Annotated in this window: 50 protein-coding genes, 4 tRNA genes and 4 pseudogenes (1 of these 58 cut by a window edge); 25 read left to right on the top strand and 33 right to left on the bottom strand. The window is 70.8% G+C overall.

Annotation, left to right across the window (positions count from 1 at the left end):
• The 10 genes from rpoB to ACSMXW_RS21610 form a co-directional block, all read right to left on the bottom strand.
• Positions 1–1,594: the 5' end (the start) of a DNA-directed RNA polymerase subunit beta gene (gene rpoB / locus ACSMXW_RS21655; protein WP_485798479.1), read on the bottom strand. 1,892 nt of this gene lie to the left of the window's left edge; the window shows 1,594 of its 3,486 coding nt (coding positions 1–1,594); its start codon is at positions 1,592–1,594; the stop codon falls past the left edge of the window.
• 829 nt (positions 1,595–2,423) lie between these two features.
• Positions 2,424–2,810, bottom strand: coding sequence for a 50S ribosomal protein L7/L12 (gene rplL / locus ACSMXW_RS21650; RefSeq protein ID WP_485798477.1), 387 nt, complete (start codon positions 2,808–2,810; stop codon positions 2,424–2,426).
• A 314-nt stretch (positions 2,811–3,124) separates the two neighbouring features.
• Positions 3,125–3,652: a 50S ribosomal protein L10 gene (rplJ, locus tag ACSMXW_RS21645; RefSeq protein WP_485798475.1), complete on the bottom strand. Its 528-nt coding sequence runs from the start codon at positions 3,650–3,652 to the stop codon at positions 3,125–3,127.
• A gap of 943 nt (positions 3,653–4,595) precedes the next feature.
• Entirely contained in the window at positions 4,596–5,321 is a 726-nt protein-coding gene (gene rplA / locus ACSMXW_RS21640; protein ID WP_485798473.1) for a 50S ribosomal protein L1, read from the bottom strand.
• Between the two features lie 115 nt (positions 5,322–5,436).
• A complete protein-coding gene (rplK, locus tag ACSMXW_RS21635) occupies positions 5,437–5,871 on the bottom strand; it encodes a 50S ribosomal protein L11 (protein ID WP_485798471.1) in 435 nt (144 codons plus the stop codon).
• 182 nt (positions 5,872–6,053) lie between these two features.
• Positions 6,054–6,581, bottom strand: coding sequence for a hypothetical protein (locus ACSMXW_RS21630; protein ID WP_485798470.1), 528 nt, complete (start codon positions 6,579–6,581; stop codon positions 6,054–6,056).
• Positions 6,582–6,841: 260 nt separating this feature from the next.
• Complete coding sequence (locus tag ACSMXW_RS21625; protein ID WP_485798468.1) at positions 6,842–7,267, bottom strand: DoxX family protein; 426 nt, start codon at positions 7,265–7,267, stop codon at positions 6,842–6,844.
• A 295-nt stretch (positions 7,268–7,562) separates the two neighbouring features.
• Positions 7,563–8,420: a transcription termination/antitermination protein NusG gene (nusG, locus tag ACSMXW_RS21620; RefSeq protein ID WP_485798466.1), complete on the bottom strand. Its 858-nt coding sequence runs from the start codon at positions 8,418–8,420 to the stop codon at positions 7,563–7,565.
• 77 nt (positions 8,421–8,497) lie between these two features.
• Positions 8,498–8,785, bottom strand: a complete 288-nt coding sequence (gene secE, locus ACSMXW_RS21615; protein ID WP_485798465.1) for a preprotein translocase subunit SecE — start codon at positions 8,783–8,785, stop codon at positions 8,498–8,500.
• Between the two features lie 108 nt (positions 8,786–8,893).
• A tRNA-Trp gene (locus ACSMXW_RS21610) sits at positions 8,894–8,966 on the bottom strand.
• 238 nt (positions 8,967–9,204) lie between these two features.
• Between ACSMXW_RS21610 and ACSMXW_RS21605 the strand changes: the two genes are divergently transcribed.
• Entirely contained in the window at positions 9,205–10,440 is a 1,236-nt protein-coding gene (locus tag ACSMXW_RS21605; protein ID WP_485798464.1) for a pyridoxal phosphate-dependent aminotransferase, read from the top strand.
• A 603-nt stretch (positions 10,441–11,043) separates the two neighbouring features.
• Complete coding sequence (locus ACSMXW_RS21600; protein ID WP_485798462.1) at positions 11,044–12,066, top strand: adenosine deaminase; 1,023 nt, start codon at positions 11,044–11,046, stop codon at positions 12,064–12,066.
• A gap of 86 nt (positions 12,067–12,152) precedes the next feature.
• Here ACSMXW_RS21600 and ACSMXW_RS21595 read toward each other — a convergent pair whose 3' ends face one another.
• Positions 12,153–12,749 (bottom strand): TetR/AcrR family transcriptional regulator, encoded by a 597-nt coding sequence (locus ACSMXW_RS21595; RefSeq protein WP_485798461.1) that lies wholly within the window; start codon positions 12,747–12,749, stop codon positions 12,153–12,155.
• A 144-nt stretch (positions 12,750–12,893) separates the two neighbouring features.
• On the opposite strand from ACSMXW_RS21595, the gene ACSMXW_RS21590 reads away from it, so the two are divergent.
• Complete coding sequence (locus ACSMXW_RS21590) at positions 12,894–13,526, top strand: NAD(P)-dependent oxidoreductase (RefSeq protein WP_485798460.1); 633 nt, start codon at positions 12,894–12,896, stop codon at positions 13,524–13,526.
• 272 nt (positions 13,527–13,798) lie between these two features.
• Here the strand turns inward: ACSMXW_RS21590 and ACSMXW_RS21585 are convergent, their stop codons facing one another.
• The 6 genes from ACSMXW_RS21585 to ACSMXW_RS21560 all read right to left on the bottom strand — a co-directional run bounded on the left by ACSMXW_RS21585 (position 13,799) and on the right by ACSMXW_RS21560 (position 16,854).
• Positions 13,799–14,860 carry a UDP-N-acetylmuramate dehydrogenase gene (locus ACSMXW_RS21585; protein ID WP_485798458.1) on the bottom strand — a complete coding sequence of 354 codons (1,062 nt, stop codon included), beginning with the start codon at positions 14,858–14,860 and terminating at the stop codon, positions 13,799–13,801.
• Between the two features lie 479 nt (positions 14,861–15,339).
• Positions 15,340–15,822 carry a MaoC family dehydratase gene (locus tag ACSMXW_RS21580; protein ID WP_485798456.1) on the bottom strand — a complete coding sequence of 161 codons (483 nt, stop codon included), beginning with the start codon at positions 15,820–15,822 and terminating at the stop codon, positions 15,340–15,342.
• A 5-nt stretch (positions 15,823–15,827) separates the two neighbouring features.
• A complete protein-coding gene (locus tag ACSMXW_RS21575) occupies positions 15,828–16,280 on the bottom strand; it encodes an FAS1-like dehydratase domain-containing protein (RefSeq protein ID WP_485798455.1) in 453 nt (150 codons plus the stop codon).
• A gap of 97 nt (positions 16,281–16,377) precedes the next feature.
• Positions 16,378–16,542: a 50S ribosomal protein L33 gene (rpmG, locus tag ACSMXW_RS21570; protein ID WP_485798453.1), complete on the bottom strand. Its 165-nt coding sequence runs from the start codon at positions 16,540–16,542 to the stop codon at positions 16,378–16,380.
• Between the two features lie 98 nt (positions 16,543–16,640).
• Positions 16,641–16,713, bottom strand: a tRNA-Met gene (locus tag ACSMXW_RS21565).
• Between the two features lie 68 nt (positions 16,714–16,781).
• Positions 16,782–16,854: transfer RNA gene (locus tag ACSMXW_RS21560), tRNA-Thr, on the bottom strand.
• A gap of 496 nt (positions 16,855–17,350) precedes the next feature.
• Here ACSMXW_RS21560 and ACSMXW_RS21555 point away from each other — a divergent pair.
• The 3 genes from ACSMXW_RS21555 to ACSMXW_RS21545 all read left to right on the top strand — a co-directional run bounded on the left by ACSMXW_RS21555 (position 17,351) and on the right by ACSMXW_RS21545 (position 20,720).
• Positions 17,351–18,850, top strand: a complete 1,500-nt coding sequence (locus tag ACSMXW_RS21555) for an amidohydrolase family protein (protein ID WP_485798452.1) — start codon at positions 17,351–17,353, stop codon at positions 18,848–18,850.
• 568 nt (positions 18,851–19,418) lie between these two features.
• Entirely contained in the window at positions 19,419–20,075 is a 657-nt protein-coding gene (locus ACSMXW_RS21550) for an SDR family oxidoreductase (RefSeq protein ID WP_485798451.1), read from the top strand.
• A gap of 183 nt (positions 20,076–20,258) precedes the next feature.
• The gene (locus tag ACSMXW_RS21545) at positions 20,259–20,720 is read left to right on the top strand and encodes an ASCH domain-containing protein (RefSeq protein WP_485798449.1); all 462 of its coding nucleotides are present in this window, start codon (positions 20,259–20,261) and stop codon (positions 20,718–20,720) included.
• A gap of 738 nt (positions 20,721–21,458) precedes the next feature.
• On the opposite strand, the pseudogene ACSMXW_RS21540 reads toward ACSMXW_RS21545, so the two are convergent.
• Positions 21,459–21,661 (bottom strand): annotated as a pseudogene (locus ACSMXW_RS21540) (IS5/IS1182 family transposase); the annotation flags it as partial.
• A gap of 606 nt (positions 21,662–22,267) precedes the next feature.
• Here ACSMXW_RS21540 and ACSMXW_RS21535 point away from each other — a divergent pair.
• The 16 genes and pseudogenes from ACSMXW_RS21535 to ACSMXW_RS21460 all read left to right on the top strand — a co-directional run bounded on the left by ACSMXW_RS21535 (position 22,268) and on the right by ACSMXW_RS21460 (position 38,021).
• A complete protein-coding gene (locus ACSMXW_RS21535) occupies positions 22,268–23,917 on the top strand; it encodes a carbamoyltransferase family protein (protein ID WP_485798448.1) in 1,650 nt (549 codons plus the stop codon).
• 26 nt (positions 23,918–23,943) lie between these two features.
• Positions 23,944–24,966 (top strand): Gfo/Idh/MocA family protein, encoded by a 1,023-nt coding sequence (locus ACSMXW_RS21530; protein ID WP_485798446.1) that lies wholly within the window; start codon positions 23,944–23,946, stop codon positions 24,964–24,966.
• Positions 24,967–24,974: 8 nt separating this feature from the next.
• Positions 24,975–25,436: an NUDIX hydrolase gene (locus ACSMXW_RS21525; protein WP_485798445.1), complete on the top strand. Its 462-nt coding sequence runs from the start codon at positions 24,975–24,977 to the stop codon at positions 25,434–25,436.
• A complete protein-coding gene (locus tag ACSMXW_RS21520) occupies positions 25,433–27,568 on the top strand; it encodes a hypothetical protein (protein WP_485798443.1) in 2,136 nt (711 codons plus the stop codon). The genes ACSMXW_RS21525 and ACSMXW_RS21520 overlap by 4 nt, the downstream gene beginning before the upstream one ends.
• An 11-nt stretch (positions 27,569–27,579) precedes the next feature.
• A complete protein-coding gene (locus ACSMXW_RS21515) occupies positions 27,580–28,125 on the top strand; it encodes a GNAT family N-acetyltransferase (RefSeq protein WP_485798441.1) in 546 nt (181 codons plus the stop codon).
• A gap of 17 nt (positions 28,126–28,142) precedes the next feature.
• Positions 28,143–28,913: an inositol monophosphatase family protein gene (locus tag ACSMXW_RS21510; RefSeq protein WP_485798439.1), complete on the top strand. Its 771-nt coding sequence runs from the start codon at positions 28,143–28,145 to the stop codon at positions 28,911–28,913.
• Between the two features lie 16 nt (positions 28,914–28,929).
• A complete protein-coding gene (locus ACSMXW_RS21505; protein WP_485798438.1) occupies positions 28,930–30,222 on the top strand; it encodes a DegT/DnrJ/EryC1/StrS aminotransferase family protein in 1,293 nt (430 codons plus the stop codon).
• On the top strand, positions 30,219–31,511 hold the full coding sequence (locus ACSMXW_RS21500) for an MFS transporter (RefSeq protein ID WP_485798435.1): 1,293 nt from the start codon (positions 30,219–30,221) through the stop codon (positions 31,509–31,511). The genes ACSMXW_RS21505 and ACSMXW_RS21500 overlap by 4 nt, the downstream gene beginning before the upstream one ends.
• A 25-nt stretch (positions 31,512–31,536) precedes the next feature.
• A pseudogene (locus ACSMXW_RS21495) lies at positions 31,537–31,851 on the top strand (site-specific integrase); the annotation flags it as partial.
• A gap of 1,072 nt (positions 31,852–32,923) precedes the next feature.
• A complete protein-coding gene (locus ACSMXW_RS21490) occupies positions 32,924–33,295 on the top strand; it encodes a hypothetical protein (RefSeq protein WP_485798434.1) in 372 nt (123 codons plus the stop codon).
• 87 nt (positions 33,296–33,382) lie between these two features.
• A complete protein-coding gene (locus ACSMXW_RS21485) occupies positions 33,383–34,783 on the top strand; it encodes a VanZ family protein (protein WP_485798432.1) in 1,401 nt (466 codons plus the stop codon).
• Positions 34,784–35,070: 287 nt separating this feature from the next.
• Positions 35,071–35,262, top strand: a complete 192-nt coding sequence (locus tag ACSMXW_RS21480) for a hypothetical protein (protein ID WP_485798431.1) — start codon at positions 35,071–35,073, stop codon at positions 35,260–35,262.
• 122 nt (positions 35,263–35,384) lie between these two features.
• Positions 35,385–35,783 (top strand): annotated as a pseudogene (locus tag ACSMXW_RS21475) (AAA family ATPase); the annotation flags it as partial.
• 76 nt (positions 35,784–35,859) lie between these two features.
• Complete coding sequence (locus ACSMXW_RS21470; RefSeq protein ID WP_485808580.1) at positions 35,860–36,294, top strand: hypothetical protein; 435 nt, start codon at positions 35,860–35,862, stop codon at positions 36,292–36,294.
• Positions 36,295–36,380: 86 nt separating this feature from the next.
• Positions 36,381–36,554 carry a helix-turn-helix transcriptional regulator gene (locus ACSMXW_RS21465; RefSeq protein ID WP_485808205.1) on the top strand — a complete coding sequence of 58 codons (174 nt, stop codon included), beginning with the start codon at positions 36,381–36,383 and terminating at the stop codon, positions 36,552–36,554.
• A gap of 51 nt (positions 36,555–36,605) precedes the next feature.
• Positions 36,606–38,021 (top strand): annotated as a pseudogene (locus tag ACSMXW_RS21460) (tyrosine-type recombinase/integrase).
• 99 nt (positions 38,022–38,120) lie between these two features.
• Here ACSMXW_RS21460 and ACSMXW_RS21455 read toward each other — a convergent pair.
• Positions 38,121–38,205 (bottom strand) — tRNA-Tyr (locus ACSMXW_RS21455).
• A 204-nt stretch (positions 38,206–38,409) separates the two neighbouring features.
• On the opposite strand from ACSMXW_RS21455, the gene ACSMXW_RS21450 reads away from it, so the two are divergent.
• A complete protein-coding gene (locus ACSMXW_RS21450; RefSeq protein WP_485798429.1) occupies positions 38,410–38,898 on the top strand; it encodes a YajQ family cyclic di-GMP-binding protein in 489 nt (162 codons plus the stop codon).
• Between the two features lie 306 nt (positions 38,899–39,204).
• On the opposite strand, the gene ACSMXW_RS21445 is transcribed toward ACSMXW_RS21450, so the two are convergent.
• The 14 genes from ACSMXW_RS21445 to ACSMXW_RS21380 form a co-directional block, all read right to left on the bottom strand.
• Positions 39,205–39,474 carry a GlsB/YeaQ/YmgE family stress response membrane protein gene (locus tag ACSMXW_RS21445; protein ID WP_485798427.1) on the bottom strand — a complete coding sequence of 90 codons (270 nt, stop codon included), beginning with the start codon at positions 39,472–39,474 and terminating at the stop codon, positions 39,205–39,207.
• A gap of 1,026 nt (positions 39,475–40,500) precedes the next feature.
• On the bottom strand, positions 40,501–40,782 hold the full coding sequence (locus ACSMXW_RS21440) for a hypothetical protein (protein ID WP_485798426.1): 282 nt from the start codon (positions 40,780–40,782) through the stop codon (positions 40,501–40,503).
• 688 nt (positions 40,783–41,470) lie between these two features.
• On the bottom strand, positions 41,471–41,872 hold the full coding sequence (locus ACSMXW_RS21435) for a YccF domain-containing protein (RefSeq protein ID WP_485798425.1): 402 nt from the start codon (positions 41,870–41,872) through the stop codon (positions 41,471–41,473).
• On the bottom strand, positions 41,869–42,732 hold the full coding sequence (htpX, locus tag ACSMXW_RS21430) for a zinc metalloprotease HtpX (RefSeq protein WP_485798423.1): 864 nt from the start codon (positions 42,730–42,732) through the stop codon (positions 41,869–41,871). Before htpX ends, ACSMXW_RS21435 begins: the two co-directional genes overlap by 4 nt.
• 279 nt (positions 42,733–43,011) lie before the next feature.
• Positions 43,012–44,616, bottom strand: coding sequence for an NADH-quinone oxidoreductase subunit N (locus tag ACSMXW_RS21425; RefSeq protein ID WP_485798421.1), 1,605 nt, complete (start codon positions 44,614–44,616; stop codon positions 43,012–43,014).
• A complete protein-coding gene (locus tag ACSMXW_RS21420; RefSeq protein ID WP_485798419.1) occupies positions 44,613–46,238 on the bottom strand; it encodes a complex I subunit 4 family protein in 1,626 nt (541 codons plus the stop codon). Before ACSMXW_RS21420 ends, ACSMXW_RS21425 begins: the two co-directional genes overlap by 4 nt.
• A gap of 6 nt (positions 46,239–46,244) precedes the next feature.
• The gene (locus ACSMXW_RS21415; RefSeq protein WP_485798417.1) at positions 46,245–48,287 is read right to left on the bottom strand and encodes an NADH-quinone oxidoreductase subunit 5 family protein; all 2,043 of its coding nucleotides are present in this window, start codon (positions 48,285–48,287) and stop codon (positions 46,245–46,247) included.
• Positions 48,284–48,691, bottom strand: a complete 408-nt coding sequence (nuoK, locus tag ACSMXW_RS21410; protein WP_485798415.1) for an NADH-quinone oxidoreductase subunit NuoK — start codon at positions 48,689–48,691, stop codon at positions 48,284–48,286. The genes ACSMXW_RS21415 and nuoK overlap by 4 nt, the downstream gene beginning before the upstream one ends.
• Positions 48,691–49,506 carry an NADH-quinone oxidoreductase subunit J family protein gene (locus ACSMXW_RS21405; protein ID WP_485808203.1) on the bottom strand — a complete coding sequence of 272 codons (816 nt, stop codon included), beginning with the start codon at positions 49,504–49,506 and terminating at the stop codon, positions 48,691–48,693. Before ACSMXW_RS21405 ends, nuoK begins: the two co-directional genes overlap by 1 nt.
• 5 nt (positions 49,507–49,511) lie before the next feature.
• Positions 49,512–50,225 (bottom strand): NuoI/complex I 23 kDa subunit family protein, encoded by a 714-nt coding sequence (locus ACSMXW_RS21400; protein ID WP_485798413.1) that lies wholly within the window; start codon positions 50,223–50,225, stop codon positions 49,512–49,514.
• Complete coding sequence (locus ACSMXW_RS21395) at positions 50,222–51,193, bottom strand: complex I subunit 1/NuoH family protein (RefSeq protein ID WP_485798412.1); 972 nt, start codon at positions 51,191–51,193, stop codon at positions 50,222–50,224. Before ACSMXW_RS21395 ends, ACSMXW_RS21400 begins: the two co-directional genes overlap by 4 nt.
• Entirely contained in the window at positions 51,190–52,632 is a 1,443-nt protein-coding gene (locus tag ACSMXW_RS21390) for an NADH-quinone oxidoreductase subunit C (protein WP_485798411.1), read from the bottom strand. Before ACSMXW_RS21390 ends, ACSMXW_RS21395 begins: the two co-directional genes overlap by 4 nt.
• On the bottom strand, positions 52,629–53,261 hold the full coding sequence (locus ACSMXW_RS21385; protein ID WP_485808201.1) for an NADH-quinone oxidoreductase subunit B: 633 nt from the start codon (positions 53,259–53,261) through the stop codon (positions 52,629–52,631). Before ACSMXW_RS21385 ends, ACSMXW_RS21390 begins: the two co-directional genes overlap by 4 nt.
• A 149-nt stretch (positions 53,262–53,410) precedes the next feature.
• Complete coding sequence (locus ACSMXW_RS21380; RefSeq protein WP_485798409.1) at positions 53,411–53,803, bottom strand: NADH-quinone oxidoreductase subunit A; 393 nt, start codon at positions 53,801–53,803, stop codon at positions 53,411–53,413.
• Positions 53,804–54,136: 333 nt separating this feature from the next.
• Between ACSMXW_RS21380 and ACSMXW_RS21375 the strand changes: the two genes are divergently transcribed.
• Entirely contained in the window at positions 54,137–55,390 is a 1,254-nt protein-coding gene (locus ACSMXW_RS21375) for a sensor histidine kinase (protein WP_485798407.1), read from the top strand.
• A gap of 158 nt (positions 55,391–55,548) precedes the next feature.
• Positions 55,549–56,928 carry a sensor histidine kinase gene (locus tag ACSMXW_RS21370; RefSeq protein ID WP_485798405.1) on the top strand — a complete coding sequence of 460 codons (1,380 nt, stop codon included), beginning with the start codon at positions 55,549–55,551 and terminating at the stop codon, positions 56,926–56,928.
• The last annotated feature ends 451 nt before the right edge of the window (positions 56,929–57,379 follow it).

The following is a 57,379-nucleotide window of genomic DNA, read 5'->3' as shown; positions in this document are numbered from 1 at the left end:
CGTTGGCCTGCGCGATGACGAAGCGGTCCTCCTCGTCGGCCGTGAGGTAGTCGACCTGGTCGGTGACCTGGCCGTTCACGACCTTGCGGTAGGGGGTCTCGACGAAGCCGAAGGCGTTCACCCGGCCGTAGGTGGCGAGCGAGCCGATCAGGCCGATGTTCGGGCCTTCCGGGGTCTCGATCGGGCACATCCGGCCGTAGTGCGACGGGTGCACGTCGCGGACCTCGAAGCCGGCCCGCTCACGGGACAGACCGCCGGGGCCCAGCGCCGACAGGCGGCGCTTGTGGGTGAGGCCCGACAGCGGGTTGTTCTGGTCCATGAACTGGGACAGCTGGCTGGTGCCGAAGAACTCCTTGATGGAGGCGACGACCGGCCGGATGTTGATCAGGGTCTGGGGCGTGATCGCCTCGACGTCCTGGGTCGTCATCCGCTCGCGGACGACGCGCTCCATCCTGGCCAGGCCCGTGCGGACCTGGTTCTGGATGAGCTCGCCGACGTTGCGCAGGCGGCGGTTGCCGAAGTGGTCGATGTCGTCGGTCTCGACGACGATCGTGGCACCGCTGTCGCCGGTCGTCTCGGTCTCGCCGGCGTGCAGCTTCACCAGGTACTTGATCGTCGCGATGATGTCCTCGACGGTCAGGATGCCCGCGTCCAGCGGGGCGTCCGCACCCAGCTTCTTGTTGACCTTGTAGCGGCCGACCTTGGCGAGGTCGTAGCGCTTGGGGTTGAAGTACAGGTTCTCCAGGAGCGTCTGCGCGGCCTCACGCGTCGGGGGCTCACCGGGGCGCAGCTTGCGGTAGATGTCGAGCAGCGCGTCGTCCTGGCCCTGGGTGTGGTCCTTCTCCAGGGTGGCGCGCATGGACTCGTAGTCGCCGAACTCCTCGAGGATCTGGTCGGTGGTCCAGCCGAGGGCCTTCAGCAGGACGGTGACCGACTGCTTGCGCTTGCGGTCGATGCGGACACCGACCATGTCGCGCTTGTCGATCTCCATCTCCAGCCAGGCGCCCCGGGACGGGATGATCTTCGCGGAGAAGATGTCCTTGTCGGAGGTCTTGTCGATGGTGGAGTCGAAGTAGACGCCGGGCGAGCGGACCAGCTGCGAGACCACGACACGCTCGGTGCCGTTGATGACGAAGGTGCCCTTGTTGGTCATCAGGGGGAAGTCGCCCATGAAGACCGTCTGGGACTTGATCTCGCCGGTTTCGTTGTTCGTGAACTCGGCCGTGACGAAGAGGGGCGCGGCGTAGGTGAAGTCGCGCTCCTTGCACTCGTCGATGGAGTTCTTCGGCGGCTCGAAGCGGTGATCGCGGAAGGTCAGCGACATCGACCCGGAGAAGTCCTCGATCGGGGAGATCTCCTCGAAGATCTCCTCCAGTCCTGACTTGGTGGGGACGTCCTGTCCGCTGTCCAGAGCCTCCTCGACACGAGCCTTCCACGCCTCGTTGCCGAGCAGCCAGTCGAAGCTCTCGGTCTGCAGGGCGAGAAGGTTCGGAACCTCAAGGGGCTCCTTGATCTTTGCAAAGGAGATGCGCAGCGGGGCGGTGCTGGCGCCGTTGTTCGTATTCGCGGTCGAGGCAGTGCGCGAGGCGGCCAAGAGGGGGTCCTTCCGAGGGCTCGGACTCACTACGCGCGTACCGGTCCCAGCTGGACACGAGGACGGAAAGCCCAGGTCAGGGTCTTAAGGTCCGTTATGCCAAGCAAGGGCAGACTCCTGGTGACGGGCAGGAGACAGCTAACAGGCAGCGCAAAGGGTCAGTGTAGCCACATGGCCCACTGATGTCCAGTGCGGGTTTCCCGGGGGACCGAAGACCCTCGCTGTTCTCAACACCTGCGGTAAGTCACGCCCTCGTGCGCATATCGATGCTTCCCTCTCCGCCACCGATCCATGCCTCGGATTTCCGGATCGTTGTGACGACGCGTCCTGAGAATTGCGCGCTGCGTGCAGTTCGTCAAGGGCCCGCTGCCCGAACCCGGTGCTGCGATCGTCACTGACCTGGTGCTGCGATTGTCGCTGACCTGCTGTCGCGGTCGTCACGGCCCGCGGTTGTCACAAGTGGTCCGCGGTCGTCACCGTGCCGCAGGTGTAACGGGTGTAACGGGTGTCACAGGTGGTCCGTCGCCTGTCACAGGTGGTCCGTCGCCGCGGGCCCGGGCCCTCACCGGAGCGCAACGAAGATCACCATACTCGCCGCCGACGGCCGCGCAAGGCGGCCGCCTGGCCGGGGCGGGCAACGCCGTAGGGCGACCACCCGACTGGATGATCGCCCTACGGTGTGCATGCGTTACAGCAGGGGCGGGCCTGCGTGACCGTGGGGTCCGTGACCTTGGTTCCTCGGGGCCTGGCCCGTCAGGCTTCGCCTTTTCGGGCCTGCCCTTTCGGATGTGCCTCTCAGGTCGCCCTCTGCCCGGCTCTGCGGTCGGTCCTACTTGACCTCGACCGAGGCGCCGGCGGCCTTGAGGGACTCGGCGGCCTTGTCGGCGGCGTCCTTGGCGACCTTCTCGAGGACCGGCTTCGGGGTGCCGTCGACGAGGTCCTTGGCCTCCTTCAGACCCAGCGAGGTCAGCTCGCGGACGACCTTGATGACCTGGATCTTCTTGTCGCCGGCGCCGGTGAGGATGACGTCGAACTCGTCCTTCTCCTCCTCGGCCGGGGCAGCGGCGCCCGGGGCACCCGGGGCGGCCACGACGGCGGCCGGGGCGGCGGCGGTGACGTCGAACTTCTCCTCGAACGCCTTCACGAAGTCGGAGAGCTCCAGGAGGGTCATCTCCTCGAACTGGGCAAGCAGGTCTTCCTGGGTGAGCTTCGCCATGATGGCGGTCCTTCCACTAATGCGGCTGGTGCCGGTGGGTCGGCGTGCGCCGGCTTCTTCGGCGTGCGCCTGGTGTACAGGTCGGGCGGGCGCCCGGTGCGGGGTGGGCAGCTCGGTCCCGGTCCGGCTGGACCTCCCGGTCCGGCTGGCCCCGGTCCGGCTGGGCCGGGGCGGTGCCCCGGCGGCCGGAGACGGGCTCCGGTGGGCCGCTCCGGCGGCCCGGGACGGGTCCCGGGCCGGAGTGGGTGGCTGCTGTGTTCCGCGGACGTGCGGCCCGCTGCGACCGCCTGGCGGCGGTCAGGGTGCGAGCCGGGTTACTCGGCACCGTCCTGCTCGGCCCGCTTGGCGCGCAGCGCCTCCGCGGTCCGGGCGAACTTGGCGGGCAGCGCCTGGAAGAGCGCGGCAGTCTGGGACTGCTTGCCCTTCATGGCACCGGCCAGCTTGGAGAGCAGCACCTCGCGGGACTCGAGGTCCGCGAGCTGCTTGATCTCGTCTGCGGACAGGCCCTTGCCGTCAAGGACGCCGCCCTTGATGACGAGTGCGGGGTTGTCCCTGGCGAAGTCGCGCAGACCCTTCGCCGCCTCGACCGGGTCACCGGTGACGAAGGCGACGGCCGTCGAGCCCTTGAGGTGCTCGTCCAGCTCGACCCCGGCCTGCTTGGCCGCGATCTTGGTCAGCGTGTTCTTCACCACACGGTACTGAGCGTTCTCGCCGAGAGAACGGCGGAGCTCCTTGAGCTGCGCCACGGTCAGTCCGGTGTACGAGGTGACCACAGCCGCGTTGGAGTTGCGGAGCTTGCCCGCGATCTCCTCGACGGCTGCGACCTTGTCGGACGTCGCCATGAGCCTCGGCCTCCTTCCGGGGTGGTGATCCTCCGGCTGGCCTCGCGGACAGCCGTACGTCGGCCGGGACCGCCTGGGTCGGGCACTGCGGGAAGGGTCGTCCTGTGCGGGGCGGCCACGCCTTGGGCGCGGCCGCTGTGAGGCTTGGGTGGGGCCCGGGCCTCGGAGCACACAGACGAAACGCCCCGGCGCAGGCGCACGGGGCGTGAGCTCGACCGGGTACGGCCTGGTCTGGCCGTCCGGGAGCACTTCCACTGTCACCTACGCGGGTCGCCCGCCCTGCGGCGGATCCTTCGGCCACCGCACTCCCTTGCGGGCGCGCGGCGACGACCAGCGGTCTTTGGCTTCGGTAGGAGAGTACGGGAGTGTGCCGGGGGCACGCAAATCCGGCGATCCGGCGTGGTGATCGGTGCGGGTTTTGTTGGGGCCGGGGCGCCTTGGGTTCGTTGTGGGGTGGGGTGCTGTGGCGTGTGCGGGTTTCGTTGTGGCCGGTGCGCCTTCTGTTGCGTTGTGGGGCGGGGCCGCGGGGGGATCTCCGTCCTCGGTCCGGCGCCTTCCGTAGACGTTCGGGCGCGCTGGTCGTGGCGCCGGACTCCCCCAGTGCCTTAAGGGCCTGGGAGGTACCCCCAGGGCGGACATCCCCCCACGTCCCCTCACCTCTCGTCGGCGACTGCTGCCCGGTGGGACCGCACCTTCCAGCCTCGCGCCCACCGCTGCAGGCAGTCGTTCCGCAGGGCTGGGGCACCTCCCAGGCCCTTTAGGCACTACGGGAGGCGGGCACAGCCCACGACGCACGGCGAACGAATGTGCCGGGCTCGCACTGCCAGGGGCAGACGGGGAGGGGGATGAGCCACTCCCACATCCGGGAGTCGCAAGTTCGTCCGGTGCGGGCAATGGGACGGGCCCCGCACCGGGGTGCGGGGCCCGAACACGGGGGCGGGGATCAGACCGCCGCCGGGTCCTCCTCGGTGAGGAGGTTGCGCGTGCGGTTGGGGTCGACGGGAATCCCGGGCCCCATCGTCGTGGTGATGGCGGCCTTCTTGATGTACCGCCCCTTCGCCGCCGACGGCTTCAGCCGCATGATCTCTTCCAGCGCCGCCCCGTAGTTCTCCACCAGCTTGTCGTCCTCGAACGACGTCTTGCCGATGATGAAGTGCAGGTTCGCGTGCTTGTCGACGCGGAACTCGATCTTGCCGCCCTTGATGTCGGTGACGGCCTTGGCGACGTCCGGGGTCACGGTGCCGGTCTTGGGGTTCGGCATCAGACCACGGGGGCCGAGGACCCGGCCGAGGCGGCCGACCTTGCCCATCAGGTCGGGCGTGGCGACGACGGCGTCGAAGTCCAGGCGGCCCTTCGAGACCTCGTCGATCAGTTCGTCGGAGCCGACGATGTCGGCGCCCGCGGCTTCCGCGGCCGCGGCACGGTCACCGGTCGCGAAGACCAGGACCCGGGCGGTCTTGCCGGTGCCGTGCGGCAGGTTCACGGTGCCACGGACCATCTGGTCCGCCTTGCGCGGGTCGACACCCAGACGGAAGGCGACCTCGACGGTGCCGTCGAACTTCGTGGTGGACGTCTCCTTGGCGAGGCGGACGGCCTCGAGCGGGGCGTACAGCTTCTCCCGGTCGATCTTGGCGTCCGCAGCGCGGAGGGACTTGCTGCGCTTGCTCACTTGCTGCTCCTGTGGGTTGGTGCGCACCCCTGCGTCCGTCTGACCAGCGGTGCGAGGAGTCGTGGTCCGGGCCGAGCAGGCCCTTCCACGGTCTGGCTGTGGTCGTGCGGGACGGTCAGCCCTCGACCGTGACGCCCATGGAACGGGCCGTACCAGCGATGATCTTCGCGGCCTGGTCCAGGTCGTTGGCGTTGAGGTCGGGCATCTTGGTCTGGGCGATCTCGCGGACCTGGGCGTTGGTGATCTTCGCCACCTTGGTCTTGTGCGGCTCGCCGGAGCCCTTCTCCACGCCCGCGGCCTTGAGGATCATCTTGGAGGCCGGCGGGGTCTTGGTGATGAAGGTGAAGGAACGGTCCTCGTAGACCGTGATCTCCACCGGGATCACCCAGCCGCGCTGCGATTCCGTTGCGGCGTTGTAGGCCTTGCAGAACTCCATGATGTTCACACCGTGCTGACCCAGCGCGGGGCCGACAGGCGGGGCCGGGTTGGCGGCACCGGCCTGGATCTGGAGCTTGATCAGCCCTGTGACCTTCTTCTTCTTGGGAGGCATTGCTCTCTCCGGGTCCTAGTGAGAGTGTCGAGCCTCCGGTCCGGATCATCCGGATGGAGGCATACCGCACAACGATAACGGTAAGTCGCACGCGAGAAGAAACCAGCAGGTCGGACCGGCGGTGGGCCGGTCCGACCTGGTCGTGCGGTCAGCAGCCCCTGCGGGCCGCGGGTGCCGGTGCCTCAGCAGCGCTTGCTGCTGTACGCGTAGGTCGGGGCGGGGTCGCCGGGCAGCCGCAGGGAGCCCACGGCCGAGGTGCAGACGTCGACCGTGTCCGCCGGGTCCGACCAGAACTCCTGCTGGTGCGTGGCGTTGGAGAAGCGCTGGCCGAGGACGGTGTCCTTGGCGTAGTTGTAGATCCCGATGCTGGTGTCGTAGGCGCTGTACTTGTCGCGGAAGCTGTCCCACACCCAGAGGTAGCCGTAGTTCCGGTCGCAGGACGGGGAGTAGAACTGCTTCACCGAGGCGACGTGCGCACCGCCCCTGTCGATGTACGCGGTGGTGCCGATCTGGTAGGCGTCCGCACACACCGCGGCGGCCTGGGCGACGGCGCTGCGCGGGTTGCCCTGCTCCGACGGCGCCGTCGACGCGACGGCGGTCCGCTGCTTGGCCGGGGCGGGGGCGGGTCCGCTGCCGGCCATGGCGGTGGCCGCGGGAAGCAGTACGAGGGCGCAGGTGGCCGCGGTGATGACGGTCTTACGAGCACGCATGAGGTAGTCCCCCCAGTGGGTCCGGTCCAGTCTCTTCTTCGAGGTCTGCAGCCGTGCCGCGAAACGCGCATAGGGAGTGATGAGCGCAAAAGAGCATGAGTCATCACTAAGAGCATCGTCCCTGTGCGTTTCGGTCATCAGGTGAGACCCGTAGGCGCACTGGATGGTTGTGGTCGCGCCGGGGCTTCTTTTTCGGGGCGCGGGGAGTGACGGGGGGGCGCGTGCCTCGTGCCTGCGCTGAGGATGGGGCGATGTGCGCCTCAGCAGGTGGCGGCGGCTCCGGCCGTCCGGCTCCGCAGGCGGCGGGAGGCGGGCCGCAGCGCCCAGGACAGGGCGGTCAGCACGGTGAGGGGCACCAGGAAGGTGAGCTCGTCGAGCTGGTAGCCGACGGTGAGGTGGGAGACGATCGCGCCGGTGTCGGTGAAGATCACGCCGGCGTACGCCCACTCCTTGAGGAGCGGAAACCGGGGCGCGAGCAGTGCGAGGGCGCCGAGCACCTTCCACACGCCCAGGAGGACGAGGAAGTAGGAGGGGTAGCCGAGGTGGCCGACGACCCCGCGCACCTGCGGTGTGCGCAGCACGTCCCATATGCCGCCGACGCCCAGCTCGGCGGTGACGAGCACGGTGGCGGTCCAGTAGGCGCCGGTCCTGACGGTGAGGGTCCTGACGTCTGCGATCGCGGTCATGGTGGCTGCCTCCCCGGTAGGTCGTCGGTCACGGGTATGACGGGCCTCGCCCGGCGAGTGTGACCGGCACGCCCTCCGGTGCCCGGGAGACCACGATGTGCCCGCCCTTCGTCTGGGCCCGGACCCCGGCCCCGGCAGCGCTCACCCGCCCCGGCGCGGTGGGCCGGCCACGGGTCCGTTCCTCCCGGCGGGGGCGCGGCCGCGGGTCCGGCCCCGGGTGAGGGACGGGCCGCAGCAGAAACGCCCCCGCCTGCGGTACGACCGCGGGCGGGGGCGTCTTCAGCCCGGTGACGGGTTAGTTCTTCTGGATCTGGTCGAAGCTCAGCTCGACCGGGGTCTCGCGGCCGAAGATCTCGACGAGGCCCTTGACCTTCTTCGAGTCGGCGTTGATCTCGTTGATGGTGGCCTGGAGGGTGGCGAAGGGGCCGTCGGTGACGGTGACCGAGTCGCCGACCTCGAAGTCGAGCACCTGGACCTCGACCTTGCGCTGCGGGACGGGCTTGCCCTCGGCCTCGGCCGCCTCGCGGGCCGCCTTCTCCTCGGCCTCCGGGGCGAGCATCTTGACGATCTCGTCCAGGGTCAGCGGGTACGGGTCGTAGGCGTTGCCGACGAACCCGGTGACGCCCGGGGTGTTCCGGACGACGCCCCAGGACTCGTTCGTCAGGTCCATGCGGACGAGGACATAGCCCGGGAGCTTGTTCTGCCGGATGGTCTTGCGGTCGCCGTTCTTGATCTGGACGACCTCTTCCTGCGGCACCTCGGCCTGGAAGATGTAGTCCTCCACGTTCAGGGAGACCGCGCGCTGCTCCAGGTTGGTCTTCACGCGGTTCTCGTAGCCCGCGTAGGTGTGGATCACGTACCACTCGCCGGGCAGGGTGCGCAGCTCCTCGCGGAGCGCGGCGACGGGGTCGACCGCCTCTGCCTCTTCCTCCTCCGCGGCCTCGTCCTCGCCGGACTCGGCCTCGGCCTCCCCCTCAGGGTGCGTGGCCGCCTCCTCGGCGGCCTCGTCCGCAGCGGCGTCGGCAGCCTCGGCCTGGTCCCCGCCCTCAGTCTGGTCCGGGTCTGCCGCCTCCACGATGTCGAGCTCGTCCTCAGCGGACTCGAAGCTCGCGCTCGCGGACTGCGCGGCGTCGTTCAGGTTCGGGTCGGACACGGTGGCTGCTTCTTCCTGAGATACATGGGGTGGAACACGCGAAAGGGGCGCCGGCCAGGGCACCCTTCGCTCTCGGCTCAGCCGAAGACGTACTTGGTGACGTGATCAAGCCCATAGTCAATCACGGTCACCAGGCCGATCATGATGGCGACGAACACAATCACCACTGTGGTGTATGTCGTGAGCTGATGGCGAGTGGGCCAGACGACCTTCCGGAGCTCGGCGATCACCTGGCGGTAGAAGAGCGCAAGCCGCCCCAGGGGGCCCTTCTTGCCGCGCTTGCCACCCTTACGGGTCTTCTTGGGCTCCTGTACCTCTTCGTCCTGAGCATCAGGCATGTCGATGGAGCCCACGGCGTCCGCCACTCTTCCTCACCTGATCCCGGGTCGTGGCCGTGCCGCGCCCGGTGGAGCCGCACGGCGATGCTTTGCGGTACGTACTGCCCACATATCCCTGGCGGGATCTGTGCCTAGCAGGGCCGGAGGGACTCGAACCCGCAACCGCTGGTTTTGGAGACCAGTGCTCTACCAATTGAGCTACGACCCTTTGTGCTGTGTCCCCCAACGTACCGCATCCGCCCGGGTGCACCGAGTGCAGTGGACGGACGGCGTCGGGAGCCAACGACTGGTGAGTGTACGTGGTCGCGGGGCCGACGTCGAACAGAAAGCCAGAGTCAGCCGCCGCCCGGCGCCCCCCGGAGGGGGCCGAGGGGCGGCCCTGCCCGGGTGTGCGGACCGTGAAACCCATATGCCGGGCACGTTTCAGGCGTGGAACGATGGGGCGCATGAGCGCTGCAACCCCTTCTCCCGAGCCAGCCGCACGCCGGGTCTCCGCCCGGATCGGATCGATCTCCGAGTCGGCGACCCTCGCCGTCGACGCCAAGGCCAAGGCCCTCAAGGCCGCCGGACGCCCGGTGATCGGCTTCGGGGCCGGCGAGCCCGACTTCCCGACCCCGGACTACATCGTCGAAGCGGCCGTAGAGGCCTGCAGGAACCCGAAGTACCACCGCTACACGCCGGCCGGCGGGCTCCCCGAGCTCAAGGCCGCCCTCGTCGAGAAGACGCTGCGCGACTCGGGCTACGAGGTGGACGCGTCGCAGGTGCTGGTCACCAACGGCGGCAAGCAGGCCATCTACGAGGCGTTCGCCGCGATCCTGGACCCGGGCGACGAGGTCATCGTCCCGGCGCCGTACTGGACGACCTATCCGGAGTCGGTCCGGCTCGCCGGCGGTGTGCCGGTGGAGGTCGTCGCGGACGAGTCCACGGGCTACCGGGTCTCGGTGGAGCAGCTGGAGGCGGCCCGCACGGAGCGTACGAAGGTGCTGCTCTTCGTGTCGCCGTCCAACCCCACCGGCGCCGTGTACAGCAGGGCCGAGACGGAGGCGATCGGCCGCTGGGCCGTCGAGCACGGCCTGTGGGTGCTCACCGACGAGATCTACGAGCACCTGGTCTACGGCGACGCGACCGCCACGTCCCTGCCGGTCGTCGTGCCGGAGCTGCGCGACAGGTGCATCGTCGTGAACGGCGTCGCGAAGACGTACGCCATGACCGGCTGGCGGGTGGGCTGGGTCATCGGCCCCAAGGACGTCGTCAAGGCCGCCACCAACATGCAGTCGCACGCCACCTCCAATGTGGCGAACGTCTCCCAGGCCGCCGCCCTGGCCGCCGTGTCCGGCGACCTGTCGGCCGTCGCGGCCATGCGTGAGGCCTTCGACCGGCGCCGCAGGACGATCGTGCGGATGCTGAACGAGATCGACGGGGTGGTGTGCCCCGAACCCGAGGGCGCCTTCTACGCGTACCCCTCGGTGAAGGCCCTGCTGGGCAAGGACATCCGCGGCAAGCGCCCCGCGAACACGGTCGACCTCGCCGCGCTCATCCTGGAGGAGGTCGAGGTCGCGGTGGTCCCGGGCGAGGCGTTCGGCACGCCCGGCTATCTGCGCCTCTCCTATGCGCTCGGCGACGAGGACCTGGTGGAGGGCATCTCCCGGCTCCAGAAGCTGCTGGCGGAGGCCAAGGACTGAGCCCCGGCGCGCCCGTCCCACGACGCCTCGGCTGTGGGCGGCGCCTGCCGGCCGGTGTCTTGCCGGTCGGCGAGGCTTGCCGGCCGGTCTCTTGTCGGCTGGCATCTTGCCGGCCGGCATCTTGCCGGGGACCGCTGCCGGTGGCCCTGGACGTGTCCGGGGTGCCTCCTGAGGACGGTGGCGGTGTGCGGGTATCTCCTCGGCCGGTCGCGCAGTTCCCCGCGCCCCTTTCCGGCGCGCCGAAGCCCGCCCGCGCCCCGTCGGGGGCGCGGGGAACTGCGCGAGCAACCAGAACCGGCGGACGATCCGGACACGGCGGGGGCAGCCCCCTCGGGGCGGTGCTCCCCCCGGCGGCGGAGCCAGGCGGCCCCGGTTTTCCGTGCAAGGCCCGGGTCCCGTCCGGGGCGGACGGCCCGGCCCCGTCCGGGCGGGCGCACCCGGCAAAGCTCGTATGCGGTCGCACCGCTCTCCGCGCGCCGTCGTGCGCGCGGAGCACGCGCCGCCGGCGCGCCCCACGTGCGCCGTTCGCTCATCCGTCCGGGCAAGGACCCGAACAGGCAATCCGGCTACCGCGCCCCGCTCCGCATACGGCAAGATCCTTGAATGGAGCGAGGAGTACGTGACGTAAGCGAGCTGCCCAAGGCCCATCTGCACCTGCACTTCACCGGGTCGATGCGGCCGACCACGCTGCTGGAGCTCGCCGACAAATACGGGGTCCGCCTGCCGGACGCGCTGACGGCCGGGGAGCCGCCGAAGCTGCGCGCCACGGACGAGCGCGGCTGGTTCCGCTTCCAGCGCCTCTACGACGCCGCACGCGCCTGTCTGAGGGCGCCGGAGGACATCCAGCGACTGGTGCGCGAGGCCGCGGAGGAGGACCTGCGGGACGGCAGCGGATGGCTGGAGATCCAGGTGGACCCCACCTCGTACGCGCCCCTGCTCGGCGGGCTCACCCCCGCGCTGGAGATCATCCTGGACGCCGTCGAGACCGCCTCGCGCGACACGGGCCTCGGGATGCGCCTGCTGATCGCCGCCAACCGCATGAAGCACCCGCTGGACGCCCGCACGCTGGCGCGGCTCGCGGTGCGCTACGCCGACCGCGGCATCGTCGGCTTCGGGCTCTCCAACGACGAGCGGCGGGGCATGGCCAGGGACTTCGACCGGGCCTTCGCCATCGCGCGGGAGGGCGGACTGCTGTCGGTGCCGCACGGCGGCGAGCTGACCGGTCCCGAGTCGGTGCGCGACTGCGTGGACGACCTCGGCGCCGCCAGGATCGGCCACGGCGTACGGGCCGCCGAGGACCCGGCGCTCGTCCGGCGGCTCGCCGAGCGCGGCGTGACGTGCGAGGTCTGCCCGGCCTCCAACGTCGCCCTGGGCGTCTACGAGAAGCCGGAGGACGTCCCGCTGCGCCTGCTGTACGAGGCCGGGGTGCCGCTGGCGCTGGGCGCGGACGACCCGCTGCTGTTCGGGTCCCGGCTGGCCGCCCAGTACGAGATCGCGCGGCGGCACCACGGGTTCACCGACGCGGAGCTCGCCGAGCTGGCCCGCCAGTCCATCCGGGCCTCGGCGGCGCCGGGCGACGTGCGCGAGAAGCTGCTGGCGGGCGTGGACGCCTGGTTGGTGCACTGACGGGCGCCGCGGGCACGACGAGTGCCCCCGCGGCCTCGCCGGCGCGGTCTCGGCCGCCGGTTCCCGCGGCCGCCCGGGGCGTGCGCCTAGGCGATGCCCGTCAGGAGGGTACGGGCGAGCCCGGCGGCGAACTCGTCGAGCGGTTGCGGCGGGCGCCCCTCCTCGGTCATGTCGTAGGCGAAGGCCCGCTGGGCGCAGGCGCCCAGCAGGAGCGAGGCGGCCGCGAAGACGTCGGCGCCGGCCCTGACCCGGCCGACGGCCTGCTCCGCCCGCAGGTAGGCGGCCAGCCCCTCGATGGGCCGGTGCGGGCCGCTGCCGAGCTGCCTGAGCGCCTCGTCGTGGCGGCGCTTGAGCTGCATCTCGGCATAGAGCGAGGCGGCGATCGGGAAGCTCTGCTCGTAGAAGAGGGCGGCACGGCGGGCGATCTCGGTGAGGTTCGCCTCCAGACCGCCCTCCCCAGGGCCGGCGGTCAGCTCGTCGAGCAGCGGGGTGAGCTGCGGCAGCCGCTCCCCGAGGACGCTGATGAACAGCTCCTCCTTGCTGGCGAAGTGCTTGTAGAGCGCCGCCTCCGAGCAGCCGGCCGCCCGCGCGATCTCCTTGGTGGTGGTGCGGGCGAGCCCGACGGTCAGCATGAGCTGGTGGGCGGCGTCCAGAATGCGCTGCCTGGTGGGCCGCTGCTGCATACACGCTCCCTGACGCTGCCGAGTGAGGCCGATGACGGTGCCGGGTAAGGCCAGGCCAATGCTGCCAGGCGGCTTGACTCGTGGGTGGGTACTTACCCACCCTAGTGGTGAGTGAACACTTACCCACCCCCTGAGGAGGGTGCCTTGAAGCTCACGGTGTTCGGTGCGACCGGCGGCGTCGGCCAGGAGATCGTCCGGCAGGCCCTGGCCGCGGGCCACGAGGTGACGGCCGTGGTGCGGGACCCTGCCCGGCTGATGGTGCGGGGCGACCGGCTGGAGGTGTTCCGCGCCGATCTGACGGATCCGGGGGCGGTACGGGCCGCGGTGGCCGGGCGTGCGGCGGTGCTCTCCGGCCTCGGGGCCCGCACCCGGCGCGACGCCGGGATCACCGCGAAGCTGACGCGTACGGTGCTCGCCGCCATGGAGGCGGAGGGCGTGCGCCGGCTCGTCGTGGTCTCCGCGGCCCCGGTGGGTCCGAAGGCCGAGGGGGAACCGTTCGTCGACCGCGCGATGATCTCGGTCGTGAAGGCGGTCCTCAAGGAGATCTACGCCGACCTGGCCGCCATGGAGCGCGATCTCGCCCGGAGCGCCACGGACTGGACGTCCGTGCGGCCGCCCAAACTCACGGACCGTGCGCTCACCGGCACCTACCGCACGGTCGTCGGCGGCACCCCGCGCAGGGGCCGCACCATCGGCCGCCCGGACGTCGCCCACGCGATGCTCGCGGCCCTCGCGGACCCGGCTACGGTGCGGCAGGGGGTGGGGGTGGCGTACTGACGGAGGGCGCGGCCCACGGGGACCCGCCTGAGCGGACAGGGGCGGAGCCCACGGGGACCCGGCTCAGCGGACAGGGGCGGAGCCCACGGGGACCCGGCTCAGCGGACAGGGGCGGAGCCCACGGGGACCCGGCTCAGCGGACAGATGGGCGCAGCCCACGGGGACCCGGCTGAGCGTGACAGAGGGCGCAGCACACGGTGACCCGCCTCAGCGGACAGAGAGCGCAGCCCACGGTGGCGCGCCTCAGAAGGCGCAGCCCACAGCCGTCTGGCTCAGAGCGCGCAGCCCACGGTCACCGGCTCGTTGACCAGTCGCACCCCGAAGGCCTTCTCGACGCCGGCCACGACCTCGCGGGCCAGTGCGAGCAGGTCCTCCGTGCGGGCGCCGCCGCGGTTGGTGAGCGCCAGGGTGTGCTTGGTGGAGATGGAGACCCGGCCGGAGGCGGGGCCGTATCCCTTGCCGAAGCCCGCCTTGTCGATCAGCCAGGCGGCGGACATCTTGATGTGCCCCTCCCCCGCCGGATAGGCGGGCAGGGTGACATCGTCGCCGAACCGCGCCGCCACGCGCGCGTGGAGCGCGGCGAACTCCTCCTCGGTGAGGACGGGGTTGGTGAAGAACGACCCCGCCGACCAGGTGTCGTGGTCGTCCGGATCGAGCACCATGCCCTTGCCCGCGCGTAGCTTGAGCACCGCCTCGCGCGCCCGGGCGAGCGGCACCCTGTCGCCGACCTCCACGCCCAGCGCCCTGGCCGTCTCGGCGTAGCGGACCGGTGCGGAGAGCCCGTCGGCGTCCTCCAGCCGGAACCGCACGCGCAGGACCACGAAGCGATCGGGTTCGGCCTTGAAGCGGCTGTGCCGGTACGAGAACGCGCACTCGGCGTTTGGAATCGTCACCGTCTCGCCCGCTCGCCGGTCGTAGGCGATCACTTCGGTGAGGGTGGCGGAGACCTCCTGGCCGTAGGCGCCGACGTTCTGGACCGGGGTGGCGCCCGCCGAGCCGGGGATGCCGGCCAGGCACTCGATGCCGGCGAACCCCTTCTCCACGGTCTGGGCGACCGCGTCCGTCCATGTCTCGCCCGCCGCCACCTCGAGCTCCGTGCCGTCCAGCTCGAAGCCGGTGGTGGCGATGTGCAGGGCGGTGCCGTCGAAGCCCCGGTCGCCGATCACGAGGTTGCTGCCGCCGCCGATGAGCAGCAGCGGGGTGCCCTCGGCGTCGGCGGCGCGGACCGCGGCGATCAGTTCGGCCTCGGTGGTCGCGGTGAGGAGCCGCGCCGCCGGGCCGCCGAGCCGGAAGGTGGTGAGGGGGGCGAGCGGGGCGTCGTGGAGTTCGTGCACGACCAGAAGGGTACGGGGCGCTGCGGTCGGCGCGCGGCACGGACGGTGGGGCGGCGACTCGTGCGCCACCGCCATGGGTGCGGGCGACTGCGCGCCCGACCACCCACCGGCCGTCCCCCACTGCCTCAGGCCGTCGGAGGTGCCGCCACCGGAGACGACGGAGACTGCCCCTCGGGACGGTGGCCACCCGCCGGGCTCGTCAGGAGGATGGCGACCCGCCGGGCTCCTCGGGACGGTGGCGACCCGCCGGGCTCTTCGGGACGGTGGCGACCCGCCAGTCCCGTCAGGACGGTGGCCACCCGCCGCTCTCGTCAGGACGGTGGCCACCCGCCGCTCTCGTCGGGGCTGGTCGCGCCCGTGCGGCGGAGCCGTATATCGGCACGACACAGCCCCGCACCCCTGACGGGCACGCCCGGCCTGCCGCCGGCGGAGCGCACCCCTGCCTGGGCCGTGCCCCGCCTCACAACGGGGCCGCCGGCTCAGGCGAGCCGTACCACCGCGCGGGCCTGGCCGAGGACCTTCTTGCCGCCGGACGTGGCGGTGAGGTCGACGCGGACCTGCTGATCGTCGAGCTTGGCGGCGACCTTGCCGGAGACCTCGATCAGGGCGCCCTCGTCGTCGTCCGGGACCACGACCGGCTTGGTGAAGCGGACGCCGTACTCGACGATCGCGCCGGGGTCGCCGGCCCAGTCGGTGACCACCCGGGCCGCCTCGGCCATGGTGAACATGCCGTGCGCGATGACGTTCTCCAGGCCGACGCTCTTGGCGAACCGCTCGTTCCAGTGGATCGGGTTGAAGTCCCCGGAGGCACCCGCGTACCGGACTAGCGTCTCCCTGGTCACCGGGAAGGTGCGGGCGGGCAGCTCGGTGCCCACCTCCGTGGTGTCGTAGGCGGGCCGCTCGGGGGCGGGCCGCGCCGCGCTCTGCACCGTCTGTGCCGTCTGTGCCGTCTGCTCCGTCATCCGGATCAGGCCTCCTCGGGTCCGCGCGCCACGAGCTTGGTCCAGGCGGTCACCACATGCTCACCGGCCTCGTCGTGCACGTCACCGCGGATCTCCAGGAAGTCGTTGCCCGCGAGGGACTTGATGGACTCGATGGTGGTGGTGACGGTGAGCCGGTCGCCCGCTTGCACCGGGCGGGTGTACGAGAACCTCTGGTCGCCGTGGACCACCCGGCTGTAGTCGAGTCCGAGCTGGGGGTCCTCGATGACCTGTCCCGCGGCCCGGTAGGTGATCGAGAAGACGAACGTCGGCGGGGCGATCACGTCGGGGTGGCCGAGCGCCTTGGCGGCCTCCGTGTCCGCGTACACGGGGTTGTCGTCCCCCACGGCCCGCGCGAACTCCCGGATCTTCTCCCGGCCGACCTCATAGGGGTCGGTGGGCGGGTAGGTCCGCCCGACGAAGGACTGGTCGAGCGCCATGGCTCGGCACCTCCTGCTCTGATGTCTCCCTGAAACGACGCGAGGCCGTCCCCGTCAATTGGGGGACGGCCTCGAAGAAGAGTCCTGGCTGACGCGTCTAGCGCGTCTCGCGGTGCGGCGTGTGAGAGTTGCAGCGCGGGCAGTACTTCTTCATCTCCAGACGATCCGGGTCATTACGCCGGTTCTTCTTGGTGATGTAGTTCCGCTCCTTGCACTCCACGCAGGCCAGCGTGATCTTCGGGCGGACGTCGGTGGCAGCCACGTGAGTGCTCCTTGACGAACGGTGGACGTAAAGAACTTGCTTTGAACGCAGAAATAGTAGCCGACCGAAGGACCGACCCCGCAATCGGCTACTGAGAGTAGCGGTGACCGGACTTGAACCGGTGACACAGCGATTATGAGCCGCTTGCTCTACCGACTGAGCTACACCGCTGCGATGTGCTGCGGCACCCCGGCCGAGAACCGGGGTCCCGGCACTTGCAAAGGTACCTCACACATCAGAGCCCCAAAACGGAATCGAACCGTTGACCTTCTCCTTACCATGGAGACGCTCTGCCGACTGAGCTATTGGGGCGAGCGAGGAAGACATTACACGGTCGTCGGCCGTTCGCCCAAATCCGTTTCGGGGGCCCCGCGGTGGGTCCTGCCACGTCATGGCCAAGGCTTCCCCGCCCGCCCCACCAGGCGTGCCCCGTTCCCCGGCGCGGGGCGCCCCGCGCCCGGGCGTCCGGCCGCCCGCCGGACCGGGCCGGTGGACCGTGGCCCAGGCGTGGCATCCGTATGCGTCCGGCCCATGCGCGCCACGCCAGGCGCACGCGCCCCGCACATCCGCCCCGGACGCCGCACCCGCACACGCCCCGCCTCGTGTCCCCATGCCCGCACACCCGGTCGGTCCCGGACGCACCTTCCTGCTGCACCGCACCCGGCACGCTCCCCTCCCGGGCACATCCCGGGCACCACACCGGCACGCCCCGTCCCGGGCACCACACCGGTACGACTATTCCGCTCCTCCCGGACGGCCGGGCGCCGTCACCCTAGGCTCGGCGTACTCCCCCGACGCCAGGAGCCCGATGCCCGACAGCCAGCCGCAGTGGCCCCCGCCCTCCGGCCCCGCCGGGTACCCCGGTGGGTGGGGCGGACCCGCGGGCGGGGGCGGCGGTCTGCTGCTCAGCGGCGCACGACTGGCCGACGGCCGCAAGGTGGACGTACGGCTGGCCGGGCCGCGCATCGAGGCGGTCGGCACGGTGGGCAGCCTCGGCGCGCCGCCGGGCACCGCGCTGGTGGACCTGGACGGCTATCTGCTGCTGCCCGCCCCCGCCGAGCCGCACGCGCACGGCGACACGGCCCTGTCGGCGGACGCGGACGGGCCGGTCGGCTACGAGCCGGAGGACGTCCAGCGGCGCGCCACGGAGGCCGCGCTGCTCCAGCTCGGCCACGGCGCCACCGCCCTGCGGTCACACGTGCGGATCGGCGAGGTGCACGGCCTGGACGCCCTGGAGGCCGTCCTGGAGGCCGGGCGCGCGCTGCGCGGACTCGCCGACCTCTCCGTGGTGGCGGTGCCACGGCTGCTAACCGGGGCCGCCGGCGCCGAGGGGCTGGCGCTGCTGCGGGACGCGGTCAAGATGGGCGCCTCGGTGGTGGGCGGCTGCCCGGACGCGGACCCCGACCCCGCCGGCTATGTGGAGGCCGTCCTGGAGATCGCGGCGGAGCACGGCTGTGCGGTGGACCTGCACACGGACGGTGACGATCCGGCGCGCCTCGCGCGGCTCGCCGCGGCGGTCGGCGGGTTGCGGCCGGGAGTCGCCGTCGGGCCCTGCGGCGGACTGGCGCGGTTGCCCGCGAAGGTCGCGGGGCAGGCCGCGGAGCGGCTCGCCGCGGCGGGGGTGACGGTGGTGTGCCTGCCGCAGGGCGGCTGCGGGACGTCCGGCCTCGGCCTGCCGGCCGACCTGACCGTGCCGGCCGGTCTCGGTACGGACGCCGGCCCGGGGCCGCCGGCCGACTCGGGTGCCCCGGGCCTGGGGGCGCCGCCGGCCGCGGGTGCGCAGTCGGTCCCCGGTGTGCCGGGCGCGGGTGTGCCGTCGGGCGCGGGCATGCCGCTTGCGAACGGCGTATCGGAGCATGCCGTGGGTGCGGCGCGCACGGGCACGGCTCCTGTGCGGCTGCTGCGCGCCGCGGGAGTACGGGTCGCGGCGGGCAGCGGCGCCCTGCGCGACCTGACGAACCCGGTCGGCCGCGGTGACCCGCTGGAGGCCGCCTACCTGCTGGCCTCCCGCCACGGCCTGTCCCCGGCGGACGCCTACGAGGCGGTGAGCGGCGCGGCCCGGGCGGCCCTCGGCCTGCCCGAGGTCCGTGTGGAGGCCGGCTTCCCCGCGGATCTCCTCGCGGTACGGGGGCGGCGCCTGGCGGGCGCCCTCTCCCTCGCGTACAGCCGCGTCGTCGTGCACCGCGGCCGTGTCGTCTCCCGCACCAGCGCGGTACGCGAGTACTGCGACTCGGCCGCCGCCATCGCCCTGGACCTGCCCCGGCAGGGCGGGGGGCCACGAGGACTGGGGTGGGGCGGAGGGGCGTGAGGCGGTGCGTGAGGCGGTGCGCGGCGGGCCCCGGAACACGGCCCGCGCCCTCACGACCGCGCGGCGCAACCCGTGCCCCGCAACACGCCCCTCACCCCGGCGACACGAGGCGCGCCCCAACGGCACGGGCCGTGCCCTGCGGCACGACCGGCGCCCTCACCGAACGGGACCCACTCCCCCAGCGACGCGAACCGGAGCCCCGCGACAGGACCGACGCCCCGCGACACGACCGACGCCCCGCGACAGGACCGGCACCGCCGCCCCCACGCCACGACCGGGACCGACGAGACGCGGCCGCCGCCGACAGACGCGGCCCGCACGGACACCCTCGGCCGACACCGGGGGACACGGTCGCCGCCGGGGGACACGGCCGAACTTGCCCGACCGCAGACGCACACGGCCGAACGCAGACGCACACCGCCGAACGCGGACGGAAACGGCCGAACGCAGACGGACTCGGTCGGAACGCCCGCAGTGCCCGCAGTGCCCGCAGCGCCCGCAGCCCCCTGGCGCAGCCGACCCCCCCGTCGTGCGGCGAACTCACCCTGCACGGCGTACGGTCGAAAGCATGCGTACTGTGATCGCTGGCGGACATGGTCAGATCGCGCTGCGGTTGGAGAAACTGCTCTCGGCACGCGGTGACGAGGTCGTGGGGTTGATCCGCAACCCGGCGCAGGCGGACGACCTGCGGGCGGCCGGCGCCGAGCCCGCGGTGTGCGACCTGGAATCGGCCTCGGTCGACGAGGTGGCGCGCCATCTCGAGGGCGCCGACACGGCGGTCTTCGCGGCGGGCGCGGGGCCGGGCAGCGGAGTCGAGCGCAAGGAGACGGTGGACCGGGCGGCGGCGGTGCTGTTCGCGGACGCGGCCGAAAGGGCGGGTGCCCGCCGGTTCCTCCTCGTCTCCTCGCAGAACGCCGACCCGGACCACGCCGGGGACGAGGTCTTCGACGCGTACCTGCGCGCCAAGGGCAAGGCGGAGGAGGCCCTCCGGGGCCGTTCCGGCCTGGACTGGACGATCCTGCGGCCGGGGAGGCTCACCAACTCCCCCGGCACGGGCCAGGTCCGCCTGGAGGCCAGCACCGGCCGCGGCGACATCCCCAGGGACGACGTCGCCATGGTCCTGGCCGAACTGGGCGACTCGGCCGCGACGGCGGGCCTCACCCTGGAGCTGATCGGCGGCTCGACACCGGTCTCGGTGGCGGTGAAGTCGGTGGCCGGAAACTGAGCTCCCACGGCGCCCGCGGCATCGGTGGCCCCTCGGCGCGCCCGGCCATCGTCGGCACGCCGATACGGTGGCCGCATGACGACGGACCGCCCTGCGGAAGCGGGTCCGCCTCCGGGCGCGGACGCAGGTCTCCCTTCGGGCGCAGAGGAAGGCCTCCCCTTGCGCGCAGACGGAGGCCTCCCCGTGAGCGCAGACGTGGCTCTCCCTTCGGCCGCGGACCTCGCGGCGCTGCCCAGAGCCGAGTTCGCGTTCCCCGGCCCGCTGCGCGACCGGCTCGTCTCGGCGATCCTGGACGGCTCCAAGACGTCCACGACGGGCGTCGTCGCCGACTACGAGCACGGGGGAGAGCCGCTGCCGGAGGTGGGCGACCGGGCGGTGGTCACCGACTCGGACGACCGCCCCGTCGCCGTCATCGAGGTGACCGCCGTGCGCATCGTCCCGCTGGCGCAGGTGGATCTCGCCCACGCCCTGGACGAGGGAGAGGGCGACACCAGCGTCGCCGAGTGGCGCGCGAACCACGAACGCTTCTGGCACAGCGAGCAGATGCGTACGGCGCTGGAGGACCCCGAGTTCACCGTGGACGACACCACCCCGGTGGTCCTCCAGCGCTTCCGCGTCACCGCAGACCTCCGCACCACCGGCTGACACCCACAGCTCACGGCCCCGCGGCCCACAGCGCTGCGCCGCGGTCCGAGAGACGTAGGAAGTTCTGCGCAAACAACGCGTTGGTCGCCGACCCGGATCATTTTCTGCGCTACATCAGCGCCTCTGTCGGAGGGCGTCCCTCCGAGCCCTCGCAGCGAATACCCGCCCCCACTGCTGCACGGCTGCACGGCTGCACGGCTGCACGGCTGCACGGCTGCACGGCTGCACGGCTGGAAATAACACATCACGCGCGACACACATCTATTACTCTCGGTAACTCAATGGGTCGCCGTTCGGGGCCTGAGAAAAGCACTTCTACACAAAAGGACACGCGGATGCACCGCTCAAAACGGAAGACCCCGGTGAGCGTCGCAAACAACCCGCAGAGGCCACGAGGTGTTTACGCGTGTACCTACAGAATGCGGATGGCCCATAGAGTTCACTTGGCAGCAGCACGAGGAACTCTTGGCCCCCTTGACATACGGCAGAGATGGATGCTCTTCAAGCTGGAGCACGGACTCCGCAAGTTGCGAAGCGCAGCTGAGACCTGTCCGCAAGTACTGCCAGTCCTGGTCAATTCACAAGAGCCCAGAATCCGGGTAACGCATCGCTCTCAGGTAGCCGTTCGGGTTACGACTAGGCCCTTGGAATCCCTCAGTCACGCTACCGCGAGATAGAGATAGAGGAACCAGACCCGACCCAGCGCAGGGGGCCAACCTGAGCCGGCGTGATGCAGGGTGAGGACGGCCTGGACAAGCCTGGACAAGCCTGGACAAGGCCCGTGACGCGGGTGGTCGAGCAGCGGAGTTTGCGGAGGAGCCGCCAGTTCTCGAGGGTGGCCGTGGCTTGTTCGACGAGCGCACGGACCTTGGCCTGGGATCGGTTCACACCCTGCTGACCTGCGGAAAGCTTCTCCATCGGCCGCGGAACCCACCCCGGACCGGTCGATCGGCAGGAGCGTCCCGTCGAGCAGGACGTACGCCTTCGTCGAAGCGGCGAGGAAGGACAGGGACCGAGTGGACGCCTCCGGACCGCACGGGCAGACAAGCACACGAAGCCTCTGGCAGTACCGGATGATCTTGGTCATGAACCCCGTCCACCAGGGGCTTCACCCATCTGTCGGCCCAATGATCTACTCATGAAGCAAGTTGCAAAGGATCACTGCCACTACAAGCGCCGCACTGCCGGTCGCGAACTTCCCCCAACCCGACAGCACGTCAGCTCGCCGACAGAAACAGAAACCCCTGACCAGCAGGAATAGCGAATTACAACTGGAGTACTAGACGCACGCAGCGGATCATTGTACGTTCGGTCAAAGCGCCAGAACAGCCAATTCCCCGGTCCACGGGGCGCCCCCGGGCACCGGCTGCTGCTCCGCGGTAACTGTTGAGGACTTTCATCTGGTTGTGGGCCGCATCCAGGGCCGTCCGGCGAAGAGGCCGCGTACGAGAGTGCGTTCAGTTGGGAAGGGGGGCCGCAAGCAATACGAGCGTACGGGCGTTATCCCGCAAACCGCGTACCTTAATGGCGAACGACAGGGGAGAACTATGATCGTCCTTGGCGTCAGTGGAGGATTAAGCCATGACCCCGCAGCCGCCATCGTCGTCGATGGAAAGCTCGTCGCGTCAGCGGAAGAAGAGCGGTTCCTGCGCAAGAAGCAGGCCGAGGGTGAAATGCCCATTAACGCCGTCGCTTACTGCCTCAGCGAGGCCGGGGTCCGGCTTGGCGACGTCGACCTCATCGCCACCGGCTGGGATGGTGGGCTGGCGCCGGAGTCCGACTACATCGCCGGGTACACCGCGCAGCTGATGGGCCACGAGTTCTTCGAGGGCCAGAAGCTGCCGCCGCTGCAGCCGGTCGCCCACCACGTGGCGCACGCCTATGCGGCCTGCATCGGGTCCGGGTTCGACGAGGCGGCGGTTCTCGTCGTCGACGGACAGGGCGAGCAGGCGTCCACGACGCTCTACCACCTCACCAACGGCGAGCTGCGCGAACTCGGCCGGATGGGCATCGAAGACTCCCTGGGGCACATGTACGAAGCCGTCACCAGGTTCATCGGGTTCCGCTTCGGCAGCGAAGGCAAGACCATGGGGCTTGCCGCCTACGGCAGGCCGACCGTGCGGTTCCCGCTCACCATGACCGCCGACGGGTACGAGGTCGGCCTGCCGAGGCCGACCGGGCCGTACGACCGCCGCTCGTCAGACGTCGTGCACGGCTGGATGGACTGGCTCGCGAGCAGGCTCTCCGTCAAACCAGAGCGTGAGCTGGTGTTCGACCATCCGCGCGCCCGCGCGCGGATCCGCGGCCCGGAGATCATGCAGTACGCCGACATAGCGGCCAGCGCCCAGTCGGAGCTCCAGGCGACGCTGCGGCACCTGGCCGAGCTGGCGGTGCGCCGGACCGGCTCGGGCAACCTCGTGGTCGGCGGCGGGTGCGGACTCAACTGCTCGGCGAACGGGCAGCTCAGCCAACTGCCGTGCGTCAGCGACTTCTACGCGTTCCCGGCGTCGGGCGATGGCGGTACGGCCGCGGGTGCGGCGCTCTGGGCCGCCAAGTCGGCCGGCGAGACGGTCCGCGGACCGATCGGGCATGCCTACTTCGGCCCGGAGTTCTCCTCCGAGGAGATCAAGCTCGCCATCGAGACCGCCGGGCTGAGCGCACGGCACGTGCCGGCGATCGCCGAGCGCACCGCTGAGGCGATCGGCTCTGGGAAGGTGGTCGGCTGGTTCCAGGGAAGGGCGGAGCTCGGCCCGCGCGCCCTGGGGCACCGGTCGATCGTGGCCGACCCCACCAGGAAGGAGATGCTCGAGACGGTCAACCGGATCAAGGGGCGCGAGATGTGGCGCCCGCTTGCGCCGAGCATGACCGCCGAAACCGCCGCGCACCTGCTGGAGGGCCGAGGCTCGCCGTTCATGCTCACGGCGGCCACCCTTGCCGCGGAGCAGCGGGACAGACTTCCCGCGGTGAACCACGTGGACGGAACCACGCGGGCGCAGATCGTCGTCCCCGAAACGCATCCGCGGTACGTCGAGCTGATCAACCACATGGAGGCGGCGAACGGCGTGGGGGTCGTGCTGAACACCAGCTTCAACGACGATTCCGAGCCGATCGTGCTGACTCCACGGGACGCCATCAGGACCTTCTACTCGACCGGCCTCGACGGCCTCGCGATAGGGGATTGGTGGCTGGAAAAGTGATGACGCCGACGTCGTGAGGGGGATGCATGACCATCAACGTCGGCATGATCGGTTTTGCCGGGAAGCAGGGACAAGAGCATCTGGCCACGTTACGCCGGATGGACGGCATCGCGGTGTGCGGCGGCGTCGACAGCTCGGCCGACGCCGACAACGTTGCCGCCGAGTACGGGTTCCCGGTGTTCGCCTCCACCGAGGAACTCCTGCGCGGCTGCGCGATGGATGCCTGTTTCGTGGCCGTACCCCACCACCTGCACGTGGACATCGCCAAGAAGCTCCTGGAGGGCCGCATACCGGTTCTCAAAGAGAAGCCGCTCGCGATGAACGAGCTCGAGGCAAGAGTGCTGATGAGGACTGCCGAGCGGACCGGCACCCCGGTCATCACGCTCACCCAGCGGGCATTCCGTTCCGACTTCCTCTTCGCCCGGCGGAGCCTGGCGGCGCTGGGTGAGCCGGTGTGGTTCTGCTACGAGTACCACGCGAATATCCCGTCATCAACCTCCGGCTGGCGGGCGCAGCGCGAGTTCGCGGTCGGCGGAGTTCTGCTCGACATGGGCTACCACGCGCTCGATGTGCTCACCACGTGGTTCGGTGACGCGTTTGAGGCGACCGGCGACATGCACTACGTCTACACGTCGAGCCAGGACGAGACACTGGAGGACATCGCCAGTGTCCGGCTCACCCTGACCGAGGGCGACTGCACCGGCAACCTGCACGTCCTCCGGCACTCCGATCGCAAGCACGAGAGCTTCGAGGTGCACTGCAAGGGTGGGATGGTGCGGATCGATCCGCGGAACGCCGTCGTCACCGTCACCCGGCACGGCTCGGCGAACCAGGAGGTCACCCGGTTCACCGCCGACAAGCTGGCCATCGGTGAAGGCGTGCTCTCGGAGGCCCTGAAACTGATGGGCCGGCCGGACGACTGGCGGTCTCATTTGAGAAGACACGTCGCCAACGTCCGGCTGTGCGAGCTCATCTACCACGAGTCGACGCACCATCGGTGGCGCACCCTGAACGACAACGAAGCCTTGATTGGCGAGGCAAAACTATGAGCCACTCGATGACCGCGGTTGACGGCCGGAGCCAATTGGTCGGCGCGGTGCTGGTGAACGCGAACGGCCGCGCCTACGTTCAGCGGCGCAGTTCGAGCAGGCCGGTCTTCCCCGACGGGTGGGACATCGTCGGCGGCAAGGTCGAGCCGGGTGAGACCGCAACGGAGGCGCTGGTGCGGGAGATTCGGGAAGAGACGGGGATCGCGACCGAACTCGACATCAACTGGTTCTCCTGCCGGTGGATTCGGCTGCAGGACGACACGGCGCACGAGTGTCTTTTCTGGGTGCGGCTGGATATCGGCGACGAGGAGCTTCGACTCGAGGAAAGAAAGTTCGCCGAGGGTGCGTGGGTGGACAACACCGACGTCCGGCTGGCCGACAATCTGCGGCTCGGTTACGGCGATCACATCCCGTCGGCGGTGCTGATGGCCCTGTACCTGTCTTCCACGAACGAGGATGCCCAGACATGAAGATCCGGACGGTGGCGGAAGCACGCGATCTTCGGCAGGTCAGCGGACTCGCCCTGCTGGGCGCTCCGTCCAGGACCCTGCAACGGATGCTGGCCGAGTTCGCGGACCCGGCGGTGCACGCCGATCAGGCAGCCGCGGTCAACGGGGCGGCGCCGCCCCGCGAGAAGGCATGGGTCGTCGACTGCTCCGGCGGTGAGTACGAGGATGTGTCCCGCTATTTCGCGCGCTGCAAGCAGGCATCCTGGGCACGCGCCGGGGACCTGGTCGACGAGGACGTTCGGTCGGCGGAGTCCGTCATCCTGATGGGGCACGAGGCGGACGTCTCACTCGAACGGGTCTTCCGGCTGATGGAACGGTGTCCACGCACGGCCGTCGGAGTGATGGCCACGCGGAGCACGGAGGAACTGAGCTTCCTGGTCGTCAAAACGCTCATATACTCGCAGGTCACCGGCGGCACGGACATCTGCATCGCGCCGCTGGTCGCCGGCGGCGAGGCCATCGCGTCGACGTCGCTCACCGTGTACCCGGACGGTGTGCCGGCCCCGGTGGCGCGGTTGCGCGAGCCGCTCCGTGCGCTGAGCGTGTGCGCGCACGGCAACGAGGACTACGTGATTGCCGGTCCGCAGCAGAAGTTCTGCGGTAAGCGCGGGCCGGCGCCGGAACCGGCCCGGGAACCGGCCATCGCGCACCTCGGCGTGACCGCTACGGCACCCGCCTGCGTCGCGGACGGCACGTGTGCGTTCGACGGCGACGAGCTGCTGCGCCCGCAGGACGTCCAGGCGCGCGCGGTGCTGTTGAACACCTGCTTGTCCGCCAAGGGATCGGTGTCCCTGTTCGGTGGGCTCAACGAGTTCTCGGTCGGACAGGCGTTCCTCGACGGCTGGGCCGCCGCGCTTTTCGCAAGCCCGTTATTGAAGGAGAGCACGCTCGGCGAGAACCTGTTGTTCCACGCCTTGGTCGACAGCGGCGCGACGATGGGCGAATGCGCGCGAGCGGTGAACGATCACATGCGCCAGACCGGGATCGATTCGCCGAGCGTGGTTCTCTGGGGTGATCCGGAACTCCGGCTGACCGCTCCGCGGGCGAGCCGGGACTGGCCGCGGGTAAACGGGTGGAACGACGGCCGGGACGTGCACCTCCGGGTGCCGGCCGGCGCCGCGCCGGCCGGCTTCGTGGAGCTCGATGCCGGGCGGGAGCACAGACTCGTGCCCGATGTCGTGTCCGGAGACGTGGGGGAGTCGCTGTTCTGGTTCCGGGGCCGGCTTCCGGTCGGTGAAGGCGTGCTGCTCCTGCCGCTGGATCCCGGGCACCGGGCCCGCAACGACGTGTCGATCGTGTTCCGGGAAGCCCAGCACTCGGCGACGACCAGGTACCTCGCGGATTCGATCAGGGCCGTGGACCGGCTGCGCTTCCTCGGTGTCTATGCGGACGGGCACAGAGGAGCGCTGCATGGCGCCGCGCAGTCGCTGCCGACGTTGGTCAGGCTCGAAGCCAAGGCGCGCCTGGATCTCGGGCTGTTCGCCTCCTTCGACAAGCGGCGGCAGTCGATCCTCGGTGACCTGCGCGAGAGCGACTCGCTGGTGCTGAACCGGCTGCTGAAGATGACCAGGCGGAGCGAGTTCCACTTCGTCGAGGGTTACCGCGACACCGTGCAGACCGTGGCGCGGATCGCGCCGGGCCCCTGTCCGTACTGCGGTGAGGTGGTGCTGCGGTACGAGTGCCGGACGCTCCACGACCCGGACATGCTCAGGTTCCTCGACTCGTGCCCGGTGTGCGGGGCCAATCAGGACGTCGATGATCCGGGCGTGAATTTCTTTGTCGACTGCAAGACAGAATTGCTGTCCGAGACGGACGTTCCGTTCTCCGTGGAGTTGAGCAACGACAGCGCGAAGGCGATCGACGGGGTCATCGGTGGCGCGTTCACCCACGGTGTGCTGGATGGCCTGGAAGTCAGGCTGGCGGACGCCGAACTGTACGCTCGGCCGGGCGAGACCGTCACCGTCGAAGGAAGTTTTCGCATGAACTCTCCGGCAAATCAGCACACCAAACGCCTGCGGCTGTACGTCGTGGCCGGCGGCCGGGTCCTATTCGCGGGCCGTTCGTTCGGTGTTCCGCGGAGCGCACTGTCGTGACGAGTGATCGGGTGGAACGCGAGGTCCGGCTCCGCGCCTTCCACGAGGATGATCTGGCTGTCCTGGCGGACTGGTGGCTGCACGACGATGTCCGGGACCTGCAGTCGGATTGGCCGGTTCCCCGGCCGCCGGAGGTCATGAAGGACATCTTCCGGAACTGGGGGAGCAACGATCCGGCGGCCGATTCCTTCGCCCTGGCGGTGGATGCGGGCGGGTCGTTGGCCGGCTACGTCGCCGTCTTCGGCTTCCGGTCGCCCAGCCGCACCGGTGAACTCGCGATCATGCTCGGTCCAGAGCACCAGGGGCAGGGGCTGGGCCGCCCGGCCATGACCGAGTTGCTGACCGTGGCGTTTTCCCGGTTGGACCTGCATCGGGTGGAGGTGCACGTCTTCTCGTTCAACACGCGAGCCATCGGTTTGTACTCGTCGCTGGGATTCGTGGAGGAGGGGCGGTTGCGCGAGCGCGTTTTTCACGGCGGGCGGCGGCACGACGACGTCGTGATGGGGATCTTGCGAACGGAATGGGAAGGTCGCGAAGCGCAGAACCAGGCGGAGTGAGACTGATGAACTCGGACATGGAATTGGCCCTGTACCTGGCTGACCGGGTGGATGCGGTCACCATGGATCACTTCGAGCGGGACGACCTCGTCGTACGGCAGAAACCCGATCGCACCCCGGTGACCAACGCCGACCTCGCCGCCGAAGAGCTGCTGAGGACGATCCTGGCCGAGCGGCGGCCGCAGGACGCCGTGCTGGGCGAGGAGCGCGGTGGGCGGAGCAGCGTGGACGGACGAGTCTGGGTCCTCGATCCGATCGACGGGACCAAGAACTTCCTGCGGGGGGTACCGGTCTGGGCCACGCTGATCAGTCTGGCGGTGGACGGTGAGCCCGTACTCGGCGTCGTGAGCGCGCCCGCTCTCGGCCGACGATGGTGGGGCGTACCGGGTATCGGTGCGCACGTCGACTGCATGGGCCGGACACGTGAGCTGTGTGTGTCCGAGGTGGCCGAGCTCGACGACGCGTACATGTCCACGACGGAGCTGTCGACCTGGGGCCGGTTCGACTCCGGGCCCGGATACCTCGAACTGGCTTCGAAGGTCTACCACGACCGGGCGTTCGGCGATTTCTGGTCGCACTGCCTCGTCGCGGAAGGCGTGCTGGACATCGCGGCGGAGCCGGTGGTCAGCCCGTGGGACATCATGGCGCCGGCCGCAGTCGTCCGGGCGGCCGGCGGCCGGTGCACGGCGCTGGACGGCGGAACTCTGTGGTACGGCGACGGGGTGTTGTCCGCGAATTCGAACCTGCACGAGCTGGCGACGCCGTTCTTCGGTTCCCGACAACGATGACGGAGGATCTTTGACCATGGAGCTCTCAGCGCTGGCCCTGTTCGGCGGAACGCCGGCCGTCTCGGCGCCGCGACCGCACGAGGTGTGGCCGCCCCAGCCGAGCGAGGACGAACTGGCGCAGCTCGCCGAGCAGCGGCGCACGGACATCTCCATCCGCGGCAACGACGGCCCGACCGGAGAGCTGGAGCGGGAGTTCCTCGCCTTCCTCGGCGGTGGGGCCTCGTACGCCGTCACGTTCAACTCCGGTACCAGCGCGCTGCTCGCCGCCTACTTCGCCCTGGGTGTGGAGCCGTCAGCCGAGGTGGTCGGCCCCGACCTTACCTACCACGCAGCGCTGAGCCCCGCGTTCGGTCTCGGTGCTTCGGTCCGGGTGGCCGACATCGACGGCGAGACGCGGTGCATCGATCCGGCGAGCGTCGCCGAGCGGATCACCGAGCGGACGCGGGTGGTGACCGCGGTCCACCAGTGGGGCCACCCGTGCGATATGGACGCGCTGCTCGAACTGCGCGACCAGCACGGATTCCGGTTGCTGGAGGACTGCTCGCACGCGCACGGCAGCACGTGGCGGGGGCGGCCGGTCGGCACGTTCGGCGACGCCGCGGTCTTCTCCCTGCAGGCGAACAAGGCCGTGTTCGCCGGTGAGGGCGGGATCATGGTCACCTCGGACGAGCAGGTGCACGACCGCGCGGTGCTGCTGGGGCACTACCGGGACCGGTCCCGCGATCAGGTCATCGACCCGCAGCTGCGCCAGTACTGGGTCACCGGTTTCGGTCTCAAACTGCGCATGTCGCCGTTCAACGCGATCGTGGCCCGGAACTCGCTGGCGGCCTTCCCGGAGCGTTCGCAACAGCGGCACGCCTGCCTGAAGTACCTCAGCGCCGGCCTCCGGGAGGTGTCCTTCCTCGAGCCGGTGGCCATCCGCCCCGAGGCCACCATGGGCGCGTGGTACGGGTACAAGCCTCGCCTGCGGCCGTTGCCGGACGGCGTCACCCGCGATCTCGTCATCCGCGCACTGCGCGCCGAGAACGTCGAAGTAGGGGTGCCGTCCGGTCCGCAACTCTCCACCCAGCCGCTCTACCGCCAGACGCGGCACCCGTTGTTCCCGTCGCTCACCTCCGTGTGCAACGACCCGGCCGAACAGCCCGTCGCGGCGGCCGTCGCGAAGGACGCGCTTTCGTTGCCCACCTTCAACAACTGGCCGGAGGACAAGGCCGTGATCGGCGAGTACGTCGAGGCGTTCAAGAAGGTGGACGCCAACCTCGCCCGGCTGGCGGCGGCGTCGGAACAACGCCTGGAGCACTCGGAGTGAGTGCGATTTCCGACGATTCGGCAGCCGCTCTGACGACACGCCTGTTGTGGCACCGGTTGCCCCGGGAGGGCCAGCTGCTGCTGTCGGTCATCGTGCTGGACAGTTTCGGCAGTGGGCTGGTGTTGCCGTTCACCTTCGTCTACCTGCACGACGTGCTGAAGATCGGGGTCGGTGCCGCCGGGGCGCTGATCGCCGTGCAGGCACTGTCCGGGGTGTTCGCCGTCCTGCCGTCCGGAACGTTGATCGACCGGCTGGGCGCGCGGCGGGTACTCATGGTGGCGCTGGCCATGTTCATACTGGGCGATGTCTCGCTGGCCCTGGTGCGGAACCTGCCGGGGGCGGTGGTCGGCCTGGTGCTGACCGGCGCGGGGCTGGGCGTGGTGCAGCCGGCTGGGCAGAGCCTGATCTCGACGATCGTCCCTTCGGGACTCCGCCCGCGGTACTTCGCCGCGTACTTCCTGCTGTTCAACCTCGGGATCGGGCTCGGTGGCGCGGTCGGCGGGCTGTTCGTGAGCACCAGCCACCCCTGGACGTTCCAGACGATCTTCCTGGTGGATGCGGCGGCCTTCCTGCCCACACTGGCCGTTCTCGCCCTGCCGCTCCGGCAGGTCGGCGGACCACGAGCGGCTCCGGCTGAGCCTGCCGCCGGCAGCTCCGGACCCGGGCCGGGCTACCTGGCCGTGCTGCGCAGACCCGCGGTGCTCGCCCTGACGCTGCTGGAGTTCGGCGCGGTGATCATCGGCTACGGACAGCTCACCAGCGGGCTGCCTGCCTTCGCCGACTCGGTCAGCGGTGCCCCGGCCAGCACGCTGGGCTTCGCGTTCGCCGCGAACACCGCCGTGATCGTGCTCCTGCAGACCTTCGTCGTGGGGCGGATCGAGCGGCGCAGACGGACGCGCGTCCTTGCTGCCGCGGGCGTGATCTGGGCGGCGGCGTGGCTGTTGTTGGGCGGCTCGGGGATCGGGCACAGCTCGTGGTCGGCGGTCGCCCTGCTCATCACCTTCATGGCGGTGTTCGCGCTCGGCGAGACGTTCATCCAGCCGACCTTGCCGGCGATCGTCAACGACCTCGCACCGGACGACCTGCGCGGCCGGTACAACGCGCTCAGCCGGACCGCGAACCAGACGGCGACCGTGCTGGGCCCGGTGCTGGCCGGCCTGCTCCTCGGTCTGCACCAGCCGGCCGTGTACATCGGCCTGCTGGTCGCCGGAAACATACTGATCGCCGTGGTGGCGGTGGTGAACGTGGAGCGGAAGCTTCCCGAGTCGGCGAACCGCACCGCGGCGTAGCCGGGCCCGTCCGCAGCCGTTCGGAAACTCGTTGGCCGTATCCGCTCTTGAAGACGCTTCCACGGTGCGTGCGGCTCTGGACGCGCTGTCCTTGCGGCTCGACGGCAAGTCCGCCGCGGCTCGGACGGCGAAGCGCAAACGAGCATGCCTGAGCGACATCCTGGGATTTGTCGTGGAAGAGCAGTACTTCATCGAACCGGTGAAGCCACTCACCACCGTGAAGTGGACCGCTCCGAGAACAGCTCAGGAGGTGGATCCGGGGAGCGTCGCGAACCCTCGGCAGGTCCGCGCGCTCCTCGCAGGCGTGCGCGCACAGGGGTCACGCGGTGAGCATCTGGAACACAGGTCACCCCCTCGCCCAGCCCCACGGGGAGCTGTCCAGGAACGAAGAAACCCCTCTGACCTGCTGCTTTCACAGGTCAGAGGGGGTTTCCCTCCGTGTGGCGGCGCTAGGATTCGAACCTAGGAAGGCTGAGCCGGCAGATTTACAGGCCGCGACAGGGACCCGTTCCGACCTGGGCACCGCCGCATCCGGTTGACGCCTGCCCCACAGGTGCCCCGCGGTGGGGCTGCGCCATGAGCCGTGGTTCCATCTACGCCCTGGGAGCAGCGCACCCGGCCATGCCCATCAACGGTCGAACCCGCCGCCCGCGCTTCAAACAATCAAGAACCTAAGAACGAGCGAGACGACACAGCCTCACCCTCGTGAGGTGAGCCCGCCAGGAACCAAGTAACAAGGCTCCCTACGTCAGCAAGCCCCGGCCGCGCCGACGCCCGCCCACATATGGATAGGCCCGGCCGCATGAGTCGGGCACCCGACCTCTGCGGCCCACAGGAGACGACGCCTCCGGCGGGGATCGGCCGGAACCGGGCGGGAGGAGGGCGCCGTTCCCGGCCGCGGGCACATCGTGGCGAGCGTGATGGGCTCCCGTCCCGTCCACCATCGACCCAGGCAGAGCCGAGCAGACACGCCCATGGCGTCCAGGTCGTTCCTACAGTGGCGCGGTCCACCTGGACGCCATGAATTACGCCCGCTCCACAGACGTGTGGGGCGACGGCGGACGGGACGGGAGCTGGGGAAGGTCGTGGGTTCCTGCGGAAGCGGCAGTTCAGGGCGGTGTCGGATCCGTGCTCTGTGAGGCCACGTGCAACCTCTATGAAGGGGCCGTGATGGAAGACCGCACTCAAAGCTGTCGACATGTTCCGGACCGACTGCCGGGTCGGGTCCTCAGCTGGCTGGAATGGATCTTCACTAGCCGACTAGCGCGTGATCGGATGATCACAACACCTTCACCTAGCACCACCCCTCCGCGCAGCGGAGAGGTTGACATGCGCATCACACCTAAGGGGATTTCACGCGCCGCAGAACCAACGCCACTCTAACCGCCCTTGCTATCGCAGCAGGATTTGTCATGTTCAGCACGCCGCTCGCCTCGGCGGCGCCGACCGCCTCGGCCATCACCTACTGTGACAGCTCTGGCTACACCTCCACCAACGAGCCCATGGAACGGTGCACCTCGCTGTCCAACGGCATCCTGGCCGTCCACCAGAGTTCGAGCGGCGTCGTGGGCACCTCGTACTACAAGTCAGGCGGATCTTCCATCTCCGCCAAGCTTGGTTACTCGCGCTCGGGGACCAGCCACTACGCCAGCGCCGTCTCCATCAGTTCGGGCCAGACGAAGAGCGCTACGTGGTCGCTGGGGGCCAGTGCCTACTGCTCGAGCATAACCGGCCTGCTTAGCTACAGCAGCGGCACGTACCAGACGCCTGCCTCGCACTGCTAAAACCAGAGCCCACAGGCCCCGCCCGCCAGGGCGGGGCCTTGCCCCCAGTCGCGCTCGCCTCGATCTGACCACGCAAGGAACCGCGCCGTGTTTTCCGCGATCTTCCAGCACCACATCGGCTATCTGGCCGTGTGCACATTGACCGGCCTCATTTGCGGCGTCGCCGCGTGGACGCTCGCCCATAAACGGAGGAACCCTCACGGCGCATGGTGGTCCGGACTCGCCTTTACTCTCACCGGCGTCCTCGGTGTCACGTTTATGGGCGGCGGCTCGGCCAGCGGCGTATGCGTCCTTAACCATGAGTTCGCCGAGCCCTTCCACACCACGCAAGGGTTGTGGAACCTTGCCATGATGGTCCCCGTCGGCGCATGCGCCCTCTTGGCCATCCGTCGCCCGCTACCCGTCCTATTAAGCGTCATCGCGCTGCCTCTGGCCATCGAATTCACTCAGGCCACCGTCAATGGCCTAGGGCGCGTATGCGATAGCTCAGACGCCGAGATGAACATTATCGGAGGTTTGATAGGGCTCGCCATCGTTGCGCTTGTCCTCACAATCCGCCACTCGCTCGCGTGGCAGACGGGCATAAAGGGGACGTTGATTGCATTTGCGGCATTGCTCCTCCTGGGATCGGGAGTCGCGCGCCCGATGCTCGACTTCACGAACGTTGACGGCAGCAGCCTCGCCAACGCAGACGCCGAGCAGAAGCAGGCTGTTGATGCCGCCGTAAAAGAGGCATTCGGCGACCGTTACAAGATCGGGCAGCTGTACGAGCAGCCGTGTGGGGACTCCTCATGCACCAACATCATCTTCAACCTGCACAGCCGTGAAGGGGAACACTCCGACTTCGGCACCGGCACCCTTTCCTGGCCGGACAAGAAGCATCTGAACATACAACTGGAAAACAGCGACCGGCCTACCGTCATGGGATACCCGGTGGAAGGCGCGAAAGCCCCGTCTACCAATGTAGCGGCCTCTCGAATCACGAAGTCGTACGCCAAGCGAAAGTATCCGTGGGCGGTGGGCGCGACCATGATAGAAACGTTCCCCGTGGGCGAAAAGGCCGAACTTGGCTGGATCACGAACTGGAGATGGACTCACAACAACGTCCTGATGCCCAGGATGTTGGATGTCCAGGTAGACAAGGCCGGGCACGTATCTCAGATTGACGTCACCCTAGGCCCGACCCGGGCAAAGCTTCCCAAAGCCAAGCTTGACGCCGGTCAGGCCGAAAAGGCAGTAAACAAGGCGGTAGCTGCACAACTTCGAGCCAATGGAAACACTGGCGCAGAATTTCACACCAAAGCAGTCACTGTAAAAGCGGTCGAGCAAGACGGTAATTGGCAGCCGAATTGGCTTGTGAACGTGACGTGGCCCAGCAACGGAAAGAGCGATGATTCGCAGGAGGCGGCAACGGTTGACATGTACCGCGTGAACGCCGTCACCGGCCAGGTATACGACAGCGGTGGGCTCCTCCTCAAGACCAGCTGACCCCGCCGGAACAAGTTCCGCCCCAGCCCGAGGCCGAACGGGAGCATCCCGGGCCCGTGAGCAGCGTTTGATCTGGTCACGGGCCCTTTTGGGCTGGTGGCGGCGCCAGGATTAGCAAGCCCCGCAGCATCGAACGGAGGACCGCAGCATCAACATCACGGCAGAGACCAACCACCACGGCCGACCAGTCCGCGGCCCTCCGCACCGTCCTCGCCCCGGCGGAGGAGCACCCGGCCCTGCCCGCCGCCTACACGGTCATCAGCTCGATCGCTCCCGATGAGGTCGCCGTGCAACTCGCAGGACCGAGCGAGCTGGAGGCATGGCGGATTGCCCTCGACGTGGCGCCCGAGAGCGTCCGATTCCGTACCGATCCGACCCGCCTGCAGTTCCACTTCACCGTGCAGATCAACGCCACGAGGGTCTACGCCTACACCCTCTTCGACCCTGCGGCGGACGAGGTCCCGGGGAGTGCGGCGTGACGACCAACCCCTACGACTCGCCTCACCTGTTACTCCGTGCCGCCGGCACCTTCGCCCCGGAACCCCGCCCTCTCCAGCCCGCCCAACAGCGGATCCGCACCGCGTGGACGGCGGACGAGCTGATGGCCACGGAGTTCCCCGAGCCGAAGTGGGCCGTGCCCAGCATCATCTCCGAGGGCGTCAACCTCCTCGCCGGACCATCGAAGGTCGGCAAGTCCTGGCTCTCCCTCGGCCTGGCCCTCTCCGTGGCGGCCGGCACGCGCGCCATGGACAGCGTCCCGGTCGACGGCGGCCCGGTTCTGTACCTGGCCCTGGAGGACACCCCGCGCCGTCTCCAGACCCGCATGCACAAGATCCTCGGAGTCGACGGCCGCGCGCCCTGCGGGCTGACCCTGGCGACCTCGTGCCCACCGCTCCCGCAGGGCGGGAACGAGGCCATCGCCCAGTGGATCGACCGCAACCCGGACGCCCGCATGGTCGTCATCGACGTCTTCGCGAAGATGCGCGGTCCGTCCGCCCCGGGCGCCTCCGCCTACGACGCTGACTATGCGGCCGTGGGCCACGCGAAGCGCATGGCGGAACCACTACGGCATCGCCATGGTCCTCGTTCACCACATCCGCAAGGCCGGCTCCGACGACTTCCTCACCGAGGTCTCCGGCACCAACGGCCTGGCGGGTGCCGCGGACGCCGCTCTCGTCCTCAAGCGCGCCCGCGGCCAGGCCGACGGAGTCCTGCACGTCACCGGCCGCGACGTGGACGAGGCCGAGTACGCCCTGCGCTTCTTCGCCGAGGCCGGCGCCTGGCACCTCCTCGAAGGCCCCGCCGCCGACCACACCCTCAGCGACACCCGCGCCGCGATCCTCCGCTACGTCCGCGCCCACCCCGGCGCAAAGCCCAAGCAGATTGCCCAGGACACCGGCCTGACCCCGGACCTGGTCCGCCAAACCTGCGCCCGCATGGCCAACGACGTCCAGCTTATCCGGAAGGACGGCGGCTACACGGCCGCCTGCGAGAACGGGGGGCAGCAATGACCAGTCACAGCCGTCACAGTGTCACCACGGTCATTCGGTCCCGTGGAACGAGCACGCGGGCGACCGCAGCCGCATCCCACCCTCAGATGATCAAGCTCCCCGAGGTGCTGGCAGAACTGGGCATGAGTCGAGCTGCCTTCTACCGCATGCGTGCCCGCGGCCAGGCTCCGCGCCTGATCAAGCTCCCGAACGGGCATCTGCGCGTGCGTCGTGCCGACTTGGACGCGTGGCTCAGCAACCTCTCCGCCCCCGACTCCTGACCGCCCCGGGGCCCGGCACATGTCGGGCCTCCCTCCGCAGAAAGGCCCCAGATGGGAAATACGTATGACGTACGCATCTGGTCCGTCCGACAGCGCAAGCACCGTGGGCAGGCATCTGCCGAGCTGCGCTGGAGGACCGGGAGTGTCCCACATTCCCAAACCTTCCGAACGAGAACACTCGCCGACAGCCGCCGCGCCGAATTGCTCACAGCCGCCAACGCGGGAGAGCCATTCGACGAGGACACCGGCCTGCCCGTCAAAAGCTTCGGCAACGCAACGAAGTCAGTTGGTATCAACACGCCAGGGACTACATCGAGATGAAGTGGGAGCACTCCCCGGCTCGACTCGCCGGACACTCGCCGAAGCCATGGCCACCGTAACGCCTGCCTTGGTGAAGGACACCAAGGGCATGGCGCACCCTCGCACCGCGCTCTATTCCTGGGCGTTCAACATCAACCGCCGCAACGAAGAACCGCCGGCCGATATAGCGAAGGTACTGGCCTGGTTCGAACGGAAATCGCTGCCGACGCCGGCACTGGCGGACCGCATGCACGTGCGTGCAGCGTTGGACGCGCTCACCCGGAAGTTGGACGGCACCACGGCATCCGCGGCGACCATCCGCCGGAAGCGGGCCATCTTTCACAACGCGCTCGGCTATGCGGTCGACGCCGGGCATCTGACAGACAATCCCCTTCCCCGCGTCCAGTGGAAGGCGCCCGAACGGATTGAGGAGGAGCTTGACCCGGCGTGCGTGCCGGGCCCGAAGACGGCGCTCGCTTTGCTCGATGCCGTCCGGACGCAGAGTCCGCGCGGTCGCTGCCTGGTGGCCTTCTTCGGCTGCATGTACTACGCGGCGGCGCGGCCGGCGGAGGTCATCGGGTTGCGGCGCCAGGACTGCCATCTGCCGCGCCACGGCTGGGGCACCCTGAGTCTGCGGGAGACACGGCCCCGGTCCGGCTCGGCCTGGACCACGGACACCGGCACGGCCCACGACCGGCGTGGGCTCAAGCATCGTCTGTGCAAGGCCGTGCGCATGGTGCCGATCCCGCCCGACCTAGTCGCCCTGCTCCGGTGGCACATCACCGCGTATGGCGTGGCGGACGACGGCCGGCTGTTCCGAATGCAGCGCGGCGGACTCATCCAGGACACCGGATACGGGGAGGTCTGGGCAGAAGCTCGTGCGCGCGCACTGACCCCTCTCCAACAGGCCTCCCGGCCAAGCGCCCATATGATCTACGTCATGCCGCTGTGTCAACGTGGCTCAGCTCAGGCGTCGAGCCTCAGGTGGTCGCCCAGCGGGCGGGCCACAGCGTTGCCGTCCTGTTCCGTGTGTACGCCAAGTGCCTCGACGGCGCCGTTGCCACGGCGAACGCACGGATCGAAGCGGCACTGAAAACACCAGGTAGGAGCTGGAATGCTGCCCCACTGATGCCCCACACACGGTGGTCACCACCCGAATCAGGGTGAGACAGAGTGGGATATAGCAGCCATAACGAGCACTCGGCCAGGCAGGGACACCAAAGGGCCCGTGACCAGCGTTTCCGCTGGTCACGGGCCCTTTCGGCTTGGTGGCGGCGCTAGGATTCGAACCTAGGAAGGCTGAGCCGGCAGATTTACAGTCTGCTCCCTTTGGCCGCTCGGGCACACCGCCGGGGATGTCGCCAGCTGCCCGCCTGAGGCGGAGCCGCCTGGCAACGACGTAAACGATACCTGATCGACGGGGGTGCTTCGCCACCGGATTGATCGGTGCCCTTGATCGGCCATAGGCGCACCCTGGGTGACTAGGCTTGGCCGGTGCGGCCTCCGGCGACGGGCGGCCGTGACCTATGCACCCCGATACAAGGAGCCACAGGACATGGCCGACTCCAGTTTCGACATCGTCTCGAAGGTCGAGCGGCAGGAGGTCGACAACGCCCTCAACCAGGCCGCGAAGGAGATCTCGCAGCGCTACGACTTCAAGAACGTCGGTGCCTCGATCTCCTGGTCCGGCGAGAAGATCCTGATGCAGGCCAACTCCGAGGAGCGGGTGAAGGCGATCCTCGACGTGTTCCAGTCCAAGCTGGTCAAGCGCGGGATCTCCCTCAAGACGCTCGACGCGGGTGAGCCCCAGCTCTCCGGCAAGGAGTACAAGATCTTCGCCTCGATCGAGGAGGGCATCTCCCAGGAGAACGCCAAGAAGGTGGCGAAGATCATCCGCGACGAGGGTCCCAGGGGCGTCAAGGCGCAGGTCCAGGGCGACGAGTTGCGGGTGAGCTCGAAGAGCCGTGACGACCTCCAGGCCGTCATCGCCCTGCTCAAGGGGCAGGACTTCGACTTCGCCCTGCAGTTCGTGAACTACCGCTGATCCGCGTCCGTCCGCACCGCCGACCCGGCGGTCCGCATCCGGACCGGCGCCCCGCGCCGGGCACCGTGTGCACCACGCCTGCGGTCAGACCTCTGCAGTCGGGCCCGGCTCGCTCGGGCCCGGCTGCAGAGGTCTGGAACGGGACCGTACGGGACCGTCCCACCGGGCCGGACGTCCGTCCGGGCCGGGTGAGGCCGCCCGGACCACCTCACGCCCCGATCTCTCGCGCCCGAGCCGCCTCGGGCCCAGCGGCCTCACGTCCCAACGGCTTCAGGCCCCAGCCGCCTCACCCCAGCCGCCGCGCCCTCACCTGCTGCGCGAGTCCCCGAAGAATATGCGGTAGAGGATCAGCAGGACGAGCGAGCCGCCGATGGCCGACAGCCATGTGGCCCCGTCGAAGAAGTCCTTGGTGACCGGGCGGTCCAGGAAGTGGGACGAGATCCAGCCGCCGACGAAGGCGCCGATGATGCCGATGACCGTCGTGCCGACCAGGCCGCCGGGGTCACGTCCCGGCAGGAGGAATTTGGCGACGGCACCGGCAAGCAGTCCGAGGATGATCCAGCTGATGTAACCCATGCCGGGTTCTGCCTTTCGTACGTGTACGCCGTGACGCTCCGCGCCGCGGCGGTCGTGTTTCGGGGTGGGTCGGGGTCGTGGGCGGGCGGGGGAGGGTGGGAGGGGGAGGCGAGGCCAGAGGGTGGGGGGTCGTGGGGCGGCCGGGTGTGGTGGGGGGCTGCGGGCGAGGGGCTGTTCCGGCGGCACGGCCCGGCGACGGCCGGCTTCTGCGCCGGCGGGCGCGGACCGCGGTCCGACCGGGCGGGGCACCCGGACGGAGTGCGTCCGGGTGATCGTATGCCCAGTGATCGCGAGCATATGGCGATCGGGTGACATCGTCAGGTAGGACGCCCACGGAATGTCACCGGTTGCGCCGCCCACGGTCGGCGAGTTGTCGGCCGGCACCGCTGACGGGGTGGAAGCCCGTACGCGCCGCAGGGGGCCGGCCCTGTGCGGGCCCTATGGCCTACGCGGCCTCCAGCGCGTCTCGTTGGCCCGCCCACCTCCGCGGGGGCCTGCCGCGTCCCAGCGGCACTCAGCGGCGCCCCGCGGCGGCCCGTGCACCCCGCGGCTCGGACGGCAGGACCCCGCAGCACCCCCGGGCACCCCGCGGCTCGGACGGCAGGACCCCGCAGCACCCCCGGGCACCCCGCGGCTCGGACGGCAGGACCCCGCAGCACCCCCGGGCACCCCGCGGCTCGGACGGCAACACTCCGCGGCGGCTCGCCAGCACCCCGCGGTGGCCCGGCGGGCCGGGGCGGCTGGACGGCCGACCACCCAGAGGACCGGAGCACCCGAGCCACCCGAACAGCCGCGTGACCGAGACCTCGAGCAGCCAAAGGGCCCGTGCACCAGAGGCACCCGAGCACCCGAGGCACCCGAGGCACCGGAGCAGCCAAGCGACCGAGACCCCGAGCACTCAAGCACCCGAGCGCCCGAGCACCCAGAGCGCCCGAGCGCCCGAGCACCCAGAACACCCGAGCACCTGACCACCTGAGCACCCGGAACCACCGTCCCGTCCCCTCCCCCGGGCCGTCAGCCCCGCCCTCACACGAGTACGGTCTCCGCCCCTTCCCCACACAGCAGGGCCCGCGGTTCCTCGAAGGCGGGTGGGCGGGCGGTCTGCGGCGTGACGCCCAGACAGGTGCGGGCGATCGCTGAGTCGTACCAGACGAGGGTGAACGGCGGTCTGGGCCCGAAGGGGCCGCGGAGGCGGTATCCGGGGGACAGCGGGGGGCGGAACGGGTAGTCGGGCTGGCCGTCCTGAACGGACGCCTCGATGGTGAGGTCCCGCAGGGACAGGTCGCGTGCGCAGCGGCGCTCGTCCACAAGGCGGACGTCGGTCAGATGCCATGCGCCGGCGCCTCTCCCCGCTCTGTCCAGGGTCTCCAGGACGAGGGATCCGAGCGGCGCGGAACGGTCTCTTGGGGGCCTCTTCCCCGGGGGGCTTCCCCGGGAGGCGCCGCCCGATCCGCAGTCTCCGGAGGTGCCGCCCGATCCGCAGTCTCCGGAGGTGCCGCCCGATCCGCAGTCTCCGGAGGTGATGCCCGATCCGCTCTCTTCCGATGTGCCACCCGGTCGGCCCCCTCTGGCGGTGCCTCCGGGGCGCCCGCCCGGCGGGCCCGTGAGGCGCGGGGAGCCGACTTCGGGGCCGACGGCCCAGGGGACGTCCGGTGCGGGCGCGGGTGCGGGTGCGGGTGCCGCTCCGGTGCGGCCGGCGCACGCCCTGAGCGCCTCCACGGCCGTGCGTGACGGCCCCTCGGGGGTGCAGCCGAGCAGTTCGTACCGCGCGCGTAAGGGGGGTGGCGGATCGGCGAAGAGATCCGACGCGTCCGTGCAGAGCGTCCACAGGCCCCCGGAACCGGATCTACCGCCTGCCTGCCTGCTCCCCCGGGCCCTCGTAACGGGGGCGGGGTAAGCGGGCCGCCCGCTCTCTGCCGTCCGGTGCGCCCTCGGCGCACTCCGGCCCCTCGGCGTCGTACGCCGCGAATGCGTACACCGGGGGCCGCATGGTCCGCTACCAGCGGCGGTTCGCCGGGAAGGGCTGGTCCGTACGGACGATTTCACGGCCCAGGGGCAGCAGCGCGACCGGGATCAGCTTGAAGTTCGCGATGCCGAGCGGGATGCCGATGAGGGTGATGCACAGGGCGATGCCGGTGGCGATGTGCCCCAGAGCGATCCACCAGCCGGCGAGGATCAGCCAGAGGGCGTTGCCGATGAAGGAGGCGGCCCCTGCGTCGGGGCGCTCGACCGTGGTGTAGCCGAAGGGCCACAGGGCGTAGATCCCGATGCGGAAGGCGGCGATGCCGAAGGGGATGCCGATGATGGTGACGCACAGGAGCAGCCCGGCGGCGAAGTAGGCCAGGAACAGCCAGAGGCCGCTCAGGAGGAGCCAGATGATGTTGAGGATCGTCTTCACTGGTAGCGACCTGCCATCTGCTCAAGCCGGGCGATGCGCTCCGCCATGGGTGGATGGGTGGAGAACATCTTGGCCATGCCCTGCCCGGGACGGAAAGGATTCGCAATCATCATGTGGCTTGCCGTCTCCAGGCGCGGCTCGGGAGGCAGCGGGAGCTGGCGGGTGCCGGCCTCCAGCTTGCGCAGGGCGCTGGCGAGGGCTAGGGGGTCACCGGTGAGCTGGGCGCCGGAGGCGTCGGCCTCGTACTCCCGGGAACGGCTGATGGCGAGCTGGATGATGGACGCGGCGAGCGGCCCCAGCAGCATGATCAGCAGGAAGCCGAAGATGCCGGGTCCTTCGTCGTTCTCGGAGCGGCCGAAGGGGATCAGCCAGGCGAAGTTCACCAGAAAGATGATGACTGAGGCGAGGGCGCCGGCCACGGAGGAGATGAGGATGTCACGGTTGTAGACATGGCTCAGCTCGTGCCCGATGACGCCCCGCAGCTCGCGCTCGTCCAGGATGCGGAGGATGCCGTCGGTGCAGCACACCGCGGCGTTGCGGGGATTGCGGCCGGTGGCGAACGCGTTCGGTGCCTCGGTCGGGGAGATGTAGAGCCGGGGCATGGGCTGGCGGGCCTGGGTGGAGAGGTCGCGGACCATGCGGTAGAGGCCGGGGGCCTCGAACTCGCTGACGGGGCGTGCGCGCATGGCGCGCAGTGCCAGCTTGTCGCTGTTCCAGTACGCGTACGCGTTGGTGCCGAGCGCTACGAGGAGCGCGACGACGAGGCCCGTACTCCCGAAGAAACTGCCGATCACGAGGATGAGGGCGGACAGTCCCCCGAGGAGTACAGCGGTTTTGAGCCCGTTGTGCCGGCGGTGCACGGTGCGCCCTCCTGGTGGTGCTGCAGGGAACCTCTGCTTGCTGGTGCCACGGTCCAGTGGACCCTCCGATACGAGTCAACGCCGGGCGCGGAGTTCTAGTTCCCTGACCCGGGGCGCGGGCGGGCGGCTGACCGGCGCGTCCTTCACCGGTGCGCCCCGCGGGGGCGTCACCGCGCGGTCCGGGGCCATGTGGCGGGCGGGTACCGGGACGTCGCGGCGGAGCGGGTACCGGGACGCCGTGGGAGCGGCCACCGGGGCCCGCGGCGGGGCGGGCCGCCGTCAGAACAGCGCGGTGGCCGAGAACCGCAGGACCAGCTGGGGCGCCCCGGACAGAGCCACCGCCAGGACCGCGGTGAGGGCGAGCGCGGCGGTCAGCGGCGCCGGCACGGCGGCGGCCGCCGGGCCGGCCGGGGCGGTGGCCGTGGCGTCGCTCCGGGTGCCGGCTTCCTCCTGGGGCGGCCGGAAGAGGAGCGCCGTCCACCGGAGGTAGTAGGAGAGCGCGATCACGACGTTCACGGCCATGACCACGGCGAGCCAGCCGAGGCCGGCGTCGACCGCCGAGGAGAAGACGGTGACCTTGGCGAAGAGGCCGATCACACCGGGTGGCAGGCCCCCGAGGCAGAGCAGGAAGAAGGCCAGCAGCAGGGCGGTCAGCGGCCGCCGTGCGTAGAGGCCGCGGTAGTCGGCGACGCGGTTGAGGGGGCTGCTGCGCGCGACCAGCGCGGCCACGGCGAACGCCCCCAGGTTGACCGCCGCGTACATCAGGGCGTAGGCGAGGGTGGAGCCGACGGCACGCTCGGGGTCCTTGGCGTGACCGGCCGCCGCTATCGGTACGAGCAGGTAGCCCGCCTGGCCGACCGACGACCAGGCGAGCAGCCGGACCGCGCTGTACGCGCGCGTGGGCTGCTGGCGCAGCGCCGCCGCGTTGCCGGCGGTCATGGTGAGCGCGGCGAGCACGGCGAGCGCGGGACCCCACACGTCCGCATAGGAGGGGAAGGCCAGCACCGTCACCAGGATGAGCCCGGAGAAGCCGACCGCCTTGCCGACGACGGAGAGATACGCGGCGATGGGCAGCGGGGCGCCCACATAGGTGTCGGGCACCCAGAAGTGGAAGGGCACGGCGGCCGTCTTGAAGGCGAAGCCCACCAGGGTGAGCGCCACGCCGGTGCGGGCGAGGGTGTGCAGCTGGCCGTCCACGCCCGGGAGCCGGGCGGCAATCTCCGTCAGGTAGAGGCTGCCGGTCGCCGCGTAGACGAAGCTGGCCCCCATGAGCGTCACGGCGGTCGCGGTGACGGACGACAGGAAGAACTTCAGGGCCGCCTCCGCCGACCTGCGCTCGCCGCGCCTGAGGCCCACCAGGGCGAAGGCGGGGAGGGAGGCGACCTCAAGGGCGATCACCAGGGTGGCCAGGTCCCGGGCGGCGGGCAGCAGGGCGGCGCCCGCGGCGGAGGACAGCAGCAGGAACCAGAACTCGCCGTCGGGTATGGCGCCGTCCCGCCGGCCCGCGTTTTCGAGCTCGTTTCCTGCCGCCGGGGGCCCGGCCTTGGCGTCCCGGAGCGTGCTCACCGACAGCAGGGCGGCCAGCAGCGCGCCGCCGAGCACCAGGAACTGGACGACGAGGGTGAAGTGGTCGGCCGTGTAGCTGCACACAGAAGGGTGGCCGGTACGGCAGAAGGTGGACCGGTGGCCGTCGAGCAGGGGCAGCAGGGAGAGCGCGGCCAGGGCGAGCCCCGCGACGGAGACCCAGCCGAGCACGGCCTTTCGGGTGTCGTCCGTGAAGAGGTCGGCGACGAGCACCAGCAGGGCCACGAGCGCGGCGACGGTGGGCGGCGCGATGGCGAGCCAGTCGATGGACTGCACGACGCCCGCGGCGGTCTCGGTCACTTGGGGCCTCCTGCGAGGAGCTGCTGCACGGCCGGGTTCGTCAGGCCCAGGAGGGCCGCGGGCCAGAGCCCGGCGAGCACGGTGAGGGCGACCAGCGGCGTCCAGGCGGCGAACTCGTGCGCGCGCACGTCGGGCAGTTCGGCGAGCGCCGGGGCGGGTCCGCCGCCGGCCGCTCCGGCGCCGGTGCCCTCCAGGCGCCCGGCGCCCATGCAGACGCGGCGCACCACGACGAGCAGGTAGCCGGCGGTGAGCAGGGTGCCGAGCCCGGCCAGGGCCATGAAGGTGAGGTAGGCGGGACGGCTGAGGCCGTCGGCGGGCCGGAAGGCGCCGAACATGGCCAGCATCTCGCCCCAGAAGCCGGCGAGGCCCGGCAGCCCGAGTGAGGCGACGGCGGCGAACGCGAGCAGCCCGCCGAGCCGCGGTGCCCTGCCGTAGAGCGCGGCGCCGGCGCCCTGGGCCAACGTGTCCAGGTCGGTGCTGCCGGTGCGGTCCTTCACGGCTCCGACCAGGAAGAACAGCAGGCCGGTAATGAGTCCGTGGGCGACGTTCGCGAACAGCGCGCCGTTGAGTCCGGTCGGTGTCATCGTCGCGATGCCGAGCAGCACGAAGCCCATGTGGCCGACGGACGAGTACGCGATGAGCCGCTTCAGGTCGCCCTTGGCGCCGGCTCGGGCGAGGGCCAGGCAGGCGAGCGAGCCGTAGACGATACCGGCGACGGCGAAGGCGGCGAGGTACGGCGCGAAGGTGTGCAGCCCGTCGGGGGCGATGGGCAGCACGATCCGGATGAACCCGTATGTCCCCATTTTGAGCAGGACACCGGCGAGCAGCACCGAGCCGACGGTGGGCGCGGCGGTGTGGGCGTCGGGGAGCCAGCTGTGCAGCGGCCACATCGGCGACTTCACGGCCAGCCCGAGACCGATCGCCAGAACCGCGATGACCTGCACGGATGCGCTCAGCCCCCGGCCGTTGTCAGTGGCGAGTGCCACCATGTCGAAGGTGTGGGACCTGAGCCCGACGAGCAGCAGGCCCAGCAGCATCACGACGGACCCGAGGAGCGTGTAGAGGATGAACTTCGAGGCGGCCGCCTGCCTGCCCTCGCCGCCCCACCGGGCGATGAGGAAGTACATCGGGATGAGCACCGTCTCGAAGGCCAGGAAGAACAGCAGCAGATCGAGGACGGCGAAGGTGGCGAGCGTGCCGGACTCCAGCAGGAGCAGCAGCGCGACGAAGCTCCGGGGAGAGGGGGCCGACGGGCCCCGTGGCGGCCTCGCGTAGCCGTGCAGGGCGCACAGGAAGGTCAGCAGCGCGGTGAGCAGCAGAAGGGGGAGCGAGATGCCGTCGACGCCGAGGTGGACGCGCACGTCCAGCGCCGGGATCCAGCTCACGTCCGTGGTGGCCTGCATCGTCGAGGGGTGGTCGCGGTCGAAGCCGAGCGCGAGGACGACGGCCGCGGCGAGCACGGCACCGGTGACGGTGACGCCGTGCCGCAGTACCGCCTGCTCGGGTGACCTGCCCTTGAGCCCGGGCGGGGGCGGCAGCAGCGCGGCAGCGGCGCCCAGCAGCGGTCCGGCGACGATCAGCGCGAGGAGGGCCTGCATCACGGACGGGCTGATATCGATCACGGCTGCTCACGCTCCCGCGGTGGCGACGAGGACGACGGCGATCGCCAGCACGGCGGAGCCGGCGAGCAGGGCGCTCAGATAGGTCTGCACGTTCCCTGTCTGCGCCCGGCGCACGGCAGCGCCCAGCAGGCGCGGCAGCGCGCCCGCGCCGCGCACATAGGTCTCGACGACCTCGCGGTCCAGGAAGCGCACCAGCCGGGCCGCGGCCCGTACCGGACCGACGAAGAGCGCCCCGTAGAGGGCGTCGAGATGGAAGCCGACGGCCGCGTGCCGGTGCAGCGGGCCGAGCAGCAGCCGGCCGGGGTCGGCGGGGTCGTCCGCAGCGGCGACGCCCCCGTAGACCGGGGTGTGCGCGGCGATGGCCTCGGCCTCGACCCATCCGGCGTCCGCGTCGAGTTCGGCGGCGACGGCCCCGAGCGGGACCCGGGCGGCGAGGGCGGTGGTGTGCCGCCAGGCGCCGTAGGTGATGACTCCGCCGGCCAGCGAGAGCCCCGTGCCGAGGACGGAGGTGGTGAGGGCGGGGGTGAGTGCGGATCCGCCGAGCCAGTCGGGCAGTACTCCGGTGGTGAGACCGAAGGCGAGGGAGGGCACGGCGAGCACCCAGAGCACGGCGTTCATGGTGACGGGCTGGCTGTCGTGGTCGGGCGCCTCACCGGTCCGGCCGCGGAAGGCCAGCAGCCAGAGCCGGGTCGCGTAGGCGGCCGTGAGCAGCGCGGTGAGCAGGCCGGCGACGAGCACGATCCAGCCGGCCGCGGCGGGCACGCTCCCGATTCCGGGGCCGCTCGGCAGGCCCGTGTCGTACGCGCCGACCGGGGCGGCGTGTCCGGTGGCGGCGTGCTCTGCGGCACCGAGTACCGCCTCCTTGGAGAAGAAACCGCTGAACGGGGGGATGGCGGCGAGCGCCAGCAGCGCCACGGTCATCGTCCAGAAGGCGTCGGGGACGCGCTCGCGCAGGTTCCGCATCCGGGCCATGGCGGCGAGCGAGTTGGTGCCGGCGGCGTGGATGACGACGCCCGCGGCGAGGAACAGCAGCGCCTTGAAGGCGCCGTGCGCAAGGAGGTGGAAGACGGCGGCGGCACGGTCGCCGACGGCCAGCGCGCCGGTCATGTAGCCGAGTTGGCCGACGGTCGAGTAGGCGAGGACGCGCTTGATGTCATCCTGTGCCAGCGCGGCCAGCGCCGAGCCGGTCATCGTCACGGCGGCCAGCACGGCCAGCACGACGAGAGCGGCCGCGGAGGCGGCGAAGACGGGAAGGAGCCGGGCGACGAAGTAGACACCGGCGGCGACCATCGTCGCGGCGTGGATCAGCGCGGAGACGGGCGTGGGGCCCGCCATCGCGTCCGGCAGCCAGGTGTGCAGCGGGAACTGCGCGGACTTGCCCGCGACACCGGCGAGCAGCAGCAGCGCGACCAGCGTGGGGTGGTGGAGCCCTCCGTCGGCGACGGTGTCCAGCACGGCCGTGATGCGGAAGGACCCGGCGTCGGCGGCGAGCGCGAACAGGCCGATCAGAAAGGGGACGTCACCGAGCTTGGTGACCAGGAACGCCTTCAGCGACGCGGCGCGCGCCTCGGGCGTCTCCCAGTAGTGGCCGACCAGGAAGTACGAGCAGATGCCCATGATCTCCCAGCCGACCAGCAGCACCATCAGGTCGCCCGAGTAGACGACGAGCAGCATCGCGGAGGTGAAGAGGGACACCAGAGCGGCGTACGAGGCGTAGCGCGGGTCGTCGCGCAGGTAGCCGGTCGAGTAGATCTGCACGCAGGTGGCGACGAGCCCCACCAGGACGCCCACGAGCACGGCGAAGCCGTCGAGGTGCAGGGCCAGGTCGACGGGCACCGAACCGGTCGGCGTGAGCCTGGTTGCGGCGTCGAGAGCCGGGCCGCCGCCCTGGCGGGCGGCCACCAGCACGGCGAGGACGGCCGAGACGAGCGTCGGCAGCACGGCGACGGGCCGGGTGTAGCCGGGCGCCGCCCGGCCGAGCAGCAGCCCGGCGACGGCGCCGAGGAACGGCAGGAGGGGGACGAGTACGGCAAGGGTGGTCGTGGTCACGCGGTGGCCTCTGTCCTGTGTGCCGTCTGTGCTGGCGTGCCCTGTGCCCCGGGGGCGTCGGTGCGGGTGTCCGCGGCGGCGTCCTGGTCGTCGGGGCCCGGCTCGGCGGTGTCGCGGAGCCGGTCCACGTCGGACGTGCCGCGACCCCGGTACACCATCAGGACGATCGCCAGGCCGATGCCGATCTCGGCGGCGGCGACGGCGATGGTGAACAGGGTCAGCGCCTGGCCGGAGTGGAGGCGGTCGCGCAGCCAGACGTCGAAGGCCACCAGATTGAGGTTGACGGCGTTGAGCATCAGCTCGACGGCCATCAGCACCAGGATGGCGTTACGGCGGGCCAGGACCCCGTACACGCCTGTGGAGAAGAGGAGCACGGAGAGCACGGCGGGGAAGACGAGGTGCATCAGCGGCCGCCTTCCCGGCGGCCGGTCTCCCGGGAGTCGGTCTCCCGGGAGTCGGTCTCCCGGCGGGCGGTCTCGCGGGGGGCGCCCTCGCCGGTGGTGCCGGGGGCGGGCGTGGTCCGGTCGGCGCTGTTCGCGCCCCGGTCGCCGGGGGCGGGGTCCTGGGGGCCGGGGCCGCCGGCGGCGGGGCCGCGGGACGAGGTGCCCGGGACGGCTGGAGAGGGGCCCGGGCTGCCGGCGACGGTCCCGGAGGAGTCCCTGCGGGAGAGTGCTATGGCGCCGACGAGTGCGGCGAGCAGCAGCACCGACAGCGCCTCGAAGGGCAGCACCCAGTGCCTGAAGAGGCTCGCCCCGGTGGCGGCGGTGGAGCCGGCGGCCGGTCCTTCCAGGTCGATCCAGGTCGCGCGGAAGGCGTCCACGACGACCCAGACCAGCACGGCTGCCGAAGCGACGGCGACCACGAGCGCGGCCCAGCGGTTGCCCGAGTCGGCGTCAGGCGAGCGGCCTATCGGGGCCTTGGTGAGCATCAGGCCGAAGAGCAGGAGGACGACGACGGACCCGACATAGATGAGGACCTGCACCCAGGCGATGAACTCGGCCGTGAGCAGCAGGTACTCCACGGCGATGCCACCGAGGGCCACCACCAGCCACAGGGCCGCGTGGACGATCTGCCGGGTGGTGACGGTGACGATCGCCGCGCCGAAGGTGACCAGACCGACGAGGACGAACGTGACCTCGGCGCCCGTCGGCGAGAGGAAGCCATGGGTCTGGAAGGCCCCGAGGCCTGTGGGGGCGGCGAGGCCGGTCTGGGCCACCAGGCTGCTCACGAGGCTCCCTCCGGGGGGTCCTCGGGTGGCGCGCCCCGGCCGGCGGAGCCCGCGCTGCCACCGTCCCGGGCGGGGCCGCCCTGGCCGGCCTCGTGCCCGGCGGGGCCCGTGCCGCCGTCGGCGGGCCCGTCCGTGGCGCGCTGGGCCTCGGCGGCCAGCCGGTCGGCGCTCTTGCGGGCGGCGGCGAGTTCCTTCGGCTCCTCCGCGGCCGGGTCGAGCGGGGGCGGCGCCGGGACGGTCCACATCCACTCGCGCAGCTTGTCGCGCTCGTGGGTGAGGTCGCGGATGTCGGTCTCCGCGTACTCGAACTCCGGCGACCAGAAGAGCGCGTCGAACGGGCACGCCTCGATGCAGATGCCGCAGTACATGCACAGGGCGAAGTCGATGGCGAACCGGTCGAGGACGTTCCGGCTGCGCTCCCGCCCGCCCGGGGCGGCGGGCGGGACGGTCTCCTTGTGGGAGTCGATGTAGATGCACCAGTCGGGGCACTCCCGGGCGCACAGCATGCAGACGGTGCAGTTCTCCTCGAAGAGGCCGATCACACCGCGGGTGCGCGGCGGAAGGGCGGGCAGCACGTCGGGGTACTGCTCGGTGACCGTCTTCCGCGTCATCGTGCGCAGGGTGACGGCGAGGCCCTTGGCGAGGCCGGAGCCCGGGATGCGGGACCGGGCGGGCCGGGCGGACCCGGCGGGCCGTGACGACTCCGTCATTGCGGCATCACCACCTTGACGACTCCGGTGAGGGCGATCTGGGCGAGTGCGAGCGGCACGAGGACGGTCCAGGAGAGTTTCTGGAGCTGGTCCTCGCGCAGCCGCGGGTAGCTGACGCGCAGCCAGATGACCAGGAAGGCGAGGACGGCGGTCTTCAGCAGGGTCCACACCCAGCCGAGCCCGTCGCCGCCCCAGGGGCCGTGCCATCCGCCCAGGAAGAGGACGGTGGTCAGGCCGCACAGGACGACGATCCCGGCGTACTCGGCGAGCAGGAAGAGGGCGAACCTCAGCCCCGTGTACTCCGTGTACGCGCCGAAGATGATCTCGGAGTCGGCGACGGGCATGTCGAACGGCGGGCGCTGGAGCTCGGCGAGGCCGGAGACGAAGAAGACCACTGCGCCGACGAGCTGCCAGGGCACCCACCACCACGCGAAGGCGTCGAGGATGCCGGGCAGCGAGAGGGTTCCCGCGGCCATCGCCACCGACGCGGCGGCCAGCAGCATCGGCAGTTCGTAGGCGAGCAACTGAGCGGCCGTGCGCAGGCCGCCCAGCAGGGAGAACTTGTTGGCGGACGCCCAGCCCGCCATCAGCGAGCCGAGGACGCCGACGCCCATGACGGCGAGGACGAAGAACACGCCCGCGTCGACCGCCTCCCCGACGGCGCCCTCGCCGGGCCCGATCGGAATGGCTATCAGCACCAGCAGGTACGGCAGGAGCGCGACGGCGGGGGCGAGCTGGAACACGCGCCTGTCGGCGTCCGCGGGGACGACGTCCTCCTTCTGCGCGAACTTCACGCCGTCCGCGACGAGCTGCGCCCAGCCGTGGAAGCCGCCCGCGTACATCGGGCCGAGGCGGCCCTGCATATGAGCCATCACCTTGTGTTCGGTCTGACCGACCACCAGGGGGAGCGCGAGGAAGACGACGAGGACGACGAGGAGTCGCAGGACGACGTCGAGCACGCCGTTCACTCGGTGCCTCCTCGGGAGTCCTCTCCGGTGTCTTCCGTGTCGCGGCTGGTTCCGGTGTCGCCGGTGGTCCCGGTGGTCCCGGTGGTCCCGGTGTAGTCGGTGTACTCGGTCTCGCCGGTGGTCCCGGCGGCCCCGGTGTCGACCGTGTCCCCGTCGTCGCCGGCGTCGCCGGCGGTCCCGGCGGCGCCCGGACCGGCGGGGGGTTCGCCGGCAGGGGGTTCGCCGGCAGGGGGTTCGCCGGCCGTGGTCCCGTCGCCGTCCGAGGTGTCCGGGGACGCGGTCGCCTCGCCGGTATCTCCGGTACCGGGGCCCGCGGGGGTCTCGTCGAAGGCGGGACGGGCGTGGTGCCAGGGGGCGTCGGCGGGGCGGCGGCTCCGGGCGGCGTCCTTGGTGTCCGGTGCGCCCGGACGGGAGGCGTCGTCCTGGGAGCCCGATCGCGAAACGGTGTCCTGGGGACGCGTTCCGGAAACGCCCTCCTGGGAGCCCGTCCCGGAAACGCCGCCCTGGGAGCCGGTCCCGGAAACGCCGCCCTGGAGGCCCGTCCCGGAAACGTCGTCCTGGGAGCCGGTCCCGGAAACGCCGCCCTGGAGGCCCGTCCCGGAAACGTCGTCCTGGGAGCCGGTTCCGGGAGCGTTCTCCTTGGTGGGTGACTGGGGAGCGGTGTCCCTGGCGGTGCGTTGGGAGGCCGAGCCCTCGGAGGCGCTACGGGTGCGGCGGGGTCGCGTTCCGCCCCGGGCCGGGCGCGCGGGAGCGCCGGGAGCGCCTGGGGCGCCCGCCTCGCCGGCGCGGGCGGCACCGCGGGCCGGACGGTCCCCGGCGGCGCGATCACCGGCGGCACGGGCGGCGCCGCGTGCCGGACGGGCCGGGGCGGCGGGCAGCGTGCCCTTCTGGGGCCCCCACTCGTTCGGGTCCGGGACGCCGGGCGGCAGCATCTGGCGGCGCCTGGGCCCGCCGTGCCCGGACTCGCCCGGCTCCTTGGCGCCGGGCCAGGCCTTCGCCACGCGCGCCGCCAGGACGAAGTCCTTGCGCAGCGGGTGCCCCTCGAAGCCGTCGGGCAGCAGCAGCGGCACCAGATGGGGGTGGCCCTCGAAGTCGATCCCGAACATCTCGTGGGTCTCGCGCTCGTGCCAGGCAGCCCCGGCGTACACCTCGACCGCCGACGGCAGCACCGGCGCCTCGTGCGGCACGGTGGTGCGCAGCAGCAGCCGGCGCACCGGGCCGAGCGCCACGACGTGCGCCGCGACCCGGAACCCGGCCTCGGGCTCGTCCACGGCGCTCAGCCAGTCGAAATAGGTGCAGCCGAGGCCGGAGTGGGCGGTCCGCAGGGCGGCGAGCCAGGAGGACGGCGGTACGTCGACGGTGAGCAGCCCGTACGACTCGTCCGCCGTCGCGTCCTCACCGAAGAGTTCGCCGACGGGGGCGGTGAGCCAGCCGGTCACTGCGCGGCCTCCCCGGGTGCGCCGGGACCGGGCGGCGGCTTCTCCAGGCCGCGCTGCAGCTCGGCGGCGGACGGCCGGGCGCCACCGGGGACGGTGCCGGCGCCGCCCGGGGCGCGGCCGTACCGCTCCCCCAGGGACTCGCGGGCGATCTTCTCCTGGAGCTTGATGATCCCCTGGAGCAGCGCCTCGGGGCGGGGCGGGCAGCCCGGCACATAGACGTCGACGGGGATGATCTGGTCGACGCCCTTGGTCACGCAGTACGAGTCCCAGTAGGGGCCGCCGCAGTTGGAGCACGCCCCGAAGGAGATGACGTACTTGGGCTCGGGCATCTGCTCGTAGAGCCGCTTCACGGCGGGCGCCATCTTGTCGGTGACGGTGCCGGAGACCACCATCAGGTCGGCTTGGCGCGGTCCGGGCGCGAAGGGGATGACGCCGAGCCGGATGAAGTCGTGGCGGGCCATGGAGGCGGCGATGAACTCGATGGCGCAGCAGGCCAGGCCGAAGTTGAAGACCCAGAGGCTGTAGCGGCGGCCCCAGTTGAGGACCACCTTCATGGGCTCCGGGGCGAGGCGGGCGAGCGCGCCGATCCGCCCGCCGCGCTCAGCGGGCAGTCGTACCGGGTCGGGCAGGGAGACGGCGGTGCTGCCGGCGACGGTGCCGCCGCCCGCACCGGAGCGTCCCTCGACGGTGCCGCCGCCCGCATCGGAGTGTCCCGCGGCGATACCGCCGCCCGCGTCGGGGCTCCCTGCGGCCGCGCCGTCCCGGGACGCCGGCTGGTTCACGTCCACGTCAGCACGCCCTTCTTCCAGGCGTACAGCAGGCCGACGGCGAGGAACCCGAGGAAGACGAACATCTCCGCCAGTGTGGTGGCCCCGTACCCGGGCGCGGCGAACACGGTCGCCCAGGGGAAGAGGAAGACCGAGTCGACGGCGAAGATCACGTACAGGAAGGCGTAGACGTAGTAGCGGACCTGGGTGTGCGCCCAGCCCTCCCCCACCGGGTCGACGCCGCACTCGTACGTGAGGAGTTTCTCGGGCGTGGGCACGACGGGCCGCAGCAGCCGCCCCGCGCCGAACGCGACGGCCACGAACAGCACGCCGACGACGGCGAGCAGCCCGACGACGGAGTACGACTGGAAGTAGTCCGCCGCGAGAACGGTCGGTTCCGGCACGTCCGCCCCTCGCTCCCTGGCCTGGTGACGCCCCGGGCGCACGTCGTGGGACGCCCGGTTCGACGACTTGTACGCATCGTGTACGCATGCTGGCTTACGCACGCGAGTCTAGGGCCTGCCAAAGACAGGGTGAGCAGCGCGTCTAAAGTCCCGGTAAGCAAACGTCCGGGCGCCGCGGGAGCGCACAGGGCGTGGAACGGCGCCGTGCTGGGCGCGGCGCGGGGGGTGGAACGGCGCCGTGCTGGGCGCGGCGCGGGGGGTGGGGTTAACCACAGTGCGACGTGGCGGTCCACCTCATGGCGCGGCAGACGGCAGGCGGGCACGCTGGTCCGTATGACCGCACGCACTTTCACCGTCTCGTTCGGCCCCGCCCAGGGCACGGACGGGCCGGGCTGCCCGGCAGGCACCGACCGGCCGCCGCCCAGGCTGTTCAGGTACGACCGGCACACGGTCGGGGAGATCACGCACCTCCTGGTCAATCTGCCGGCCGCGATCCTCGGCTTCGTCTACGTCGTGACGGCGCTGTCCGTCGGCGCCGGCCTGTCGGTGACGCTCGTCGGGCTGCCGCTGCTGGGGCTCGGCATGTCGGGCGCGCGCCTGCTCGGCAGGGCGGAGCGTGCGCGGGCCCGGGCCCTGCTGGGCGTGCGGATAGCGGAGCCGGGGCGGCGCGGGCGACACCCCAGGGGGTTCATGGCCTGGCTGCGGCACACCCTGAAGGACCCGCTGGGCTGGCGCACGATGCTGTACGAGGCCGTCCGCCTCCCCTGGGGCATCTTCACCTTCACGGTCGCGCTGACGGGGCTGGTCGTCCTCTTCCCCGTCCTGCCGTTCCTGGCCCGCTGGCTGACGAACGCCGACCGGGCGATGGTGCGCGGCCTGCTGACCCCGGCGGACGACCTGGAGGAGCGGATAGCCGAGCTGGAGTCCGACCGCGGGATCGTCGTGGACACGGCAGCAGCGGACCTGCGCCGCATCGAGCGGGACCTGCACGACGGCGCGCAGGCCCGGCTGGTGAACCTCGCCATGGGGCTGGGGCTCGCCAAGGAGAAGCTCCTGGAGGACCCCGAGGCGGCGGCGGCCATGGTCGACGAGGCGCACGGCGAGGTGAAGCTCGCTCTGCAGGAGCTGCGCGACCTGGCCCGAGGGATCCATCCCGCCGTGCTCACGGACCGCGGTCTGGACGCCGCGCTCTCCTCCGTCGCCGCCCGCTGCACGGTGCCGGTGACGGTCACCGTCGACCTGGCGGCGCGCCCGGCGGCCGCCATCGAGGGCATCGCCTACTTCACGGTCTCCGAGCTCCTGCAGAACGTGAGCAAGCACAGCAGGGCACGCACCGCCTCGGTGGACGTGTGGCGCTCGGAGGACCGCCTGCTGATCCAGGTGGGCGACGACGGCGTGGGCGGCGCCGCCCTGTCCGGCGGCACCGGCATGGCGGGCCTCGCGGACCGGCTCGGCGCGGTCGACGGCCTGTTCGTCATCGACTCCCCCGTGGGCGGCCCCACCACGATCACTGCCGAACTCCCCTGGCGTGATCGCAGGGACGGCCCCGCACCCGGGGCCAAGGCCACTCAGGGGAGCCGGAGGTAGGGAAAACCCCCGGCTCAAGAGGCCGACGCACTGGATGGTCCGGTGGCCGCCCCGACGGCAGTGTGGAGATACGGCACCGGCCGCCGGAGGCCTTGGGGCCCTTCGGGGACGGGCCGGCAGGGCTCGTGCAGAGCACTCAGAGGAGAACGGACAGACCGATGGCCACGGGTTACGGACAGGGGTACGGGCGGCAGGACGGGCCCGCCTTCGGCGAGCCGGAGGCCGGCGCGCGGCGGCACCGCGTACCGGTCGTGCTGCGGGCGCCGGTGGAGGGGCGGACCTGGCGGGAGTTGGGGTATCTGCTGCTCAGCCTCCCGATGGCCGTGGTGATGTTCTGCGTCACGGTGACCGCGCTCTCGCTGGGCGCCGGCCTGCTGATCACCTTCCTCGGTATACCGGTGCTGGCGGCGGGGCTGGCCGCCTGCCGGGGGTACGGAGCGGTGGAGCGAGCCCGGGCCCGAGGGCTGCTCGGCCTCGACATGGCCGCCCCGGAGCCCCTGCGGCCGGCCGGGCGCGGGGCGATGGAGTGGATGACGGCCATCCTCAAGAGCGGTGCCTCCTGGCGGCACCTCCTCTACACCCTGGTCCACTTCCCCTGGGCGGTCTTCGCTTTCTCGGTCTCGATCGTCTTCTGGTCCTACGGTTGGGCGCTGCTGACATACCCGCTGTGGCAGTGGGTGTTCCCCATGTACGTAGGCACGGGCGGTATCCAGCTCTACGGCGACGGCACCCACAGCGTGTACCTGGACAACCCCTTCGAGATCGCCGTCACGGCCCTGACGGGCCTGGTGGTCACGCTGGTCACGCCCTGGCTGATACGGGCTCTGACCGGCTTCGACCGGCTGCTCGTGCGGGGACTGCTCGGCCGTTCGCCGCGGGCCGGTCTGGTCGTGGCGCCGGAGCGGGACCGCGGTGCGCTGGTGGACACGATCGCCGCGGACCTGCGCCGGATCGAGCGGGACCTGCACGACGGCGCACGGGCCCGGCCGGTACACGACGGCGCACAGGCCCGCCCGACCGGCCTCGCCACTGACCTCGGTCGCGCCGGGGAGAACCCGGCCGGGGCCCCCGAGGCGGTGGGCATAGCGGACCAGGCGCACGGTGAGGCGAAGACGGCGCTGCGGGAGCCGCGCGAGGCCGCTCGAGGCATCGGCACCGCCGTGCTCAGGGACCGCGGTCTGGACGCCGCGCTCTCCGCCATAGCCGCCCGCTGCCCGGTCCCCGTTCAGGTCGACGTGGACCTGCCGGCCAGGCCGGTGCCCGCCCTTGAGGGCATCGCCTACCTCACCGTCTGCGAGCTGCTTGAGAACGTCGGCAAGCACTCGGGGGCGTCCCGGGCCACGGTCGACGTCTGGCGGGTGGACGACCGGCTGATGCTGCAGGTCACGGACAACGGCCTGGGCGGCGCGGATCCCTTGGCCGGCTCGGGTCTGCGGGGGTTGCAGGAGCGGCTGGCCGCGATCGACGGCATCCTCGTCACCGACTCCCCCGCCGGCGGCCCCACGCGGATCACGGCGGAGCTGCCCTGGCGGTACTGAACGGCGCGGGACCAGCCCGGACGACCGGCCCGCCGCCAGCACCGCCCGCGCTGGCCAGCGCCGTCCCACCCGAGACAGCGGGGCGAGCGGGGGCCGTCTCACCTGGAGACCGCGGTGCACCCGGGCACCGTCCCGCCCGGACACCCCCCGCGACCGGGCGCCGCCGTGTCCACGCCCGAGCGCAGCAGTCGGGCCCCCAGCGCCGCTGCGTCCGGCCCGGCACCGCTGCGTCCGCCCGCGTGCCCGGGTGGAAGCGGTGGCCCATACCATCCCGCTCGTCTTCTCGCCACTCCCACTGTGGCCACATGTGGACACAGACAGTTATCCACAGGCTCGACGCAGGGAAGTCCGAACCCTGCGATGCTGGTGCCTGTCAGAGATGACGGACACGGGCGCGGATGCCGGGGCGGCCGTGACGGGGGCGCGGGCTGTGGGGGGCCGAGAATCGTGG

The organism is Streptomyces sp. DSM 116793, from assembly GCF_057320905.1.
Note: the sequence above shows the minus strand (reverse complement) of the source record. Positions and strands in the feature narration are given on the sequence as shown.

Bases quoted from the DNA above. Each gene is read 5' to 3' on its own strand.
- rplL (WP_485798477.1), bottom strand. From the start codon at position 2,810: ATGGCGAAGCTCACCCAGGAAGACCTGCTTGCCCAGTTCGAGGAGATG.
- rplJ (WP_485798475.1), bottom strand. From the start codon at position 3,652: ATGGCGACGTCCGACAAGGTCGCAGCCGTCGAGGAGATCGCGGGCAAG.
- rplK (WP_485798471.1), bottom strand. From the start codon at position 5,871: ATGCCTCCCAAGAAGAAGAAGGTCACAGGGCTGATCAAGCTCCAGATC.
- ACSMXW_RS21630 (WP_485798470.1), bottom strand. From the start codon at position 6,581: ATGCGTGCTCGTAAGACCGTCATCACCGCGGCCACCTGCGCCCTCGTA.
- ACSMXW_RS21625 (WP_485798468.1), bottom strand. From the start codon at position 7,267: ATGACCGCGATCGCAGACGTCAGGACCCTCACCGTCAGGACCGGCGCC.
- ACSMXW_RS21605 (WP_485798464.1), top strand. From the start codon at position 9,205: ATGAGCGCTGCAACCCCTTCTCCCGAGCCAGCCGCACGCCGGGTCTCC.
- ACSMXW_RS21600 (WP_485798462.1), top strand. From the start codon at position 11,044: ATGGAGCGAGGAGTACGTGACGTAAGCGAGCTGCCCAAGGCCCATCTG.
- ACSMXW_RS21595 (WP_485798461.1), bottom strand. From the start codon at position 12,749: ATGCAGCAGCGGCCCACCAGGCAGCGCATTCTGGACGCCGCCCACCAG.
- ACSMXW_RS21580 (WP_485798456.1), bottom strand. From the start codon at position 15,822: ATGACGGAGCAGACGGCACAGACGGCACAGACGGTGCAGAGCGCGGCG.
- ACSMXW_RS21575 (WP_485798455.1), bottom strand. From the start codon at position 16,280: ATGGCGCTCGACCAGTCCTTCGTCGGGCGGACCTACCCGCCCACCGAC.
- ACSMXW_RS21555 (WP_485798452.1), top strand. From the start codon at position 17,351: ATGCCCGACAGCCAGCCGCAGTGGCCCCCGCCCTCCGGCCCCGCCGGG.
- ACSMXW_RS21550 (WP_485798451.1), top strand. From the start codon at position 19,419: ATGCGTACTGTGATCGCTGGCGGACATGGTCAGATCGCGCTGCGGTTG.
- ACSMXW_RS21535 (WP_485798448.1), top strand. From the start codon at position 22,268: ATGATCGTCCTTGGCGTCAGTGGAGGATTAAGCCATGACCCCGCAGCC.
- ACSMXW_RS21530 (WP_485798446.1), top strand. From the start codon at position 23,944: ATGACCATCAACGTCGGCATGATCGGTTTTGCCGGGAAGCAGGGACAA.
- ACSMXW_RS21525 (WP_485798445.1), top strand. From the start codon at position 24,975: ATGACCGCGGTTGACGGCCGGAGCCAATTGGTCGGCGCGGTGCTGGTG.
- ACSMXW_RS21520 (WP_485798443.1), top strand. From the start codon at position 25,433: ATGAAGATCCGGACGGTGGCGGAAGCACGCGATCTTCGGCAGGTCAGC.
- ACSMXW_RS21510 (WP_485798439.1), top strand. From the start codon at position 28,143: ATGGAATTGGCCCTGTACCTGGCTGACCGGGTGGATGCGGTCACCATG.
- ACSMXW_RS21505 (WP_485798438.1), top strand. From the start codon at position 28,930: ATGGAGCTCTCAGCGCTGGCCCTGTTCGGCGGAACGCCGGCCGTCTCG.
- ACSMXW_RS21490 (WP_485798434.1), top strand. From the start codon at position 32,924: ATGTTCAGCACGCCGCTCGCCTCGGCGGCGCCGACCGCCTCGGCCATC.
- ACSMXW_RS21470 (WP_485808580.1), top strand. From the start codon at position 35,860: ATGGTCCTCGTTCACCACATCCGCAAGGCCGGCTCCGACGACTTCCTC.
- ACSMXW_RS21465 (WP_485808205.1), top strand. From the start codon at position 36,381: ATGATCAAGCTCCCCGAGGTGCTGGCAGAACTGGGCATGAGTCGAGCT.
- ACSMXW_RS21450 (WP_485798429.1), top strand. From the start codon at position 38,410: ATGGCCGACTCCAGTTTCGACATCGTCTCGAAGGTCGAGCGGCAGGAG.
- ACSMXW_RS21445 (WP_485798427.1), bottom strand. From the start codon at position 39,474: ATGGGTTACATCAGCTGGATCATCCTCGGACTGCTTGCCGGTGCCGTC.
- nuoK (WP_485798415.1), bottom strand. From the start codon at position 48,691: ATGCACCTCGTCTTCCCCGCCGTGCTCTCCGTGCTCCTCTTCTCCACA.
- ACSMXW_RS21400 (WP_485798413.1), bottom strand. From the start codon at position 50,225: ATGACGGAGTCGTCACGGCCCGCCGGGTCCGCCCGGCCCGCCCGGTCC.
- ACSMXW_RS21375 (WP_485798407.1), top strand. From the start codon at position 54,137: ATGACCGCACGCACTTTCACCGTCTCGTTCGGCCCCGCCCAGGGCACG.
- ACSMXW_RS21370 (WP_485798405.1), top strand. From the start codon at position 55,549: ATGGCCACGGGTTACGGACAGGGGTACGGGCGGCAGGACGGGCCCGCC.